This window comes from Stenotrophomonas sp. YJH_SMC_133 (genome assembly GCF_059370655.1).
On record NZ_JCAFTW010000004.1, the window covers coordinates 56,554 to 111,582 of the forward strand.

Below are 55,029 nucleotides of genomic sequence, written 5' to 3' on the forward strand. Positions count from 1 at the left end.
CATCGGCCTGGAAGGCAGCTTCGAAACCGGTTCGCGTTACTGGGACTGGAACGTCAGCTACATGTACAACCGCAATGAAGGCGAGCGCATCGGTACCGGCAGCATGTACCAGCCGCACGTCGACCTGGCGGTCGGCCCATCCTTCATGGATGGCACCGTGGCACGCTGCGGCAGCCCGGGTGCAGTGATCGCCGGCTGCGTGCCGTGGAACCCGGCCGCGCCGATGGGCTATGCGGGCCCGGGCTCGCTGAGCAACCAGGACGTGCAGGACTACCTGTTCACCCGCTTCGTCGACAAGATGAAGAGCACCACCAAGGTCGCCAGCGCCAACATCTCCGGTTCGGTGTTCACCCTGCCGGCCGGCGACGTGATGGCCGCGATGGGCTTCGAGCACCGCAACGAAGAAGCCAGCTACACCCCGGACCTGATGGTGCAGAAGGGCCAGATTGCCGGCACCACCGGCCAGCCGACCCGTGGCGACTACTCGCTCAACGAGGTCTACCTGGAGCTGCAGGTACCGCTGCTGGCCGACATGCCGTTCGCGCGTGAACTGTCGCTGGACCTGGCCGGCCGCTACACCGACTACAACACCTTCGGTTCGACCACCAACAGCAAGTTCGGCCTGAAGTGGAAGCCGATCGACAGCCTGCTGGTACGCGCGACCTACGGCACCGGCTTCCGTGCGCCGACCGTGGACGACCTGTACGGCGGTGCGGTGAAGAGCCGTGATTCGTTCACCGATCCGTGCGATACCTCGTTTGGCATCGCTGCCAGCAGCGCGACCGTGGCCGCACGCTGCCAGGCGCTGAAGGTGCCGGCGGACTTCCGCCAGCAGACCGCGTCGGAAGGCAACGTCGCCAACCGTCCGGGCCAGCAGGGCATCGCCGATTTCGACTCCGGTTCCAATGCGAACCTGAAGCCGGAAACCGCCAAGACCTGGACCGTGGGCCTGGTGTACAGCCCCGAGTTCGTGCCGGGCCTGGACGTCAGCCTGGACTGGTGGAAGATCCGCATCGACAACGCGATCGTGGGTGAGTCGGCCACCGACATCCTCAACCAGTGCTACGTGCAGGGCGTGGATTCGGCGTGCGGCCGCTTCACCCGTTCCACCAGCGCCAAGACGCTGGGTCAGGTGACGTCGCTGGATCGCTCGCTGGTCAATGCGGGCTACCGCGAAACCGCCGGCTACGACTTCAGCCTGCGTTACCGCCTGCCGGAAACCGCGTTCGGCCGCTTTGCCGCCACCTGGAACACCACCTACACCGACTACCTGGAGCAGCGCAACGACAGCGCCGCCACCACGCCGGTGGAGCAGAAGACCGGCTGGCAGGGCAACTTCCGCGTGCGTTCGACCTTCAACCTGGATTGGCAGTACGGCGACCTGGGCATCGGCTGGACCGCCCGCTACTACTCGGGCATGAAGGAAGCCTGCTCGTATGACCTGGCCGGTGGCCCGGACTGCAACATGGCCGGCTTCGTCTCGCCGTACACCGATGCGCAGCCGAGCCGCAAGGTGGGCTCCAACACCTTCCACGACCTGCAGGTGCGTTACAGCCTGCCGTGGGACGGCACCGTGTCGCTGGGCGTGAACAACGTCTTCGACCACCAGGGTCCGATCATGTACAGCCAGCCGAACAGCAGCTTCACCTACTACGGTGGCTTCGACATCGGTCGTTTCATGTACATGAAGTACCAGCAGCGCTTCTAAGCCTGCAACCGCGTTCCCGCCACCGCCATCTCTCTCTCCTGGCGGTGGATGGAAGCAGAACGGCGCCCTTCGGGGCGCCGTTCTTTTTTGGGTGGAAGCGGGTCGGATCCCTTCGCCCTGCGAAGGGCTCTGACCCCACGCGACGGATAGAACAGGGTCAGAGCCCTCCGCGTTGCGGAGGGATCCGACCCCGCAGCCCCGCCGGCGCTAGCGCTTGGCGCGCATCGTACGGATGTTGTCGCCGACGAACAGGATCAGGCCGGCCCAGATCGCGGCGAAACCGATCGCCTTGGCGGTATCGAACGCTTCGTGGAAGAAGAACACCCCCAGCAGCAGCTGCAGGCTCGGCGCGATGTACTGCAGGATGCCGACCAGCGACAGCGGGATGCGCTTCACGCCGTAGGCGAAACCGATCAGCGGCACTGCGGTCACTGCGCCACCGAAGATCAGCAGCAGGTCATTGCGCCAGCCCCAGCCATGGAAGAACGCGCCGCCATGGCCGTTTTCCGCCCAGATCGCGAAGGCCAGCGCCGGCAGGAACAGGTACATGCTCTCCACGCCCAGGCCGGCCACCGGATCGACCGAGACCAGCTTGCGCAGCAGGCCATACAGGCCGAACGAACAGGCCAGGCCCAGCGCGATCCACGGCGGCGTACCCGCGTCGATGGTCAGCCAGGCCACGCCCACCGCCGCCATCGCCACCGCCACCCACTGCAGGCGCCGCAGCCGCTCCTTCAGCACCAGCACGCCCAGCAGCACGTTCACCAGCGGGTTGATGAAGTAGCCCAGGCTGGTCTCGATCACATGGCCGGCGTTGACCGCCCAGATGTACAGGCCCCAGTTGAACGCGATGGTCAGGCTCGACACCAGCAGGATCGGCAGCGCGCGCGGCTGCGCGGCGATCTTCTGCCACCAGCCCAGGCGCGAGCTGATCAAGAGCCAGCCCAGCACCATCACGGTGCTCCAGATGATGCGGTGGGCGATGATCTGGAACGAGGGTACCTCGTTGAGCAGGTGCCAATAGACTGGCACCAGGCCCCAGATCACGAAGGTGGATGCGGTGACCAGCAGGCCCCGGCGTTGTTCTTTCTCGTCCATGCTCACTTCTTTCTCGTCCTTGCCATTGTCAGCACCACCACACCCAGGAGAATCACCGCCATCGCCCGCAGGTCGCGCCAGCCGAAGCGCTCGCCGTTGAGCAGCGCGCCCAGCAGCACCGCGATCACCGGATTGACGTACGCATAGCTGCCGGCCAGCGCCGGCCGCACGTTCTGCAGCAGCCAGACGTAGGCGGTGAAGGCAACGATGGAACCGAACACGCACAGGTAGGCCATCGCCAGCAGGCCACCGGTATCGGGCAGCGTGGTCGGGCGCTCGCCGACCGCCAGGCCGATCAGCACCAGCAGCACGCCACCGCAGATCATCTGCCCGGCGGCGGTCATGAACGGGCCCGGCAGGTCCAGGCCGCGCGCCCACACCGAACCGAAGGCCCAGCCGATCGGCGCGATCAGCAGCAGCACCAGCCCGGTCGGTGAGGCCGTCAGGCTGCTGCCGGCATTGAGCCAGACTACGCCGAGGAAGCCGATGGCGATGCCCAGCCACTCACCGCGGCTGGCATGCTGCCCGCGCAGCGCCGAGAACAGCGCCATCCACAGCGGCACCGAGGCCACCGCTGTCGCGGCCAGGCCCGAGGACACCTCACGCTCGGCCAGCACCACCATGCCGTTGCCCAGCACCAGCATGGTCACGCCCATCACCACCAGGTTGCGCCACTGCCGCAGGGTCGGGTTCGGCATCTTCCAGAACAGGCGCAAGGCCAGGAACATCAGGCCACCGGCAATGATGAACCGGCTGCCGGAAACCATCGTCAGCGGCAGCGCGCCGCCGTGCAGGGCCTTGGCGATGCCCAGGTAGGTCGAGCCCCAGACCACGTAGACCAGTAGCAATGCCAGCGCGACAAGGCCACCCCGGGGGGCAGCCGCAGACGAAGAGGGGGGAACCGACATGACACACCAGGGAGCCGGGGGAAGGCGGATTCTAGGACGTTTTGAGTATGGTCCGGCACCCCAGACGGTGGCACGCTGTCATCCATCCATGCACCCTGCTCTGGTCTGCTACCCCGTGTTGACGGCCGATGCAGTACCAAGAGGGCTGCCCGGCCGCGCCGCCCCAAGGCCGGGCGCCGTTTTCCCTGCGCACGGACGCGCCGCATCGAGGATTCCCACCCAGATGAGCACCACGTCCCAACCTGCCGTACCCGCGAACGACCGCGCCGCGCTGCGCCGGTCGATCTCCAATACCCTCAAAGGCTCCGCCGGCAACCTGGTGGAGTGGTATGACGTCTACGTGTACTCGGTGTTCGCCGTGTACTTCGAATCGCAGTTCTTCTCGCCGGACGACAAGAACTCCACGATGTACGTGTGGGCGATCTTCGCCGCCACGTTCCTGATGCGCCCGATCGGTGCCTGGTTCTTCGGCCGCTTCGCCGACCGCCACGGCCGTCGGTTGGCGCTGACTGTCTCGGTCACGCTGATGGCGCTGTGCTCGTTCCTGATCGCCATCACCCCCACCGCCGCCAGCATCGGCATCTGGGCCGCAGTCATCCTGCTGTTCGCGCGCCTGCTGCAGGGCTTCGCCACCGGCGGCGAGTACGGCGCCAGCGCCACCTACATGTCCGAGGCCGCCATTCCCGGCCGTCGCGGCTTCCTGTCCTCCTTCCACTACGTCACCCTGGTCGGCGGCCATGTGCTGGCCCAGCTGACCCTGCTGCTGATGCTGACCTTCTGGGGCAAGCCGGAGATCTCCGAGTGGGGCTGGCGCATCGCCTTCGGCATCGGTGGCATCGCCGCGGTGGTGGTGTTCTGGCTGCGCCGCGGCATGGACGAATCGCTGTCGGAGTCGTCGATCGAAGCTGCGCGCGAGGGCAAGGCGCAGAAGTCCGGCTCGATGTACGAGCTGTTCGTGCACCAGTGGCGGCCGCTGCTGCTGTGCTTCCTGATCACCGCCGGTGGCACCGTGGCCTTCTACACCTACTCGGTGAACGGCCCGAAGATGATCCAGAGCGCATTCGCGGGCAACGACCCGATGACCGGCACGCTGATCAACCTGGGCGTGCTGGCGTTCCTGATGGTGCTGCAGCCGGTCGGCGGCTGGCTGTCGGACATCATCGGCCGCAAGACCCTGCTGGTGTTCTTCGGTGTGGGCGGTGTGCTGTACAGCTGGTACCTGATCACCCAGCTACCGCACCAGCACGACGCCACGCTGGCCTTCCTGACCCTGGCACTGGCCTTCGTCATCCTCACCGGCTACACCTCCATCAACGCCGTCGTGAAGGCCGAGCTGTTCCCGACCCACGTGCGTGCGCTGGGCGTAGGCCTGGGTTACGCGCTGGCCAACTCGCTGTTCGGCGGCACCGCCCCGCTGCTGTACCAGGGCGCGCTGAAGACCGGCCACGTCGACTGGTTCGCCATCTACGTGACCGCAACGATCGCGGTATCGTTGGTGGTCTATGTGTTCTTCCTCACCAACAAGGGCCCGAACTGGCTCGACGGCACCCGCAAGTAAGCGCGTTGCCCTGGTCGCGGCCACCGGTGCACTGCCGGTGGCCGCTGCGTCTCCCGCCACGTCACTGATGTGGATCGCGGCGACGCTGGCCGCAGCCACGGCACTGGCCTGGCTGCTGCGCCGCCCCAGCGCACAGGTCGCGTGGCCACGCACCGGGTTCGGGGTCGCCCTTCTGGTGTTCTGCGCCGCGCTGGCGCTGCAGCTGGCGGTGGACCTGGGCAGCGGCCACAGCTCGCTGCAACTGCGCCTGCATCGCGGCATCAATGCAGGGTCGCCGGTTGGCCTGCGCACGATGGTGGCGTGCTATCTGGCAGCGCTCGCTGCCGCCGGCTGGGGCGCGTGGACGCTGCTGCGCCGGCGCCGGTAGTGCCGGCCGCTGGCCGGCAATAGCAATCCGCAATCGGTAGAGTCGACTGTTAGTCGACTGCTCTCTCTGTCGGCACCGGAAAACCCGCGCTGCGCGCGATAGTCGACTGGCAGTCGACTCTACCCCCGGCGAAATGACATGACACCCCGCCGGTCCCGAGCCTCAGCGGCGGGCCGCTTCGCTCTTGTCGCGCGCGCCGCGGAACTCCGATTCCTTCTCCCACGTCGGCCAGCGGCGGCTGTTGGCCAGCTCGGCACCCAGGTCGTAGACCAGCAGAGTGTCAGCCGCGTGGCCGCTCGGATCCCAGCTCGGGGTCCAGGCATCGCAGGCCTGGTGGTAGCAGTCGGCGAAATACTTCTCGCGCAGCGCGCGGCCGGCTTCAACACCGCCGTCCAGCTTGTCCAGGCCCGGGCCGATGGTGATCGCCGGCACGCCCAGGCGGGCAAAGGCGAAGTGGTCGGCGCGATAGAAGAAGCCGGCCTCCAGGTTCGGGTCCGGGCTGTAGCTGCGGCCGCGGGCCTTGGCCACGCGCTCCAGGTCGCCTTCCAGCGACACCCGGCCCTTGCCCCACGAAGCGATGTCGCGGGTCGGGCCATCCGGGCTGAACATCTCGATGTTCAGCACTGCAGCGGTCTTGTCCAGCGGCGCCAGCGGATGCGCGGCGTAGTAGCTGGCGCCCAGCAGGCCCTTCTCTTCGGCGGTGAGGGCCACGAAGTACAGCGTGCGCTGCGGCTGCGGGCCGGCGGCGAACACGCGGCCCAGTTCCAGCACCGTGGCCACGCCGGTGGCGTTGTCGATCGCACCACGGCGGATGCGGTCGCCCTTGGCGTCGGCTTCGCCGATACCGAAGGCATCCCAGTGCGCGGAGAAGATCACGGCCTCGTCGGCGTGTTCACCACCGGGCAGCTTGGCCACCACGTTGCGGGTCACCACCTGCTCGCGCTTGAGTGCGAAATCCACGCTCAGCTTCGCGTTGTCCAGTGCCACCGGGCGGAAGTCCGCACGCATCGCCTTGCGCTTCTCGGCATCGAAGTCCAAGCCGGCGTCAGCGAAGATCGCCTCGGCAAGTTCGCGCTGCATCCAGCCACGCAGCGGCGTGTGCTGCGCCATCGCCTCGGCCTGGCCGCGTTCGATGTCGAACAGCGGCGAGGTGCCCGAGCTCTTCACAGTGGCCCAGCCATAGGCGGACGGCGCGGTCTCGTGCACGATCAGCACACCCTCGGCACCACGGCGCGCGGCTTCCTCGAACTTGTAGGTCCAGCGGCCGTAGTAGGTCACCGCCTTGCCATCGAACGCGCCCGGTGCATCGGCCTCGAAATCGGCGTCGTTGATCAGCACCACGGCGATCTTGCCGTGCAGGTCCACGTCCTTGTAGTCGTTCCAGTGGCGTTCCGGTGCGTCGATGCCATAGCCGACGAACACCAGTGGCGCGTCCTTGATCTGCACGCGCTTGCGCGGCTGCAGGCTCTGCAGGGTCACGTCCACGCCGTTGGCCAGCGCGCGCTTGCCCTGCTTCAGCGACAGGCTGGCCTTGGCCGGCCCGTCCAACTGCGCGCGCACCAGCGGCACCGGCTGCACCCAGCTGCCATCCACGCCACCCGGTTGCAGGCCGTAGCTGCGGAACTGCTCGATCAGGTACTGCACCGTGCGCTCTTCGCCCTCGGTGGCCGGCGCGCGACCCTCGAATTCATCCGATGCCAGCACACGCACGTGCCGCGACAGAGCCTGCGGATCGATGCCGCCACCCGGGAGGTCGTTGGCTGCATGGGCCAGGCCACCGACAAACAGGCAGGACGACAGCAGCAACACGCGCATCGGATTCACGGCAGTACCACGGCTAGCTTGGAAGTCACCAGAGTGTAACGTGGTCGTGACATCACGGCGCAGCCTGGGCCCACGTCATCCACGCATGGCGTGGGTCTACCTGCTGATGCGGTCCAGCCAGCACGCCAGGCCCTGCGCGTTGAGTTCGATGTCCATCGCCAGAACAGCGATCACCGCCGCATCGTCCAGCGCACAGCCATGCAGCTGTGCACGTTCCAGGTACAGCGCCTGCAGCGCGGCCAGCAGGCAGCGGTGGCGGTCCGGCCGGCCATCGCACTGGCGGCCGATGGTGGCCATCGCATCGATCTGTTCGAACAGGTCGTTGGCCAGTTTCTGCACCTGCTCCACGCGGCCGTAGTGGGTCAGGTACATCGCCTGCGGACCATAGCCCAGCATGCGCTGGATCGAGGCCTTCATCGCTTCCGGGTCGAACTGCACCGGCGACGAGGTCGGGAAGATGAAGGCCCCCTGCGCGCTGTCCAGCTCGCGGTAGGAAATGCCGAAGGTATCGCCGGTGAACCAGCTGCGGCCGCGTGCATCCCACACGCAGTAATGGTGCAGTGCGTGGCCCGGGGTGTGCAGCAGCACCAGCTCGCGGCCGGCCAGGTCGATACGGTGGCCGTCTTCGGCCACCACCACACGATGTTCGGGAATGGCCTCGATACGACCATAGCTGCGCGCGATTTCCTCGGCACCGTACACCGCCGTGGCACCGGCAATCAGCCGGGTCGGGTCGATCATGTGCGGCGCACCGCGCGGGTGCAGCACTGCCTTTGCGTTGGGCAGCTGCTGCATCAGCAGGCCGGCGCCGCCGGCGTGGTCCAGGTGCACGTGCGTGAGCAGCAGCCAGTCCACCGCGTCAACGGCCAGACCCGCGTTGGCCAGCGCCTGCAGCATCGCCGGCACCGACAGGCCGGTGCCACAGTCGACGAACGCGGCGCGGTCGTTTTCAACGATCAGATAGGCCGCGTCGAAGTCGGGACGCTGGAAGCCGGTATCGATGGTGTGGATGCTGGGGTCGGCGATCATCGGCACGCACCTGGCAGGATCGGGAACAGACGCCCATGGTAGGCGCGCGGGCGGTCCGGGTTCGATGCGGCTTTGGTCGGGTGGTGCCGGGTTGTGGCCGGGTAGAGTCGACTGTCAGTCGACTGTCGCGCGCAGCGCGGGCTTCCAGAAGAGCAGTCGACTCACAGTCGACTCTACCAAAGGCAAGCGCAGGCAAGGGCAAGCGCAGGCCAACCAACCGCAGGTCCATCGGGTGCGCAAGGGCCAGGTTCAGCGCAATGCGAACCGCGGCCGCAGCAGTAGGGCCAGCACCAGCACCGCCAGGAATGCGCCGTAGGCGTACAGCACCGCCAGTACCTGCGGCCAGATCGGGCCGGCGCCGGGCTGTGCCATGCCAAGTCGATACCCCCACAGCATCGAGGCGACGCTCAGGGCGAAGGCCAGCAGCAGGGTGGTGCCATCGAACAGGCGCCGCCGCGGGGTGCGCGGCTGGCGCGGGAACAGCCAGTACAGGCTGCCCAGCAGCAGGAACCAGGGCAGGAACAGCAGCAGCGACAACCAGGCCATCGCAGACTCCATGTCATCGCGCCTGAGGCGCGCGGACATCATGCCATGACCTTCGTTCGCGGGTAGGGCCGGCCGCTGGCCGGCATTTCCTATGCAGTGCCGTGGTAGTGCCGGCCGCTGGCCGGCGTTTTCCTATGCAGTTGCCGTGGTAGTGCCGGCCGCTGGCCGGCATTTCCTATGCAGTTGCCGGCCAGCGCCCGGCCCTACCCTTACGCTTCGCGCAGCATGGCCAGGGCCGCCAGCACGGCGTCCACTTCGGCTTCCAGCTTGAACAGTTCGCTCTGCAGCTGGTCACCCTGCTCCGCCTGCTTGATCACGGCAATCAACTGCCCCGCGTCGCGCGGCGAATCGAAGCCTTCGCTCTGGATCAGCAGCGTGCCGTCACCGGCGGTCAGCTTGAAGTAGAAGCGGCCGTCCTTCTCGCGGTACTGCTTGAACAGTGGCGGTGCCACGCGGGCCACGCCGGCGTCCTCGCTGGCGATATCGCCTGCGGTGGACAGGTCACGCAGGCCCACCGCATGGCGCAGCTCGTCCAGCAGCGGTGCCGCCAGCTGCTCGCGCAGCTGCTGGCCACGGCGCTTGAGCAGCGCCTCGATCTTCTCCGGCTCGGCCATCAGCGCGTTGTAGCGTTCGCGCAACGGCGACAGCTCGCTGTCGATGCGCTCGAACAGCTGCTGCTTGGCGTCACCCCAGCTGATGCCGGCGGCGAACGCCCTGGCGAATTCGGCGGTCTGTTCCGGGGTGGCGAAGGCCTGGTACATCTGGAACAGCGCAGAGCCCTCGGTGTCCTTCGGCTCGCCAGGTGCGCGCGAGTCGGTCAGGATCGAGAACACCAGCTTCTTCAGCTCCTCGCGCGGCACGAACAGCGGAATGGTGTTGTGGTAGCTCTTGCTCATCTTGCGGCCATCCAGGCCCGCCAGCGTCGCCACCTGCTCGTCGATCACCACGTCCGGCAGCGGGAAGTACTCCTTGCCATACACGTGGTTGAAGCGCTGGGCGAAGTCGCGCGCCATCTCGATGTGCTGGATCTGGTCACGGCCCACCGGTACCTGGTTGGCCTTGAAGATCAGAATGTCGGCGGCCATCAGCACCGGGTACATGAACAGGCCGGCGCTGACGCCTGCGTCCTCGTCCACGCCTTCCTCGCGGTTCTTGTCCACCGCCGCCTTGTAGGCGTGCGCGCGGTTGAGGATGCCCTTGCTGGCGATCGCGGTCAGGAACCACATCAGCTCGGTGGTCTCGCGGATGTCGCTCTGGCGGTAGAACCACACGTGTTCCGGGTCCAGGCCACAGGCCAGCCAGCTGGCCGCGATCTCCAGGGTCGCGCGCTGGGTGCGCTGCGGGTCCTGGGACTTGATCAGGCTGTGCAGGTCGGCCAGAAAGAAGAAGCTCTCGATCCCCGGGGCGCGGCTGGCCGCGATGGCCGGACGGATGGCGCCAACGTAGTTGCCCAGGTGGGGCGTGCCGGAGGGGGTGATGCCGGTAAGGACTCGGGTGGTCATGACTGCGTGGGGTAACCTTCGATGAACGGGGCCAGTTTACCTTGCACGCCACCAACCCCGTCAGGGCCTGCGGCGCGTTCATTCACGCAACCCCGCTGGAGACGCCCGATGAAACGCCTGCTGCCCCTGCTGTTGATCCTGCCCCTGGCCGGCTTCCGCCCCGCCCCGATGCCGCCGCCGGCCTACGAGGGCGGCCCCGTGCGCATGTCTCTGGTCGACCGCGACCGCGGCACCGAATTGCGCAGCTACCCCGCCGAGGGCCAGCGCTGGGTGGCCGGCGAGCGCGGCCACCGCTACGCCGTGCGCCTGTACAACGACAGCCCGCGCCGGGTGCTGGTGGTGCTGTCGGTAGACGGCGTCAACGCCATCTCCGGCGAGGATGCCGATCCGTCGCAGACCGGCTACGTGCTCAACCCCGGCCAGCGCGCCGACATCACCGGCTGGCGCAAGAGCCAGGATGAAGTGGCGCAGTTCGTGTTCAGCAGCCCCAGCGGCAGCTATGCCAGCCGCACCGGTCGCCCGGACAACATCGGCGTGGTCGGCGTGGCGGTGTTCGAGGAAGCGCGCCGCTGGCGTCCGGATCCGATCCTGCGCCGCAGCCTGCCGCTGCCGGCACCGGCCCCGACGGCCGAAGCGGCGGCCGATGCCAGCGCCAGCAACAGCCGCATCGAGGGCTATGCCAGCAAGTCACAGGCCCCTGCGCTGGGCACCGGCCACGGCGCACGCGAGCAGTCGTCGGTACGCGATACCGACTTCGAACGCGCCAGCCGCAGCCCGGCGCAGGTTCTGCAGCTGCGCTACGACAGCGCCCGCAATCTGCGCGCGCGCGGCATCCTGGTCGATACACCGCCGTCGCGCCTGCCGCGCGAACCGCAGGCGTTCCCCAACCGCTATGTGCCGGACCCGCCGGCGCGTTGATCGGCCGCCCAGACAGCACAACGCCCGCAACCTCTCGGTGCGGGCGTTGTGCTGTGGGGGAAAACCGTAGCGCTTACTTGTAGTCCGGGTAGTCCTTGCTCACGGCATCCTGGAACTCACGGACTTCCTTCTCAGCACGATCCTTGGCCCAGCCATAACGTTCCTGCAGGCGGCCGGCCAGATACTCGGCATTGCCTTCAGCCACATCGAAGTCGTCGTTGGTCAGATCGCCCCACTTGGCCTGGGCCTTGCCCTTCAGCTGCGACCACTTGCCGGAAATGATGTCTTTGTTCATTGCTGGGAGTCCTTGGTTGCAACGGCGTTCTTACCGTGGCTACAGCTTCGCGCAGCGGCTGTTGAGCGCCGGTCAACCGACCATGAAAGCACTGCTCACCTGCTTGAATGGTTCACTACGCTTCGACACGTACGCTGCAGAAAAACGCGCAAGAAAAAAGGCCGGGGAGGTCCCCCCGGCCTTTTTGCTTTCCGTTCCACTTCAGGCTCAACGGCCCTTGGCGGCATCCTCAACCTTTTCGCCAGCCTTCTGCACGTCCTTGCCGGCACCGGCAACGGTGTTGCAACCGGCCAGCAGGGCCACCGAGAACATCGACAACAGCATCAGGGCAACTACGCGCTTCATGGGCTTCTCCTTGGGTTCGCCGCTATACCGCTTCATTCGCGGATGGGGTTCGGTCGCTCGGCGGAAGGAGCCAATGCCACTGCCGCCGCGTGATGTGCAATCTGGCGGCAGGGGCGTGGAGCGCGTGTGAACGGATCATCGATCCGTTCAGGCGGAGAGCTCAGTCGCGCATCAGGGTGGACTTGCCGAACAGGCTTTCGACCAGGTCCACGGCCAGTTCGGCGGTGGCATTCTGCTTGTCCAGCAAGGGGTTGAGCTCGACGATGTCCAGCGAACCCATGCGCCCGGTGTCGGCAATCATCTCCATCACCAGCTGCGCCTCGCGGTAGTTCACCCCGCCCGGCACGGTGGTGCCAACGCCCGGTGCGATGCTCGGGTCGAGGAAATCCACATCGAAGCTGACATGCAGGTGGGTGTTCTCGTCGATGCCCGCCAGTGCTGCCTCGACCGCGCGCTTCATGCCGTTCTCGTCGATGTAGCGCATGTCGTAGACATCCACCTTGTGGGTCTTGATCAGGCGCTTCTCTTCCGGGTCCACCGAACGGATGCCGATCTGGTGCACCTGGATGGGGGTGATCGCCGGTGCGCTGCCGCCGAGGTGGGTCAGCGCCTTCGGGCCGAGGCCGCACAGGCAGGCCACCGGCATGCCGTGGATGTTGCCCGATGGAGTGACATCGCTGGTGTTGAAGTCCGAATGCGCATCCAGCCACAGCACGCGCAGGGTCTTGCCCTGCTCGCGGCACCAGCGTGCCACGGCAGTGATCGAACCGATGCCCAGGCAGTGGTCGCCGCCGAGCATGATCGGCATGCGACCGGCCTGCAGCTCGGCATAGCTGGCTTCCATCAGTGCGTGGTTCCACGCCACCACTTCATCCAGGTGGCGGTAGCCTTCCACCGGCGCGGTCCACGGGTTGCGCGGGCCATCCAGGTTTCCCAGGTCGCGCACGTCCACGCCGCGCGCTTCCAGCGCCTCGGGCAGGCCGGCCACGCGCAGGGCTTCCGGACCAAGCCGTGCACCACGATGGCCCGCGCCCACGTCGGTGGGCACGCCGATGAGGGATACGGAAATGGGATGGGCCATGGGTGCCTCCTGCGAACGAAAAAGAAGCACAGTCTAGCCAGAGGGATGTGACACCACTCGCGGCGGTGCAGCAGGGCGGGGTTCGTGTCCAGGCTCCTTTCACACTAGAGGATGGCTGCCGCCCAGGTCTCGATGTGGAACACACGCTTCTTCCGCAGGTCGATCCGCCACCGCCCACCCACACGCTTGAGTACGAACAGATGTTCGTAACGAAGGGAACGCGCCTTCTGAGGGTCGTCGCGTACCAGCACCTCGGCCCTCGAGACCGTCGGCATCGCAACTGACACCAAGAGATCCTCCGGTACGTACCGCGGGGGGTTCCCGACCGAAACGCCGGTCGAATAGACCCGTTTGCGGTCGGTACACCAGGCCGCCAGGATGTCCGCTTTCTCCTGTTGGAAGCCCGAGCTGAGCAGAAGTCCGCCACCGGCACGGGAATCCTTGTAGCCACGCGTTTCCCACTCGTGATATGCCAACAAGTATCCACGCACCACCGACGCGGGCTCACCTCCGGCGTCGGGCTGGGGCCACTCCAGCGGCGGTGCTTCCATCAACGCAGGCGGCGGCGTCGCACCGGCGGCGTGCAACAGCGCCACCACCTCCGCGTAACCGCGTTCATCGGCCATCGCCAACGCGTTGCACCCTTCGAAATCCAGCGGTGCCACGGACGCGCCGCTGTCCAGCAAGCGTTCGACCATCGCCAGGTGCCCACGGGCGCATGCCAGCATCAGCGGCGTACGCCGTTGTTCCGGCGAAGCAGGGTCGAGCATGGCGCCGCGTGCGATCAGCAGGTCGCCGATGTCAGTATCGCCATGCGCGGCGGCCCAACCCAGCGCGGTGTAGCCCAGTGCCCTGCAGGCATGCTCGATGTTGGCACCGCGATCCAGCAATCGCGCTGCGGCATCGCATTTTCCGGCAATGACGGCCGAGAGCAGCGGAGTGCGCCCCGTGCCCTTGTGCTGCCACTCGATATCGGCGCCTGCATCCAGCAAGGCATCGATCCGGTCGAGATCCGCCTTTTCAGCAGCCTTGGCCAGAAGATGGGACATGGTGATGCCACCCGACGTCAATAAGGGGGGGCCACCATAGGGCGGCGGGCGCGACGAACTCAACCCCCGCGGCGGCGCAGCGGGGTCACGCTCTGCACTTCGCCGTTGTTGCGCATCATGCACAGGTAGCGGCCATCGGGGTAATCAATGATCAGCTCCTGGTAGTCGCTGCCCACCGGCACCTGGGTCACCACCGCGCCCTGCGCGCCCTTGCGCAGGTTGCAGGCGCCCAGCGCGCTGTCACCAGTTGGGGCTGAATACGACATTCGCGAGGTATTGCGGAACACCGCCCGGCACCCGCCATTGACCCACACCGAATGCCGCGACAGGCCCCAGTTCTTGCCTTCCTCGCAACGGGTACGGCTGAGCTGGCGCACGATTTCCACGTTGCCACGGGTGTTCAGATCGCACGAGACCTGCTGCTGGTCGGTGGATTCGCAGGTGACTTCGCGCGGTAGTGCGGCATCTCCGGCGGCAGCGTCGCGAGGGCGTGCACTGTTTGCGGTGAGCGCGGACGTGCCGCTGGCGCTGACCTGGCAGATGCCATTGGCGCCGCCACGGCCGGTGTAGCTGACCTGCGGCGCGCCGTCATCGTTGCGGCTGATCGACAGGGTGATGCCGCTGTTGGCATCGCGTGCTTCGAAATAGCGGTCGTTGAAACGTTTCAGTGTGGCCTCGCGGCCCTGCACGTAGACGGGTCCGCCATCGTCGGCGTGAACATCGATGCCGCCCGGGCAGCTGGCGTTGAAGAACGGCACGGCGGCCATGGCCGGGGCTGCGAATGCGGCGGACAACAATGCGACGGTGAGCGGCAGGGCGTGGCGACGCATGTGCGGATCCCGAAGAGGCCCAGGTGGGCGTGTAGCGGCAGTATGCGGTGGGCGCTGCGGGCGGTCCGTGAGGAATATCAAGATCGGGGCGCGCGTTGGCACTTTTGGGTCTGGTATCGTTGCCTTGGTGCCTTGCCGAGGCTGTTAAGCCGGCTTTACGTCGCACGCTACTGTAAGCCGTGCGGCAACAGTGGCGCAGCCCGGATGACCGATGATGACGGCGCTGCGCGATATGTCGCTTCTGGCATTGCGATGCTCGAAACGGGCCAAACGCGATAATTCATTTTTCCTTTCAGATCACCCGATGCCATCGAAACAAACGACTGGCAGGCGGTGATTTCACGTGCGCATGATGAATCGCCACCTGCAAAGGTGGCCGGGACTTCCAAGCCCGTTTAATCGAAGCTGTATACGCTTGCCAGCCGGCGCCGTCTTCCCAAGAGCGGCGCCGGCTGGCAATCCGTTCGCCGATCGACGGCGGGCGGTGCGTGGGGGCCCTGTGCCCACCGGCTCATCGATTTCCGGTCTTGGAAGCCACGCATCGCCCGCCACCCTCTTCGGGTGGCACCTCTGTTGCCGACGAGGACGCCCGCATGCCCAAGACCCATCACCCGTACCTGACCGCCACCCTGGGCGAGGCTGCGCTGCGCCTGCCACCCGAACTGGCGCAGCCGTTGGAAGCCGCTTTCGCCGCCGCCAACGAGGCGCCCGCGCCGATCAACCTGCCCGGCTGCCTGCAGCGCATCCAGGCCGGTGACGCCGCCGATGGACAGCCGTGGCCGGGGCCCTCCACCACACCCGGCCAGGCCGTGGCCGCCGCACGCCGGGATCGCGCCGCGGTGGGTTTGGTGTCGCTGTTGGAGCTGTATCACGCCGCCGAGCGCGTGCGCGTGGATGGGGAAGAGAAAGACGACATCGGCGACGGCACGCGCGAAGGGCTGATGCTGGCCTGCCGGGGGCTGGCGGAGTATGTGGCGTTGCAGATGGGTGGGACTCAATAATGCGGAACGTTGAGATCCCCAACGCATAGGTTCAACACGCCGCAACCCAGCTAACGATTCAGGCAGACCCGCTGCTGGAATGAGCACACCCTACCCAGACCTGAAACCTTTCCTTGTTGAGCTGCGGCTGGACGAAGTGGATTCGCGCGGTGGCACTGTTGCCGAGATGATCGCCTCCACCGCGCGTCCCAGGGCGCTTTCCATAAGCCCTGGAGTCATGTGGTACAGCTTCGTGCTGAATGACCGCGTCGTCACCCGCATCACGCCTGGGACGCGGGCGCACTGCACGATCTCATTCGTCAACCATGACGGTGCGAAAGAGGTATTCCCCTGTGGCACGGTGGCCGCCTTCGGAGACGGATCGTCGACAAGAGGGTTGATCCGCATCATTCGGTTTGATTGAGACTGATCGCACCGGACTTCTTGAGGCGGCGGAAGTGGAGCGCAGTGCCTTGATGCCTCACACGGCACTGGCATGCAGGCGCACACCCAAGGCACGGGTCACCTTCAGGATGGTGGCGAAATCGGGGCTGCGTTCGCCGGACAGTGCGCGGTAAAGACTCTCGCGCGACAGGCCCGCCGCGCGCGCAACCTTGCTCATACCCTGAGCGCGCGCGATGTCGCCGAGCGCCTTGGCGATGAACGCGGAATCGCCGTCGCTTTCCTCGATGCAGGCGTCGAGATAGGCTGCCATTTCTTCGGGTGTCCGAAGGTGTTCGGCCACATCAAATGATTTGAGTTCGACTTTTTTCTTAGTGGCCATGATGGAACAGCTCCAGTACTTCGGTATTGATTCGTTTCGACTACAGCCGGTTCGACGCTCACAGGGCACGTGCAATCTCCCTGGCCTTTTCGATATCGCGTTGCTGTGAGCTTTTGTCACCTCCGACCAAAAGAATCAGCAACTGCCTGCCGCGCTGGGTGTAGTACAGGCGGTAGCCCGGCCCTGCATCGATACGCAGTTCGGAAATACCGTCCCCCAGATAGCGGTGATCACCCGGATGGCCTTCAGCGAGCCGACCGATACGGGCCAGGATGCGAGCGCGTGCGGTTACGTCCTTGAGAGCGTCAATCCATGTCGCGAACTGACGGGTACGCTGGATCTTCATGGAGAACTGTAGCCTACTGGCTACAGTCTTTCAACTATCGGGAATGCACGCTTGGAGCTGTGCTCGGCCTCCCGTCTGGCACTCCCTCCCTCGCTGCCGACGCCCCCTCTTCTCAAATTGGAAAGTGGAATCGGGTGCGTTTTCAGTAGCTCATTGTTCACGCGGACCCGATCCGCACTCACAAAATGCTGTGCTAGATTCAAGAGTGTGACATTGGCGCGCGAGATGCTTTCATGAATGCATGGGTCGAGAAATGCGCTACTTCATCAGAACGTGGACTTCGGCGGCGCCTCTGGATCGCAGCGCGTCGTCGCCTCGCGATCGCTATTCCGGCGCTTGTACTGGCAGCATGTTCAACCGCCGCGCCGCCACGCCCATCAGATCATCTGAATCAAAGACAGGCCGTCGAATCAGGGAGTGAAATTGGTATGGAGCGATTCAAGAACAGCATCGAGCGATTGTCTACAGTTCGCTTTGATGATGTCGATGCATTGAGTGAACTTCTCCACACCCGTCTGGGAGAGCCGGCGCGTCAGGATCTCATGGACGAGCGGATCGCAGAACGCGGAATGCTGGGCGACCTTGAGGTGCGGAACATCAGGCTGAGAAGTGCCGCTGACAACCCCGCCCTCGCGAACCTGATTTTTGATATCGCGCCACCGAGCATTGCGCTCGAGGAAATGATCTGGGAGAACTCCACCAAACATCCACCTCGACCCGATGCGCCGGGCTCCCGGCCTTACTGGACCGCGCAGGTGAACGATGCACAGGTCGTGCTTGGGCTCGCCGCCGACAGCGTGACGCTGACCTACATATCGATCCGTCAGCACTGATCCCTGTAATTGCGAAGGAGCCGCCGCATGGAGCGTACTGAAGACGCTGGACTGCCACAGCCGCAGGAGGGAGGCCGCCCAGGAGCCGCGCGGCGTCCTGCATCGCCGTTGGATGATCCTTCCTTGGCCCCGCTTCTGGCAAAATCCCCAACACTTCAGGCGGGTCTCGCCCAGGCGAGACGCGAAGGTATCGTTGTTCAATGGGGCACAGCCGGTGAAGGCACCTACCTTGTTCCCGGCGTGAAGATCGTCATAGACGAGAATGCAATCGGGCAAGGCACCAGACTCGCACGTTCTCTTTCTCACGAAGTTGGGCACCATCTCTTCACCGAACCCTCAAACCGAGCTTCTAAGCAAGCCTATGTAGACAGCGAGTTGCGAGGAGAAGCCGCCGCGACTCTCAGCAATGTCCAGGTCCAGCGTGAAATCGTTGCGGGTGGTGGCCCAGATATTGGCGTTTCCGGCACGGGTAGCCGGCCACAACAATATGGAACCATTGCGGCAGAACTCCAGGCGGGACGAATCAACCGTAGCCAAGCACTGGGTCAGATCGCTGAGGTGTTTAAGACGGAGGCTCCGTCCGTTGGACCTCATGCGACATACGAGCTTTACTACGGCGACTTCTACGACCGGGAAATAGCACCCACGCAACGGCGGCGTAGGCCAGATCCAGAATTTGACGCCGAGCGTACGGCGGTTGCGGCCAGCCTCAGCTCGACCACCGACGACTCGCTCTCGCTGCAACGAGCTACTTTCTCAGTGGCCGAACTCGGCAACGCTGACCGCTCTCTCTACATGCAGATCAGAGCGGGTGTGGAACGCCTGGACGCCGAGAGCGGGAAGCAGTGGGATGAGTCGAGCCAGCGCATGTCCGCGAGTCTGTTGGTGCTCGCGAAGGAGCAAGGGCTTTCAAGAGTTGACCACGTTGTATTGAACAACCCGACAGAGTCCCTTGCACGTGGCGAGAAGGTATTCATCGTCGAGGGAGCGATGGACGATCCTGCCCAACGTCGTGGAACCATGAGTACGATGGACGCGCTTCGTGCGCCTGAAGCAGAGTCCCTTCATCGCGCTGAAGCGTTGGCCGCAGATCTTGAACAGCAGCCGGCGCAGCAGGTTCATGCGCAGGACGGGCTATCGTTCTCAAGGTAAGACTGTCGAGAAAACAGCTCTGCCGCCCTTCGAACCACCGGGCAGGTATCTGGAGCAGCGCAAAGAGGCGCTGAATCATGGGGATGGTGCCGCTTATCCGAATCGAACGGATGACCTACTGTTTACAAGACAGTTGCTCTACCAACTGAGCTAAAGCGGCATGGGTTGTTCACCGGCGGCAGCGCCGCGGTCAGGGGATTCTAGCGCAACCTTGCGCATTCCAGCGACCGGCTCTGTGTCGCCCCGCTGCGCTGTTGGGCCTGGGCGGGTTGCGTGCCTGCCGCCAGCTGCCCTTCCAGCCACCACTGGCCGGCGTCGCCGCTGGCGACAAGGCGCGGCTGGAAGCCGGCGGCCTGCACCGCCGCCATGCGCCGCTCGGCGCCTTCGCGGTTGCGGTACTGGCCCAGCGCCACGGCATTGGCCTCCTCGCCTTGGCTGATGATGTAGTAGTCGCTCAGGCCAGCGGCGACGATGCGTTTCACGGTGGCCTGGGCTTCTTCGCGGTTGGCGGCGGCCGGCAGCATCACCCGGTAACGGGCACTACCGCTGGCAGCGGGCTGTTCGCGCAGGCGCACCTGGCTGAGCAGCGTGCTGGCCTTGCCCTGCGCACTGGTAGCGGCGGCGCGGTCGGCGAACGGGCCCAGCGCAACGCAGCGCGGCGGCTCGGCGGCCGCGGGCGGGGTTGCGGGTTTCTCCGGTGCCGGAACGTGTGCAGACGGTGCTACCGGCTTGGCAGCGGCCGCAACCGGCGTAGCCTCAGCCGCCTGCGGCTTGGCAATCTCCGGCTTGGCCGGGGCGGCGGGCGCCGGCGTTACAGCCACGGCCGTCTTCTCCGCCGGTTCGCGCTCCATCAACGGCGCGGTCGGCGCGGCGGCCGTGGCTTCGGCGGCCGCAGCGGCATCCACCCCACCGGGCACCCAGCGCAGCTCGGCCACGCCGGCGGGTTGCGGCGGCGGCGCAGGCTTCTGCGGCGCATCGCGCAGCAGCCACCAGCAGGCGACGCCAAGATTGAGGATGGCCAGTACGACGATCAGGGCACGGGTCAGCATGCGCGGATACTAGCCTGCGGGCTGGTGCACCGCCCAGCGGGCGAGGCCATCCAGCACCAGCGAGGGGTGGTAGTCGGCGCCAGGCAGCAACGGCATCAGCGCCGGTGCGCCGCCACCATGCACCAGCAGCGACGGTGCCACGCCCAGCAGCGTGTGCGCCTGCTGTGCGCTGCGTTCGATCAGTGCCACGGCCGCACCATCGCAGCCGGAGGCGAGCGCGTCGGCGGTGTCGTTGGCGAATTCGCTGTAGTCACCGCCGGTAGCCGGCAACTGCACCGCGCGGGCATGCAGTGCTTCGCGCATGGTGGTGGGCGATGCGGAAATGCGGCCACCGTGGTGCTGGCCGTCGGCGTCGAGCAGATCAATCGTGAGTGCGGTACCCACGCCGACCACCAGCACCGGGCGCTGCGCCTTGGCCGCGGCCAGCAGGGCCAGGAAGCGGTCCACACCGAATTTTTCGGGCTTGGCATAGGCAATGCGCACACCGGCGCATTCGGCGCTGGTACGCACCACGTGCACGTGCTCGAAGCGACGCTGCAGCTGGTCCAGCATCGCGCTGGTCAGCGACGGTGCGGCCACGCTGGCCACGAACGCGGTGGTGCCGCTGGGCAGGCTGTGCGGCGGCTGTCCGGCCATGCCTTCGGCGCCATGCGCCCAGGCCTGCACGTCACCGGCACGGTCACCCTGCAACGGCGCGAACTTGAAGCGCGAGTTGCCGAGGTCGAACAACCAATCGCTCATGCCGCCCTCACGCTGACTTCGCCGGCGTGCAGCAGGCGCTCACGGCCATCGATGCGCACGCGCAAGGCGCCGTCATCAGCCAGGCCGAGTGCGGTGCCACGCTGCCACTGTCCTTCCAGTTCCACCCGTACTTCGCGACCGGCCAGCATGTCGAACGCGGCGTAGCGCGGCAGGAAGGGAGCGAGGCCTTCGCGATCGAATTCTTCCAGTGCCGGCAGCAGGCGCGCCAGCACGGCAGCAACCACCACGTTGCGGTCCACCGGCTTGCCGGCCAGCGTGTCCAGGTCCACCCACGGCTGGGTGATCTGCTCGGCGAACGACGGCGGCATGTGCGTGTTGATGCCGATGCCGATCACCGCGCGCGCCGGGCCGGCGTATTCGCCACCGCCTTCTGCGAGCAGGCCGACCAGCTTGCGCTTGCCATCGACGATCAGGTCATTCGGCCACTTCAGCTGCGCCTGGGTGTAGCCCAGGTCGTGCAGCGCTTCGGCCACGGCGATGCCGGCCACCAGGCTCAGCCCGGCCAGGCGACCGAGGCCACCGGAAAACAGCCGCAGCACCGACAGGTAGATATGCGCGGCCAGCGGCGACGCCCACGTACGGCCGCGACGGCCGCGGCCACCGGTCTGGCGTTCGGCCAGCAGCACGCTCACCCCGCGCTGGGGCGCGCTGCACCGCAGCAATTCGGCATTGGTCGAGTCCACCGTCCAGGCCACCTGGAGGTCGTGCAGCAGCGCCTGGGCGTCGCCGGGCAGGCCGGCGCGGATCGCGGCCGGGTCCAGCAGGTCGACCGGGCGGGTCAGGCCATAGCCCTCACCTGCACGCCCCTCGATGTCTACACCGGCGGCTCTAAGTCCTTGAATACGCTTCCAAATGGCCGCCCGGGTCTGGCCCAGCTCACGGGCCAGGGCGTCGCCGGAGAGGCGACCGGCAGCGAGTTTGGCCAGCAATTGGCGGTCGTCCACGGCAGCTTCCACGAAGTCAGGAAGGAATTATGCGGGAAAGCCGCCAGCGGCGCCCGCCACGCTGGGTTCCGCGGGGGCTTCCAACGGGGCGCCGGGTTCGGGCTAGAATCGGGAACTCACCTTCCCTTAACGTGGATGTCGTCAATGCGCCGTTATGCCCATTGCCTGATCCTGCTGACGATGCCCTTCGCGGCGTCTGCGACGGCAGCGCTGGACGACAGCCGCGGCGCCTGCGTGTCCTCCAACGGTGATGCCGCCTCGCAGCGTGCACCGACCGCGACCGCTTCGACCGCCACCACCAAGCCGGCACCGGTCCGCCCGGCAGCCAGCACCAGCACGGGCGGCGGTGGCAGCGATGACGACGTGCTGCAGCGCATCCGCGCACCGAAGTGGCACAGCTACCTGCCGGGAATGTTCCGCTGATCAAGTCGTTGCTGCAGTGGCTGCGGTCTGCGCCGCGGCCGATCGACGATGCACTTTGGGATGAGGCCTGCCGCCGTGCGGCCTGGCTGCACGGTCTGGACGATGATCGCCGCGCACGCCTGCGCCTCCTGGCCACGCGCTTCCTGCACGAGAAGACCATTACCCCGATCGGCGAGCTGCAGCTGCATGCCGGCGATGGCGTGCTGCTGGCGGCACTGTGCTGCCTGCCGCTGCTGGAGTTCGGCGAGGTGGGTCTGGAAGGCTGGTCGCAGCTGATCGTCTACCCCGATGCATTCCGCGTACATCGCAGCCACATGGATGCGGCCGGCGTACTGCATGAGTGGGATGACGAACTGATTGGCGAGTCGTGGGACAGCGGTCCGTTGATCCTGTCGTGGGCCGATGTGCAGGCCGACCTGGCGACGCCGCACGAGGGCTACTGCGTGGCGGTGCACGAGATGGTGCACAAGCTGGATGCGCTGGATGGCGCGATGGACGGCACGCCGCCACTGCCGCGCGAGTGGCAGCGCGAGTGGGCAGCCACCTTCCAGCGTTCCTACGACGCCTTCTGCGCGCAGGTGGATGCCGGCGAGGAGACGTTGATCGACCCGTACGCGGCCGAGGCGCCGGAAGAGTTCTTCGCGGTGGCCAGCGAGTATCACTTCTCGGCACCGGATCTGCTGCAGCAGGCGTTGCCGGAGGTCGCCGCGCAGCTGCGGCGGTTCTACGGCGAGCCGCCAAAGATCGAAACGCGGTAGTGCCGGCCGCTGGCCGGCAACCTGGCAATGCCACCGAAGATCATGAGGGTGCCGGCCAGCGGCCGGCACTACCGGATTACGCACGCGTTATTGCGTCAGGCGACGCCCGGCGGACGGGAACGCGCAGCTGCGGCGGTTCCACGGCGAACCGCCGACGATCGAAACACGGTAGTGCCGGCCGCTGGCCGGCGACCTGGTAATGCCACCGAAGAGCATGAGGGTGCCGGCCAGCGGCCGGCACTACCGGATTACGCACGCGTCATTACGTCAGGCGACGCCCGGCGGACGGGAACGCGCAGCTGCGGCGGTTCCATGGCGAGCCGCCGAAGATCGAAACACGGTAGTGCCGGCCGCTGGCCGGCAACCCGGTAATGCCACCGAAGATCATGAAGTTGCCGGCCAGCGGCCAGCACTACCGATTGCGAAGGTTTACGGCCCCGGCGGCAAACGCACTTCGAAACGGGCGCCGCCCAATTCGCTGGAACGGCCGACGGCCAGTTCGCCGCGGTAATCCTTGATCAGGTCCTGCACGATCGACAGGCCGATGCCGTGGCCCTGCACGCGCTCGTCGCCACGCACGCCACGCTGCAGCACCTTGCCGATGTCGTCCGGGGCGATACCCGGGCCATCGTCGTCCACCGCCAGCAGCAGGCCAGCGCGGCGCGCGTTCGGTGCCGGCAGCGGCTGCGCGGTCAGCAACACGCGGCGGTTGGCCCACTTGAAGGCGTTTTCCAGCAGGTTGCCAAGCAGTTCCTGCAGATCGCCCGGTTCGCCGTGGAAGCGTGCGGCCGGATCGATGTCGAACTCGCACAGCACGCCCTTGGAGGCGTAGACCTTCTCCAGGCCACGTACGATTTCCTCAGCGTTGGACTCGATCGGCAGCGGCGCGGAGAACAGCTTGTGGCCCGACGACGCAGCACGTGCCAGCTGGTACGAAACCAGGTTGTTCATGCGCTGCAGCTGCACGTCCAGCTCCTCGCGCAGCGCGCCATCGCCCGCGCCGCTGTCCATCTGCGTGCGCAGCACCGCAATGGGCGTCTTCAGGCTGTGTGCCAGGTCGGCCAGGGTGTTGCGCTGGCGCTCGAGGTTCTCGCGCTCGCTTTCAATGAAGGCGTTGATGCTGTCGGTCAGCGGTTCCAGCTCGCGCGGGTGGCGCTCGCTCATGCGCTCGGTCTCGCCGCGCTGCACTTTGGTCAGCTCGGTGATCACCCGACGCAGCGGACGCAGGCTCCACTGCAGGATGACGGTCTGCAGCAGCAGCAGGATCAGGCCGATGCCGCCCAGGTAGAACCAGACACGGCCGCGGAACACGCGCAGCTGCGCGCCCAGCGCGCGCGAGTCTTCCATCACATAGATGGTGTACGGGAATTCGGTGGCCGGGTCGGCGTCGGCATCCCACACCAGGCCCAGGCCATAGCGGTACACCGAGCCCTGGCTGCCGTCGATCTGGATCATCGGCAGCGGGCCTTCGAACACTTCCTGGCGCGGCGCCAGCAGGCCGCCGCCGACGGTGGGCAGCATCGGGCCTTCGGCGGACATCGAATTGCCCTTGCCGTGCGGCATCACCACCTGCAGGTACAGGCCACTGCCCGGCACGTCGAAGCGCGAATCCGGCGGCTGCTCGCGGATGTACAGCGAGCGGTCGCGGGTGAAGTCGATGCCGGCCGCGTAGGCGGTGGCGTAGTTCTTCAGGCGCTCACGCAGGTTCGCCTTCGCCGTATCGGCGAAGGCGGCGTCGAGCGCGTAACCGGCCAGGGCCAGGAACGCGACCAGACCCACGGACGCGGCAAGCATCTGGCGCGCCTGCAGGGAGCGCGGCCGCCAGCGTCGGAAGAACCACAGACGGCCGGACATCATGGTCTCGCCAGGCTGAGCCGGCTCAGCCCTCGTTGCGCGGAATCGCGAAACGGTAGCCGCGACCGCGCACGGTCTCGATCGGCTTCAGTTCGCCATCCGGGTCCAGCTTCTTGCGCAGGCGGCCGATGAAGACCTCCAGCACGTTCGAGTCGCGGTCGAAGTCCTGCTGGTAGATGTGCTCGGTGAGGTCGGCCTTGGAGACCAGTTCACCGGCGTGCATCATCAGGTACTCCAGCACCTTGTATTCGTAGCTGGTCAGGTCGACATTGCTGCCGGCCACGCTGACGGTCTGCGCAGCCAGGTCCAGAGCGACCGGGCCGCATTCCAGGGTCGGCTTGCTCCAGCCGGCGGCGCGGCGCAGCAGCGCGTTGACGCGGGCCAGCAGCTCTTCGACGTGGAACGGCTTGACCAGGTAGTCGTCGGCGCCCTGCTTCAGGCCTTCGACCTTGTCCTGCCAGCTCGAACGCGCGGTCAGGATCAGCACCGGGAACTTCTTGCCTTCGTCACGCAGGGCCTTGATCAGCTCCATGCCCGACATCTTGGGCAGGCCGAGGTCGATGATGCCGACATCGAACGGAACTTCGCGCCCCATGTAGAGGCCTTCCTCGCCGTCCTGCGCAGCATCGACGGCAAAGCCTTCGCGCTTGAGCCGGGCTGCCAGGGTCTCACGCAGCGGGGCTTCGTCTTCGACCAGAAGGATACGCATGAACTCTCCCTAGTGTCCTGGGTGTGGCCCGGAGGCCTGTGGGGTACGGGTTGATAGCGACAACTATCCCTGTTCAGGGGTTATCGCCGCGTAGTGATGACATATCCGACCGCGGCGTGCGCGGCTGTGAACGCGACGGTGCGGGGTCGTCCATGTAGCGGACCCGGCCCCGATCGTCCATGTACTTCACCCGGTTGATGTCACGCCCATCGAACGGCACGCGCTCGGCGCCAAGGATGTGGCCGCCGGTGGTGCGCTGCACGCGGCGCACGGCATCGGACAGCGAGCGCTCGTCGCCACGGCCACCGCGCTCGCCCCGCTCCATCATCTCCGCGCGCCCCTGATCGCCACGCGGCGGCTGTTGCGCCAGCGCCGAAGACAGCGGCGCAGCCGCCAGCACCACGCAGGTGGCCAGGGCAATGCGGCGATGGAAGGGAGCGGAAGACATCGATGCGATCCTAGCCGAGCACGGCGATTCGTTCAAAAGTCGTAAATCCGGGAGCCGGGTTCGGGACCCGGCGCTTTACAAATCCTTTGCAAATTCTTGGTTTGGGGCAGTGAATCCGGTCTGAACTTTTCCGGCCCTGCGCTCGCGTCGTTCATCTAGGTGAACATTCGGGACGAATCGCCGCCCCTTGTCAAGTCAGGACTGTGACCGACGTCACGCTGCGGTGCGATCAGCTTCGCGTTCGGTGACCGCCAAGGCCTGTTCGATCAGGCTCCAGCCGGCGCCCGGGCGGTGTGCGCCCTCGCTCAGCACCTGGCGAAATGCGCGACCACCGGGCTGGCCATGGAACAGGCCGAGCAGGTGGCGGGTGATGTGCTTCAGCGCCAGGCCTTCGCCCAGCCGCGCCTCGATGTAGGGGCGCATCGCGCGCAGCAGGTCACCGCGTGCCTGTAGCGGGGCGCCGGTGTGCAGCGCCTCCAGCTGATGCAGCAGATAGGGGTCGTGATAGGCCGCCCGGCCCAGCATCACGCCATCGACGTGCGCGGCCTGCGCCTGTACCGCCTCGATGCTGGCCAGGCCACCGTTGATCACCACCGGCAGTGCCGGGCGCTCCTGCTTCAGGCGGTAGGCCCAGTCGTACTTCAGCGGCGGAACCTCGCGGTTCTCCTTCGGCGACAGGCCCTTCAGCCACGCGTTGCGCGCATGCACCACCACCATCGCCGCACCAGCGGCGACCTGGCGGTCGACGAAGCTGGCAAACACGTCGTAGTCGTTGTCCTCGTCCACGCCCAGGCGGCACTTCACCGTTACCGGGATGTCGACCGCATCGACCATGGCCGCCACGCACTCGGCCACCAGTACCGGCTCGCGCATCAGGCAGGCGCCGAAACGCCCGGCCTGCACGCGGTCGGACGGGCAGCCGCAGTTGAGGTTGACCTCGTCGTATCCCCACTCGGCGGCAATGCGCGCAGCCTGCGCCAGCAGGGCCGGATCGCTGCCGCCCAGCTGCAGCGCCAGCGGCTGTTCGCTGCGGTCGAAGCCGAGCAGGCGCTCGCGGTCGCCGTGGATGACCGCGTTGGCGTGCACCATCTCCGTGTACAGGCGTGCACCCGGCGCCAGCACGCGATGGAACACGCGGCAATGGCGGTCGGTCCAGTCCATCATCGGGGCAACGGACAGGCGCAGGGAATCAGCGTAACGGGCGGTGGCGGACGTCATCGGGGTGTTGATCGTGGAGACTGGCATTGCCAGTGAGATCAATAGTTTACACCGCTCGGCTGAATGGCGGCGGCTGGCGCCCGGATAGTGCTGCGGCGCCCGGGCCCGAGGGCCGTCCGCAGGCCGGGCGGCGCCAACCCACAATGACGGGCAACCGGTCACAGTTGTCGCGATTCGTTGACGACGACGAAATATTGACGCCGTTATAGTCCGTCGCTCGCAATGGATTGGACGTGTGGAGCAGATGATGCAGCACAAGCGTTTGAGCAGGACCCTCGCCACCGCGCTGGCGGTCGCCGTACTGGCCATCGGCACGGCAACCGCAGCACCGGCTGCCACCGGGCTGAGCCCGACCTTCACCACCTGCCGTGACAAGGCACAGGGTGCGATCGAGCAGGCCGCCTGCCTGACCTCGGAAAGCGCACGCCAGGACCAGCGCCTGAACCAGGCCTACCGCCAGCTGCAGGCAAAGCTGAGTGGCGCAAAGAAGACCAAGCTGGTGAATGCCCAGCGCGCGTGGCTGCAGTCGCGCAGCCGCGATAGCGAACTGGATACCGCGCTGTACGACGATTCGCAGCCCGGCAACCTGCAGGGCGAGCTGAACGATGTGATGCGCCTGAGCGCGCGTGCCGACCAGCTGCAGAAGTATCTGCAGCTGCTGGACTGACCCTTGAGGGGCAAACCCTCTGACTGCACAAGGATGTAAGACATGCCAACCAACATCGATACCCATGATCTCGATGCCACCTCCGGCGCCGTGTATTTCGCCGTCGGCCGTGGTACCGAAGGGGGTCCCGCCTCCTACCATCTGGCCATCGCCGGCATCACCCAGGGCGTGACCGAACCGCACTGGGGCACGGTGAACAAAGTCGCGCAGAACAGCGGTTACAGCCTGGGCGCGATCCAGGTCGACTTCGGCCAGCGCGGCGAGTGGGCGCTGGGCGCCATCGACGGCCACGCACTGAAGGCGGGCGAGACGACCTATGTCGACGCCGTGATCGATCAGGCCAGCACCTATGCCAAGGCGCACAACCTGCCCTTCACCCAGGACCACGCCGACCTGCGCCGCGACCTGCTCAGCCACGGCAATGGCCTGAGCGGGCGCAGCTCGATCCAGTTCATCGATACCAACACGCGCGACAGCATCAACGCCTGGGCCGGTTCGGCCGAGGGCAAGCAGTGGATCCACGCGAACATCGACTACCCGCAGGTGCGCAACGCCACCCGGATCGGCATGGCGATGGTGGACGCACACGGCAGCGGCATCGCCGAGGAAAACCGCTTCGAAGCGATCAGCCTGATCGCCAAGACCGCCAACCAGTTGCCCAGCCAGCTGCCCAAGCTGCAGAAGGTGCTGGAAGAAGGCGGTGACTACGAGGCGCTGCGCGCGAAGGCCGGGCAGATCCGCGAGACCTACCAGTACTTCGACGCGCCCAAGGCCGGCGACATCGCCGTGCGCTACGAAAATGCCTACGCCAACAACAAGGACGCAATGGACCGCGCCCATGCCAAGGTCAGCAGCCGCGACTACTCGCCCGCCGGTGAGCACAACGATGCGGACATCAAGGTGGCGCTGGACCAGATCGGCGCACCGCGCCAGCAGGCCGGTTCGCAGACGTTGAAGGAAGGGTCCAGCGGCCGTGCCGTGCTGAAGCTGGAGAGCAATCTGGTCACGCTGGGCTATGCCAGTGCTGGCGGCCAGCAGACGCTGAATCCGGACCGGCGCTTCGATGCCACCACCCGCAAGGCGGTGGAAGACTTCCAGCGCGCACACAACCTGGACCCGGTGGACGGCAAGGCCGGGCCAGCCACGCTGGCCGCGATCGACCGCGACGCGCGCGAACTCCAGGGCAACCTGGCCGCGCTGGGGCTGACCGACGCCAAGGGCCAGGCCATCGGCAGCGATGGCTATCTGGGCGGTGGCAGCCGCCATGCGATCAACGCTTTCCAGCAGCAGCATGGCCTGCCCGCGACCGGCATTGCCGATGCGGAAACCCGCCAGGCGCTGGCCAATGAAGTGCAGCAGCGTGCGCAGGCACAGGGCAGCACCCCGGAACAGCAGGCCGCGGCCGAGCCTGCGCGCGAGACGGTGTACCCGATGTCCGACCCGCGCAGCCCGCAGAACTGGCTGTACACCGAGACCCTGGTGCAGGTGAAGTTCGCCGAGGAAGCGCGTGGCCTGCCCTCCGGCGAGCACAGCGAGAAGCTGGCCGCTGCGCTTACCGTGGAAGCTGCACGTGCCGGCCTGTACCGGGTTGATCGCGTTGAGCTGAACCAGGATGGCTCGATGGCGCGCGCGGTGCAGGCCAATGCACTGCACGACGAAAGCGCGTTGAACCGCAATACCGCGCCGGTATCGACGGCGGACGCGATGCGCCAGAGCGTGCAGGAAAACAGCGAGCGGGCATTGCAGGTGAGCGATCAGCAGCGCGAGCAGCAGAAGATCGACCAGCAGACCCAGCAGCACGGCCCGCGGGCCATGATGGCGTAAGAGAGCGGGCCCACGGGCCTGCGAGTGCCATTGCCTTGCTCACCCCTCGTCGGTTTGAGGCCGACGGGGGCGTTGGTTGAGGTGCGTCGAGGATTGTCGCAAATGTGAGGTCTTGCGCCCGGGCGCGTGCCCACGCTTCGAGGTAGTCGGCCTCGCGGTGTAGTCGATCCGGTTTGATCGCGTCGACGCTTTGACGACAGATAAGTCCGTCCGGAGCTTTCCCTAAGTGGTCAGTACCCGCCATCCATAGGCGGTCTGCTTCTTGAAGCACTGCCGCCTCAGGCGGTCAGGTCTCACAGGTGGGCGTCGCGCAGATCAATCTGTACCTTCGGCGTCACGTGCTGGTAATCGAACACCGCACCCAGATGGCCGGCCGAGGCAAGGAACACCTGCCCACGCACGCGGTAGACCTGCGTGTCACCGGCATCGTAGCGCTGCATATCCAGCATGCGGCCGAGGAATCGATGACCATGTTGGCCACGCCCTGGGCGACGCATTCGCGGTCACGCTCGCTGGGCGTCTCGGCGATGTCCTCGACGTTCTGCGACGATGCCGGACAGCGGAAGGCAGCGAAGCATGCCGCCGCTCTACAATCGGGCCATGGCCACCCACCGCCCGCAGTTCTTCGACCCCGCCACCGAACAGGGCGTGCTGCGCCTGTCGATCGCCGCCTCGCTGCTGCTGGCCGCCGCCGCAGTGGTATTCGGCCTGCTGGCCAATTCCTCGCTGATCATCTTCGACGGCATCTACGGCCTGATCGATGTGGTCATGACCTGGCTGTCGCTGCTGGTGGCACGCCTGATCGCGCTGTCCACCCAGACCGATGCGTTGCAGTCGAGGCTCAACCAGCGCTTCACCATGGGTTTCTGGCACCTTGAGCCGATCGTGCTGGGGGTCAGCGGCACGCTGATGATCGGTGCGGCACTGTATGCCCTGGTCAATGCGGTGGATGCACTGATGTCCGGGGGCCGCCACATTGCGCTGGGCCCGGCCATCGCCTTCGCCGGGCTGTCCATCGTCGGCGAAGGCGCACTGGCCTGGTTCATCCTGCGCGCCAACCGCCGCATCGGCTCGGAGTTCATCGCACTGGATGCGAAGAACTGGGTGATCGCGGCCAGCATGTCGGCCTGCTACCTGCTGGCCTTCCTCGGCGGCGTGCTGGTGCAGGGCACGTCCTGGGCCTGGGTCGGGCCGTACATCGACCCGGCCATCCTTGCCTTCGTCTGCGTGCTGGTGATGATCGCCCCGCTCGGCACCGTGCGCCGGGCGCTGGCCGGCATCCTGCTGGTCACCCCGCCGGAGCTGCAGGCGCACGTGGATGCCGTGGCACGCGCGATCGTGGCCAAGCATGGCTTCGTCGAGCACCGCAGCTATGTGGCGCAGGTGGGGCGAGGCGAGCAGATCGAGCTGTTCTTCGTGGTGCCGGAAAACGATCCGCCGCGGCCGCTGGTGGAATGGGACCAGCTGCGCGACGAGATCGGCGACGCGCTGGGCGAGGCCTCGCCGGACCGCTGGTTGACCATCATGTTCACCACCGACCGCGAGTGGACGATCTAGGCCAGCAGGACGATCGATCAAGTTTTTCGTACGCCCTGCAACCCAACGTACCCGGAAAGCGGGCAAAGTAGGCTCCAACGCACCACCCACCCACCGACCAGGAGCATCCCGATGTCCATCGAAAAGGTTCTGTACACCGCCCAGGCCACCTCCACCGGCGGCCGTGAAGGCCGTTCCGTCTCCTCCGACAACGTGCTGGACATCCAGCTGTCGACCCCGCGCGAGCTGGGCGGCGCCGGTGGCCCGGGCACCAACCCGGAACAGCTGTTCGCCGCCGGCTACTCGGCCTGCTTCCTGGGCGCGCTGAAGTTCGTGGCCGGCCAGGCCAAGGTCGCGCTGCCGGCCGACACCACCGTGACCGGCAAAGTGGGCATCGGCCAGATCCCGACCGGCTTCGGCATCGAAGCCGAGCTGACCATCAACGTGCCGGGCGTGCCGCGCGAGCAGGTGGAAGAACTGGTGCAGAAGGCGCACATCGTGTGCCCGTACTCCAACGCCACCCGCGGCAACATCGACGTGACGCTGATCGTTGCCTGATGGGGTGCTGCCGGCCAGCGGCCGGCACTACCAACGTAAAGAGCAAAAAAATGGGCGGATGCCGGTCGAAACCGAACATCCGCCCATCCCACCTTCGTTGTCCCACAGGGGGGCATGAGGTTGCCGGCCAGCGGCCGGCACTACCAGGTCATTTTTCGCTGGTGATGAGCTGCACGACGCTGGAGAAATCCAGCTTGCCGCGGCCGGCCTGGTGGTTCATCGAGTACAGGTTGCGGGCCACTTCGCCCAGCGGAATCGAGGCACCGACACTCATCGCCGCTTCCACCGCCAGGCCCATGTCCTTCAGCATCAGATCGCTGCCGAAACCGCCGCTGTAGCCGCGCGAGGCCGGCGCGTTTTCCAGCACGCCCGGCCACGGGTTGCACACTTCGGTGGCCCAGCTGCGGCCGGTGCTGACCGCCATCATCTGCGACAGCACCTTCGGGTCCAGACCGTGCGCCACGCCCAGGGCGATGGCTTCACCGGTGACGGCCATGATCACGCCCAGCGCCATGTTGTTGCACAGCTTGGCCACCTGGCCGGCGCCGCTGGCACCGACGTGGAAGATGTTCTTGCCCATCGCCTGCAGCACCGGACGGGCGCGTTCCAGCGCGTCCTCTTCGCCACCGACGATGAAGGTCAGGGTGCCGGCCTGGGCACCGGCGGTACCGCCGGACACCGGTGCGTCGATCATCTGCAGGCCACGCGCGGCGGCCGCTTCCGAGACCTTGCGCGCGCTGGCCGGGGCGATCGTGCTGCAGTCGATGACCAGCGCACCGGCCGGAATCGCGGCGAGGATGCCGTCATCGCCCAGATACACGCCTTCGACGTGGCGGCTGGCCGGCAGCATCGAGATCACCACTTCGGCATCGGCCAGGGTGTCGCGTGCCGACGACGCAGCGCTGGCACCGGCGTCAACGGCGGCCTGCACCGCGGCCGGGACCAGATCGAACACGCGCACGCTGTGGCCGTTCTTGACCAGATTGGCGGCCATCGGGCCACCCATGTTGCCCAACCCGATGAATGCAATGCGGCTCATGCAAGGCTCCTTTCAACAAGGGGAGTGCCCAGGTCGGCCAGCGGATGCGCGGCATCGGCCCAGGGGGAAGCGAAGAAGGTATCGGCCCACGCGCCGGTGGCCTCAGCCAGGGTGGCCGGGTTCCACTGCGGATTGCGGTCCTTGTCGATCAGCAACGCGCGGATGCCTTCGGCGAAATCACCGTGGGCGGCGCAATGCAGCGCGACGATGTACTCCAGGCGATAGATCGCGGCCAGATCCTGGCCGGCACTGCGGCGCTGCAGTTCGTACGCCAACCGTGCCGAACCGGGTGCACCGGCGGCGAGAGTCTTCTGTGCGGCCTGCAACCAGGCGTCGTCGGTCTGCAGGCCGGCAATGCGCGCCACGATGGCCTGCAGGTCATCGCCTTCGCACAGCGCCTCGACCTGCGCCGCATTGGCCAGCAACGGGCCGGTGGCGGCGTCGCTGGCGTGCGACTGCAGCAGATGGGTCAGGCGTTCGTGGTTGTGTGCGGCATCGCCCGACCAGGCCACCTGCAGCAGCGCATCGAACACCGCGCTGCGGCATTCTTCTGCCACGTGCACGTCGGCCAGGCCGGCGTAGATAGCGTCGCCCGGGTTGAGCAGCGCGCCGGTCAGCGCCAGGAACAGGCCGCCCTTGCCCGGTACGCGCGGCAGCAGCCAGCTGCCACCCACATCGGGGAACAGGCCAACGGTGATTTCCGGGAAGGCCAGCTTGGAGCGCTCGCTGACCACGCGGTGGCTGGCGCCGGACATCAGGCCGATGCCGCCGCCCATCACGATGCCATGGCCCCAGCACAGGATCGGCTTGGCGTAGGTGTGGATGAGATGATCGACGCGGTATTCAACGTCGAAGAACTCGGCGGCGTAGTCGTTCTCGCGGATGTCGCTGCAGCCGGCCTCGCGGAAGGCGACCATGCTCTTGTACAGGCTGTGCAGGTCGCCGCCGGCGCAGAACGCCTTCTCACCGGCACCCTGCAGCACCACCATGGCGATGCCGTCGTCATCGGCCCAGGCATTCAGCTGCTTCAGCAGCAGGTGCGCCATCGGCAGCGAGAAACCATTGAGCGTACGCGGCGCATTGAGCGTGGCGATGCCGATGCGCGCGCCGTTGCCGGCCACGCGCTCCTCGAACAGCACCGGTGCGTCGTCGGCAACGGTGTCGGTGCTCATGCGTTCTTCCACTGCGCGGTGCGCTTTTCCAGGAAGGCGGTCACGCCCTCGACCTGGTCGGCGGTGTCGAACAGGTCGACGAAGGCTTCACGCTCGGCCACCAGCGCCGAGGCGTGGGTGCCGGTGCGGGTGGACTGCACCAGGGTCTTGCAGGCGGCGATGCTGGTCGGGCTCTGCTTGCCGGCCTTCTTCGCCCATTCCAGGGCCAGTGCCTTGGCTTCGCCCTTGCCGACCTTTTCTTCGGCCAGGCCAATGCGCAGTGCGGTCTCGGCATTGATGCGCTCGCCCAGCAGGATCATGCGCTTGGCCCAGCCCTCGCCGACCAGGCGCGGCAGGTTCTGGGTGCCACCGGCACACGGCAGCAGGCCGACGGTGGCCTCCGGCAGCGCGACCTGGGCGTGGTCTTCAATGACGCGCAGGTCGCAGGCCAGTGCGCATTCCAGGCCACCGCCCATGGCGTAGCCGTTGATCGCGGCGATCGACACGCCACGGAAACCGGACAGCGCTTCGAAGGCTTCACCGAAGCGGCGCGCGGCCTCGCGTGCAGCGGCCTTGTCGCCGGAGGCGAACTGGTTGAGGTCGGCACCGGCGGAGAAGAACTTCTCGCCGTCACCGGTGATCACCAGCGCGTAGATGTCGCGGTCTGCGTTGAGCGCGCCCACCAGGTCGCGCAGCGCCGACAGGCTGTGCACGGTCCAGGTGTGCGCCGGCGGGTTGTTCAGGGTGACCACGGCGGTGTGGCCATCGACCTCCACCTTCAGGCCCACGTGCTCCTGGGTACGCCAATCCTTCATCGCAGTTCCTCTTCGGTGTTGAGCAGGTGACGGGCAACGATCACCCGCATGATCTCGTTGGTGCCTTCCAGGATCTGGTGCACGCGGCAGTCACGCAGCAGGCGCTCGATCGGGTATTCGCGGATGTAGCCGTAGCCGCCGTGGATCTGCAGCGCTTCGTTGCAGACGTTGAAGCCGGCATCGGTGGCGAAGCGCTTGGCCATCGCGCACCACACGTTGGCGTCGCTGGCACCGGCATCGAGCTTGCGCGCGGCGGTGTGCACCATCTGCCGGGCGGCGACCAGCTGGGTGACCATGTCGGCCAGCTTGAACTGCAGCGCCTGGAACTCGGCCAGCGCCTTGCCGAACTGGCGGCGCTCGCCCATGTAGCGGCGCGCGGCATCCAGCGCACCCTGCGCGGCACCCAGCGAGCAGGCGGCGATGTTGATGCGGCCGCCGTCCAGACCCTTCATCGCCAGCTTGAAGCCGCCGCCTTCCTCTCCCAGAAGGTGGCTGACCGGCACGCGGACGTTTTCGAAGGTGATGCCACGGGTGGGCTGGCTGTTCCAGCCCATCTTCTCTTCCTTGCGGCCGAAGCTGATGCCCGGCAGGTCCGACGGCACCGCAATGGCGCTGACACCGCCGGCACCGGCACCACCGGTGCGCGCCATCACCACCAGCAGCTCGGTGGCACCGGCGCCGGAAATGAAGGCCTTGGAGCCATTCAGCACATAGAAGTCGCCATCGCGCACGGCGGTGGTCTTCAGCGACGCCGCATCGGAACCCGCACCCGGTTCGGTCAGGCAGTACGAGGCCAGCTTGAGGCCCGAGGACAAATCGGTGCCCCACGCATCGCGCAGGGCCGGCTGGCCCCACCTGGACACCATCCACGAGGCCATGTTGTGGATGCTGATGTAAGCCGCGGTCGACGGATCGACGTTGGCGAGCTCCTCGATGACGACGGCGGCGTCCAGTCGGCTCAGGCCGCTGCCGCCCACTTCCGGGTCCATGTACAGGCCGCAGAAGCCCAGTTCACCGGCCTTGGCGATCGCCTCGCGCGGAAAGATGCCCTCCGCATCCCATCGCGCGGCGTGCGGCGCCAGTTCGGCCTGTGCGAAGTCGCGCGCCGCCTCGCGGTACGCCTGCTGCGCTTCTTCCAGTTCCGTCGTCATCGAGTGGCTCATGGCTGCTCCTGCCGTTACTTCAGGCTGATCGTGGTGTTGACGCCGTGGCTCAGCGTCTCGTCATCGAACCAGCGCGCGGTGACCGTCTTGGTCTGGGTGTAGAACAGCACCACCTGCTTGCCGTACGGGCCCAGGTCACCCAGCTTGGAGGCGCGCGAACCGGTGAACGAGAACAGCGGCACCGGCACCGGGATCGGCACGTTGATGCCGACCTGGCCGACGTCGATGTCTTCCTGGAACTTGCGCGCGGCCGCGCCGGACTGGGTGAACAGTGCGGTGCCGTTGCCGTTCGGGTTGCTGTTGACCATCGCGATGGCGTCTTCCAGCGTTTCTGCTTCGAGGATGACCAGCACCGGCCCGAAGATTTCTTCCTGGTAGATGCGCATGTCGGTGGTGACACCGGCAAAGATGGTCGGGCCGACGAAGTTGCCCTTCTCGAAACCATCGACCTGCGGCTTGCGGCCATCCAGCACCAGCTTGGCGCCCTGCTCCACGCCCGAGGCGATCAGGCCTTCCACGCGCTCGCGGGCGCTGCAGGAAATGACCGGGCCGACGTCGGTACCGGACACGGTGCCGGCGCTGACCTTCAACGTCTTGGCCTTTTCGACCAGGTCCTGCACCCAGTTGCGCGCCTCACCGACCAGCACCAGGGTGGAAGCGGCCATGCAGCGCTGGCCCGCAGCACCAAAGGCGGCACCGACCATCGCGTTGAGGGTCTGTTCCTTGTTGGCGTCCGGCAGCACCACGGCGTGGTTCTTGGCGCCCATCATGCACTGCACGCGCTTGCCGGCCAGCGAGGCACGATTGTAGACGTGGGTGCCGACGCGGGTGGAACCGACGAACGACACGGCCTTGATGTCCGGGTGGTCGCAGATCGCGTTGACCACTTCCTCGCCGCCGTGGACGACGTTCAGAACGCCCTTCGGAATGCCGGCTTCCAGGGCAAGCTCGACCAGGCGCATGGTGACCATCGGGTCCTGCTCGGACGGCTTGAGGATGAAGGTGTTGCCCGTTGCAATCGCCATCGGGAACATCCACAGCGGGATCATCGCCGGGAAGTTGAACGGGGTGATGCCAGCGCACACGCCCAGCGGCTGCATGATCGTGTAGGTGTCCACGCCATTGGCCACGTTGTTGGCCAGCTCGCCCAGCTGCAGGTTGCCGATGGCGGCAGCGTGCTCGACCACTTCCAGGCCACGGAACACATCACCTTCGGCGTCCGGCAGGGTCTTGCCCTGTTCGGCGGTGAGGATGTGGGCCAGCTCGCTCATGTTCTCGCGGATCAGCTGCTGGTACTTCAGGAAGATGCGCGCGCGGGTACCGATCGGGGTCTTGCGCCAGGTCCTGAAGGCTTCCTTGGCGGCGGCGACGGCGGCGTCCACTTCGCCGGTGGTGGCGAACGGCACCTTGGCCAGCACGTCCTGGGTGGCCGGATTGATCACGTCCTGCCAGTGGGAGGTGGCCGATTCAACGAACTGGCCATCGATCAGCATGCGGATACGGGGCGCTGCAACAGTCATGACGACAATCCCACGGGGTGCGAAAGATGCTTGGCATTATTCACAGCACCCATCTCGATTTCCGGGCTGAATCCGCTTAATCTGGCCAACACGCCAGACGATTCATGTTAATTCTGTGAATTATTCAGCCACCCAGCGGCAGCTTGGCCTGCGCTTGCTACGGCTGCGCGAACAGCGCGGCTACAGCCAGGTGGACCTGGCCCGCGCCTTGGGCCTGTCGGCCAGTTACCTGAACCAGATCGAGCGCAACAAACGCCCACTGACCCCGGCCGTACAGAAGAAGCTGGGCGAGGTATTGGGCGATGTTTCCTCACTGTTCGACGAAGATGAGCCCGCTGCCCTGCAGGAAGCCCTGGGCGAGACCCTGCGCGACCTCGGCTTGGCCGAAGTCAGCGCGACCGAGCTGCGCGCCCTGGCCGGCAACCTGCCGCAGGTCAGCCGCGCGCTGCTGGACCTGCACCGCCGCCACCTGGCGCTGCGCGAGCATGCCGCCGCGCTGGAGTTCCAGCTGGGCGAGCCCGGTGCCGGCAGCACCCTGCCCGCCGGTGACCAGGTGCGCGAGTTCTTCAACCGCATGCACAACCACATCCCCGAACTGGACGAGCTGGCCGAGCAGCTGTTCGCCGAATGGGGGCTGTCGCCCGGGCATGTGGCACCGCGGCTGCGCCAGCTGCTGGCCGACCGCCATGGCGTGCTGGTGGAAGTGGCCGCACTGCAGGCCGGGCGCGAGAAACGGCAATACGATGCCGGTGCGCGGCGGCTGTGGCTGCCCGATTACCTTGAGCCCGGCCAGCAGGCGTTCCAGATGGCGGCCGAGCTGGCCCTTCACGGCTACCTGCCGCAGATCGATGCGGTAGTGGCGCGCGCTGGCTTTACCGATGAGGCACGCATCGCGCAGGCGCGGATTGGCTTGTCGAATTACTTCGCCGGTGCGTTGGTGATGCCGTACATGCGTTTCCTGCGTGCGGCCGAGGCCAGCAGTTACGACATCGAGCTGCTGGCGCACCAGTTCGGCGTGGGCTTTGAAGCGGTCTGTCATCGGCTGAGCACGTTGGCGCGGCGCAGCGCGCCCGGGCTGCCGTTCTTCTTCATCCGCGTGGACCGTGCCGGCAACGTGTCCAAACGCCATTCGGCCACCGATTTCCATTTCTCGCAGGTGGGAGGGTCGTGCCCGCTGTGGATCGTCTACGAGGCGTTCAACCAGCCCGGCCGCATCCTCACCCAGACCGCGCGCATGCCCGATGGGCGGCGCCACTTCTGGCTGGCGCGGCAGGTCAGCAGCGGGCCGGTGGGCCATGGCCAGCCACGCAAGACGTTCGCGGTGGCGTTGGGCTGCGACCTGCAGCATGCCGAACGCCTGGTGTATTCGCTGGGGCTGGATGTACAGAGCCCGGGGAACTCGGTGTCGATCGGGCCGGGTTGCCGGGTGTGCCCGCGCGAGGACTGCATGCAGCGCGCGTTCGCGCAGTTGCCGGGGCGATAGGGGGTTCTGCAGGGCTGCGCCCTGCACCTGCGGTAGTGCCGGCCGCTGGCCGGCAACCTCAAAAGCAACAGCGGGCTTTCCGTGGGATGGCGGGGCGGTGTCGGATTGCGGGGACGCCGTGAACCCGTCCCTGAAGTGACCCCCGGCATCCATGCCGCGGACACCCCGCAATCCGACACCACCCCGCCTTCGACAGTTTCCTCCTGCTGCTGGAACCTGATGCTGATGCTGATGGTGATGCTGATGCTGATGCTGATGGTGGGTGCCGACCGTTGGTCGGCACGCTCTGGCCCTGCGCGAAATGCATCCACGCACGGCGTGGATCTACTACCGGCTCAGTAGATCGGGGTCACCTTCATCTGCGGCAACGGACGCGGTGCGCCGTCAGTGAGGTCCGGGCCAAGGTCTTCCCAGGTACGTCCCTGCTCGACCATCAACCCCCACAGCTGCTGCGCGGCCAGCCGCTTGTCTTCCGAGCCCAGCTTGTACGACGGTGGCGTCGGCTGGCCACTGGCAACCATCGCGTACGCCGCGCGGTAGGCCAGTACCTGCTGCGCCGGATCATCGGTGCGTGCCACTTCCAGCGTGTAGCGCTGGTAGGCCGAGGCCAGGTTGCGCCAGCGGATCCAGTAGTGGTTCTCGAACGAGAACGAACAGAAGCGCGCACCGGCGAGGCTGCCCTTGTCGGCGATGCGGGTCAGCACCTCCTGCGGCATGTCCAGGTTCATGCCGCCTTCGTCGCCCTGCAGGCTGACGTGCACGATGCGGTCGCGGTAGCCCGGCGCGCGCGCCTGCAGCAGATCGCGCCAGTTCTGCATGGTCGCCACCACCGCGAACAGGAAGCGGCCCAGCTCGGCGGCCGCCAGCGGTGTGGCGATCGACTGGTAGGTGCGCTGCCAGCCGTGTCGGTTCTCGGTGGGCAGGAACACCGCGTGCTCCAGCGACTGGCGGCCACTGCTGCCGTGGTTCACCTCTTCGGCGTGCTGCGGGTAGACCAGATTGATGGCGAAGGTCGGCCAGCGCGGCAACGCGGCATCGAACAGATGGATCGGGAAATTGCTGCTGATGCCACCATCGGAGAACCAGCAGATGCGGAAGGCGGTGATCACCGGGCCGCAAGCCTGCCCGGCGCTGGTCAGCCCTTCCATGCTGTCGGCCACGTTGTGCTCGGGGTCGGCCGCCGGCGCGGTCGGCTCGCAGCGTCGTTCGCGGCGTGAGGGTTCATGCAGCGGCACCGCGCTGATCAGCAGCGGGAAGCTCAGGCTCATGCGCGTGGCCACCAGCACCGGCAGCTTCGGGCCCGGCGGCAGGTGGTAGTACTGCCGCCCTTCCACCTCCAGCGGCGGGCCGGCCTGCGTCACCAGCCACTGCACCACGCTGGCCGGGAACAGCTGCTCGAATTCCTCGCGCAGGAACCAGAACTGCGCGCCGCCCAGCGGCAGCGTGCGCGGCTCGTTGTGCGACACGCAGGTGGTGATCATCTGCAGGCTGATCGCATGCGGGCTGTCCGGCTCGCCGGCATAGCGCGGCGCGTCGTGCAGGTCGGCGAAGGTGAGCGGTGCATCCAGCGGCTTGCCGGACAACTGCTGCAGGCATTCGTGCAGCCACTCGGTCAGTGCCGGCGTGCGTGCATCGCGGCCGAGGCCGCTGCACAGGCCCAGCAGATTGCGTCGCGCCACGCGTGCCACACGAAGCGCGGCACCGGCCACACCCGCACCGTACGCACACAGCAGCGACGGCAGCAGCGTGGCCGCCACCCCGCTCCAACCACCGCCCCACCAGCCCAGGCCGAGCAGCAGCGCCAGCGACACCAGCACTTCCAGCGGCGCGATCTCGAACACGGCAACGGCCAGGCACAGCAGCTTGTGCGGCAGGCTGGCATTGCCGGTCAGCACCACCAGCAGGCGATAGGCCGCGCGTGCGCCGCGTGCGGGCTGGAACAGGCTGTAGATGAAGCCGCGCCGCGACAGCTGCGCCGACACCGCCGACAACCCGCCATAGCCTGCATCGCCGGGCAGGTGCTCGCCGGCCTGCTGGCGACGATCACCGCAGGCCGCCGCAGCCGCCACGGCGGCGGCGATGGCGCCGGCCGAAGTGCCGCCGATGCTCTTGAAGCGATACTCGCGCGCCAGCGCCAGTACCGCATTGGGGTACACGATGCCGCTGGTGATGCCGCCTTTCATGACCAGATCGCAGTACTTGTCCGCCACTGTCTTGCCCCCGAGCATGCCGTCCGCCGCGTGGGTGCCAGTATGGCGCAGGGGCTTCTCAGGGCCTGAGAACAACGGCGCAGTCCGCGCACGCGATGCGCCGTTCAGCAGAAAGCACGGCTGCAGGCTTGACCCGCCCCGCCATCGGCGTAGCATCTGCAGCAAGCCAAGGGACAGACCCGCGGCTGCCACAACGACATGAGGGATTCTCATGGAATTCGACTATCTCGTCTTCATCGGGCGATTCGAGCCCTTCCACAACGGCCACGCCGCCGTTGCCCGCCTGGCCCTGAGCCGGGCCCGCAAGCTGATCTTCCTGGTCGGCTCTGCCGATACCCCCCGCAGCCTGCGCAATCCCTGGACCGTGGCCGAACGCGCCGTGATGATCCAGGCCGCCCTCGATGGCCACACCGACCGTCTGCTGATCCGCCCGCTGCGTGACCACCTGTACAACGAAGCGCAGTGGATCGCCAACGTGCAGCGCCAGGTGGCTGAAGCCCTGCGCAACGACGGCGCCGCCGCCGATGCGAAGGTAGGCCTGATCGGCATGGACAAGGACGCGTCCAGCTACTACCTGCGCGAGTTCCCGCAGTGGCCGCTGGTGGACGTGCAGCACACCGCCACCCTGTCGGCCACCGAGCTGCGGCGCTACCTGTTCGAAGCCGGCGACGTCGACTTCCACGGTGCGCTGCTGATGCTGCGTGGCAATGTGCCGGCGCCGGTGTACGACATGCTTGAAGCGTTCCGCAAAAGCGCGCCTGCCTATGGCCAGCTGGTGGCCGAGTACCGCTTCATCGAACAGTACAAGGCCGCCTGGAAGGATGCGCCCTACGCGCCCACCTTCGTCACCACCGATGCGGTGGTGGTGCATTCGGGCCACGTGCTGCTGGTGCGTCGCCGCTCGGAACCCGGCAAGGGGCTGTGGGCGCTGCCCGGCGGCTTCGTCGGCCAGGAACAGAGCCTGCTCGACAGCTGCCTGCGCGAACTACGCGAGGAAACCCGGCTGAAGATTCCGCTGCCGGTGCTGAAGGGGTCGCTGAAGGGCCAGCAGGTCTTCGACCACCCCGACCGCAGCCAGCGCGGCCGCACCATCACCCACGGTTTCCACTTCGAATTCCCGGCCGGTGAACTGCCGCCGGTGCGCGGCGGCGATGACGCTGACAAGGCGCGCTGGATACCGGTGAGTGAAGCCCTGGACATGGGCCCGCAGCTGTTCGAAGACCACCTGCACATCCTGGAGTATTTCCTCGGCCGCGGCTGACAGGCCCGGCCTCCCCACTGGCGGACAGACCGCTGGTGTCACTCGACGCGAAGGAGCTTCCGTCATGCACTACCTCGATAATCTTCTCCTCAACACCGACAGCTACAAGGCCAGCCATTGGCTGCAGTACCCGCCGGGTACCGATGCCACGTTCTTCTACGTCGAATCACGTGGCGGCCTGCACGATCGCACGGTGTTCTTCGGCCTGCAGGCGATCCTCAAGGACGCGCTGGCACGACCGGTCACCCACGCCGACATCGACGACGCTGCTGCGGTATTCGCCGCGCACGGCGAACCGTTCAACGAGGCCGGCTGGCGCGATATCGTCGACCGGCTTGGCGGCCACCTGCCGGTGCGCATCCGCGCCGTTCCCGAGGGCAGCGTGGTGCCCACCCACCAGGCACTGATGACCATCGAGTCGACCGATCCGGCTGCGTTCTGGGTGCCGTCGTATCTGGAAACGCTGCTGCTGCGCGTGTGGTATCCGGTCACCGTGGCCACCATCAGCTGGCACGCACGGCAGACCATCGCCGCGTTCCTGCAGCAGACCAGCGACGACCCGCAGGAGCAGCTGCCGTTCAAGCTGCACGACTTCGGCGCGCGCGGTGTATCGAGCCTGGAATCGGCCGCGTTGGGCGGTGCCGCGCACCTGGTCAACTTCCTCGGCACCGATACCGTGTCGGCGCTGTGCCTGGCACGCGCGCACTACCACGCGCCGATGGCCGGCTATTCGATTCCGGCCGCCGAGCACAGCACCATCACCAGTTGGGGCCGCGAACGCGAGGTGGACGCCTATCGCAACATGCTGCGCCAGTTCGGCAAGCCCGGTTCGATCGTGGCGGTGGTGTCGGACAGCTATGACATCTACCGCGCGATCAGCGAACACTGGGGCACCACCCTGCGCGATGACGTGATCGCGTCGGGCGCCACCCTGGTCATCCGTCCCGACTCGGGTGACCCGGTGGAGGTGGTGGCCGAAAGCCTGCGCCGGCTGGATGAAGCCTTCGGCCACGCGATCAACGGCAAGGGCTATCGCGTGCTCAACCACGTGCGGGTGATCCAGGGCGATGGCATCAATCCGGACACCATCCGCGCGATCCTGCAGCGCATCACCGACGACGGCTACGCCGCCGACAACGTGGCCTTCGGCATGGGCGGTGCGCTGCTGCAGCGGCTGGACCGCGATACGCAGAAGTTCGCGCTGAAGTGCTCGGCCGCACGGGTCGAGGGCGAGTGGATCGACGTCTACAAGGATCCGGTCACCGACGCCGGCAAGGCCAGCAAGCGCGGCCGCATGCGCCTGCTGCGCCACCTGGACGATGGCAGCCTGCATACGGTGCCACTGCCGGCCAACGGCGACGACACCCTGCCGGACGGCTTCGAGGACGCAATGGTGACCGTGTGGGAGAACGGCCATCTTCTGTACGACCAGCGGCTGGACGACATCCGCACGCGGGCGGCCGTGGGGCATTGAAGGTGCATCCCGACCGGGGTCAGAGCCCGCTGCGTGGCAGCGGGATCCGACCCCTTCCTTCCGCTGGGGTCGGATCCCGTTGCAGCGCAGCGGGTTCTGACCCCTGCGCTCTTGACCGGCGCCACCAACAGGTCCACCTTGCACACGCCGAAGGTATCCCTCCCATCGCTGCGGCGCGGGGAGGGATTTAAACGGGAATCCGGTGAAGGCGCCTCGCGCGTCCATTCCGGAGCTGCCCCGCAGCGGTGAATGGAAACGAATCCTGCCAACAGCACTGGGCTCGCGCCTGGGAAGCGGCAGGTAGTAGGTGGGCTGCGGCCCGAGTCCATCAGCCCGAATACCGGCCCCGGCCGGGGGACACGACCGTCCCCTGACTCGACCTGGAATCTCCGCGGGGAGGTTGCCGGGGCCGTCGTCGTCCTGCGCGTGCAGGCGGTGTGGCCGCGCGCGTCCTGTTCACGGTATCCGGCCAGACCCGTTCACCCACGCGCTGATGCATGGGCCACCGCCGTTGCCGGCGGTCCATGCGGTACCTGACGATGACAGAGCTCCAACGCCCCACCCTGACCCTGCCCGCCGGCGGCAAGCGCCTGCTGCTGCATTCGTGCTGCGCGCCCTGTTCCGGCGAAGTGATGGAGGCGATCACCGCCTCCGGGATCGACTACGCGATCTTCTTCTACAACCCCAACATCCACCCGGTGAAGGAGTACGAGCTGCGCAAGCAGGAGAACATCCGCTTCGCCGAGCAGCACGGCATTCCCTTCATCGACTGCGACTACGACACCGACAACTGGTTCAGCCGTGCACGCGGCATGGAAAACGAGCCCGAACGCGGCATCCGCTGCACGATGTGCTTCGACATGCGCTTCGAGCGCACTGCGCTGTACGCGCACGAGCACGGTTACGACACCATCAGTTCTTCGCTGGGCATCTCGCGCTGGAAGAACATGGCGCAGATCAACGACTGCGGCATCCGCGCCGCCTCGCGCTATGAAGGCCTGCAGTACTGGGACTACAACTGGCGCAAGGGCGGCGGTGCCAGCCGCATGATCGAGATCAGCAAGCGCGAGCAGTTCTACCAGCAGGAATACTGCGGCTGCGTGTACTCGCTGCGCGATGCCAACCGCCATCGCCGCGAGAATGGCCGCGAGCGGATCAAGATCGGCCTGTTGTACTACGGGCAGGACGCTGGGACGCCGCAGGACGATTGACGTGCAGGCATGGGGCGGCCACGCTGGTCGCCCCTTCTGTTGTACCGGAACTGCCATGACCGCCCTGCCCGCCGATGTCGCCCTGCTGGTGATCGACCTGCAGCCGGACTTCATGCCCGGTGGCGCCCTGGCCTGCGACCAGGGCGATGCGCTGGTGGCACCCATTGCCGATCTGCTGGCGCAGCGCCGCTATCGCACCGTGGTGGCAACACAGGACTGGCACCCGGCCGACCATGCCTCATTCGCCAGCCAGCACCCCGGCCAACGCCCGTTCGAGACCATCCTGCTGCACGCGCAGCCGCAGACCCTGTGGCCGGACCACTGCGTGCAGGGCAGCGCCGGTGCCGCCCTGCACCCGGGCGTGGACTGGACCGTGGCCGACCTGATCCTGCGCAAGGGCACGCGCCAACAGGTGGATTCGTACAGCGCCTTCCGCGAGAACCATGGCCCCGATGGCGAGCGCCCGGCCACCGGCCTGGCCGGCTGGCTGCATGAACGCCGCATCCGCGAAGTGCACGTATGCGGCCTGGCCCGTGACTACTGCGTGCTGTGGAGCGCGCAGGACGCGGTGAAGTCCGGCTTCCGGGTGAAGTTCCTGTGGGAGCTGACCAAGCCGGTGACCGAAGCCAACGACGTGATGGTGCGCGAGGCGCTGGGCAAGGCGGGGATCGCGATCGTCTGAGGCGTGACCGCCGGGCATGGCCCGGCGCTACCGCGCACGTCGCTTATGCCGCTTGCGCGCTCCTGCCCACAACAACACAATCGATTCATCCAGCCCCCCAACTACGCCCCCCTACAGATCGCGGGACGGCCGAACCGGGGGCTTTTCATTGGATGAAACCAGGATTCGGTAGTGCCGGGCCATGCCCGGCGGACGCGGGATGGGCGATTACCGGAACACCACCGTGCGATGCCCATTGAGCAGGATGCGGTGCTCCACATGGCGGCGAACCGCGCGTGCCAGCACCAGCGATTCGGTATCGCTGCCCAGCCGCACCAGTTCACGCGGTGCCATCGCATGGTCCACGCGGGCCACGTCCTGTTCGATGATCGGGCCTTCGTCCAGGTCCTCGGTGACATAGTGCGCGGTGGCGCCGATGATCTTGACCCCACGCGCGTGTGCCTGGTGGTACGGCTGCGCGCCCTTGAAGCTGGGCAGGAAGCTGTGGTGGATGTTGATCGCACGGCCGGCCAGCGCGCGGCACAGCGTGGGTGACAGGATCTGCATGTAGCGCGCCAGCACCACCAGGTCGATGCGCTCGCGCTCGACCAGGTCGATGATCTGCTGCTCCTGCACCGCGCGTGTATCGGCGGTCACCGGCAGGTGGTGGAACGGCACCTGGTAGGACGCCGCCAGCGGCGCAAAGTCGGCGTGGTTGGACGCCACTGCTGCGATGTCCACCTTCAGCTGGCCGCTGTGGGCGCGGAACAGCAGGTCGTTGAGGCAATGCCCCTGTTTGCTGACCAGCACCAGCAGCCGGGCGCGGCGTCGGCCATCGTGCAGCTGCCAGTCCATGCCGAAGCCTTCGGCAAGCGTGGCCATGGCGGCGTGCACGGTCTCCAGCGGCAGGCCGGCATCGCGGTCGAAGTGCACGCGCAGGAAGAAGCGGCCACTCTCCTCATCGCCGAACTGCTGGGCGTCGAGGATGTTGCAGCCGTGGTCGAACAGCAGGCCGGACACGCGGTAGACGATGCCGGTGCGGTCGGGGCAGGACAGGGTAAGAATGGAATCGGGGCGCATCGCTACAGTGTAGGGCAGCGCCCTGCCCAGCGGCCGGATGATCACGGGTGCAACCGGCCTGCTTGGTTCAGTACCAAGCGATACTTGGACCTTCCCGTGGCAAGCTGGTCGGTCATGAACCTGTTGCAACTGATCCGCAGCTTCACCCGCACCGCAGAGACCGGCAGCATTGCCGCCGCGGCCCGCATCCTTGGCATCAGCGCCACCGCGGTCGGCCAGAACATCAACCGGCTGGAGGCCCATCTGGGCGTACGGTTGCTGAACCGGAGTACGCGGCAGCTGGCGCTCAGCGAGGCCGGCGCGCTGTACCTGGCGCAGGTGCGCCACATCGAAGCCGACCTGGCGCGCGCGCAGGCGATGGTCACCGCCGGTGACATCGAACCGGCCGGGCCGCTGCGCATCGCCAGCAGCAGCGCCTTCGGTCGCCACGTGCTTGCCCCCTTGTTGCCTTCACTGCAGCAGCGCTACCCACAACTGCAGCTGGAGCTGCGCCTGACCGACCGCGCCGTGCAGCATGGGCCGGAAGCGGTGGATGCCAGCATCCGCATCGGGGCGCAGCTGGAGGATGGGGTGGTCGCGCGGCAGCTGGCGCGTGTTCCGTTCGTGTTCTGTGCCTCGCCGGCCTACCTGAAGGCGCACGGCGTCCCGCAACAGCCTTCCGATCTGGGCGGTCATCGCGGGTTGCTGCACCGCTTCCCCACCGATGGCCGGCCATTGCGCTGGGGCCTGCTGAAGGACGGCCAGCGCGTGGACGCCGCGCTGCCACCGAGCATGGTCTGCGATGACATCGATGCGCTGGCGACGCTGGCGGCGGCCGGTGCCGGCATCACCCGGCTGGCCGCATTCGTGGCCGAGCCGTACCTGCGCGATGGCCGCCTGCAGGCGGTGTTCGGCGCCGACACCGCGTGGCGCCCGGAACCGATGGAGGTCTACTTCTGCGTCAGCGACCGCCGCGATTTCACCGCCAAGATCCGCGCGCTGTTCGAACACCTTCAGGCCGGCATCGCGCCGGCCTGGCGGGTGTGAGCCTCAGCGCGTCTTGAACACGCCGCGCGCATCGCGCGGCTCGCAGCGCAGGTACTGTGGCGCCGGTTCCACGCTGTCGCGCAATGCGGCAGCGGCATGCCACGGCCAGCGCGGGTCGTAGAGGATGCCGCGCGCCAGGGCCACGGCATCGGCGTGGCGATGGCGCAGGATCGATTCGGCCTGCTCGGGCTCGGTGATCATGCCCACGGCGATGACCGGCATGCGCACCTTGGCCTTGATCGCTGCCGCGAACGGCACCTGGTAGCCCGGACCGACGGTGATCTTCTGGCGTTCGTCCAGGCCACCGCTGGAGACATGCAGGAAATTGCAGCCGCGCGCGTCCAGCACCTGGGCCAGCGCTTCGCTCTGCACCAGATCCCAGCCGCCATCGACCCAGTCGCTGGCGGAGATGCGCACGCCCACGGCGACCTTGTCCGATACCGCCGCACGCACGGCGTCGAACACTTCCACCAGCAGGCGCAGGCGGTTCGGCAATGAGCCACCGTAGCCATCAGTGCGACGGTTGCTCAGCGGCGACAGGAACTGGTGCAGCAGGTAGCCGTGGGCGGCATGCAGCTCGATCAGCTCGAAGCCGAGGCGCTCGGCACGCACCGCACTGGCGGCGAAGGCGGCGATGACCTCGGCGATGCCGGCCTCGTCCAGTTCCTGCGGCGCCGGGTCGGCGGCATGGAACGGCAGCGGCGACGGCGCCACGGTGGCCCAGCCACGTGCATCATCGGCCGGCAACTGGCCACCGCCGTCCCAAGGGCGGTTCACCGAGGCCTTGCGACCGGCATGGCCGAGCTGGATGCCCAGCGGCATCGGCGACCAGCGGCGGACGCTGGCCAGTACCTGTGCCAACGCGGCCTCGGTGCCGTCATCCCAAAGGCCCAGGTCGGCCCAGCTGATGCGGCCACGCGGCTCGACCGCGGTGGCTTCCAGGATCAGCAGGCCGGCGCCGGATTGCGCGAGGTTGCCCAGGTGCATGGCATGCCAGTCGCTGGCGCGGCCGTCTTCGGCGGAGTACTGGCACATCGGCGCGACGACGATGCGGTTGGACAGGGTCAGGGGGCCGAACGAGATCGGCGAAAACAGCTGGCTCAAGACAGTGATGGACGACGTAGGGGATGCGTATTGCACCGCCGCACGGCTCCGGGATCAACCATCTGGATGGATCGCTGTTTCGCGGCGGCGGGTGGCCTGTAGAGTCGACTGACAGTCGACTCTACCCAGCCGATGGTTCGATAACCGACGCCAGCGCCTCAGCACAATCGCGTTCATCCTTGAACTGCAGCAGGTCGTCTGCACGGGTGCGGCCACGGTTCAACGCCGCCACCGGCAGTCCTGCTTTGGCCGCCGCCTGCACGAAGCGGAAGCCGGAATAGACCATCAGCGACGAGCCCACCACCAGCACGGCGTCGGCCTGCTGCAGGTGCTCGTGCACCGCCTCCACCCGCTCGCGCGGCACGTTTTCGCCGAAAAGCACCACGTCCGGCTTCAACACCCCGCCGCAGTGCGGGCACCCGGGTACCACGAAGCTGGAGAAATCGGTCTCCAGGTCGGCGTCGCCATCAGGCGCGACGCCGGCCTCCAGCGCATCCCAGCCGGGGTTGGCGTCCAGCAGGCGCTGCTGGAAGTCCTCGCGGCCACTGCGGCGCTCGCAGCCCATGCAGCGCACCAGGTCCAGGCGGCCATGCAGGTCGATCACGTTACGGCTGCCGGCGCGCTGGTGCAGGCCGTCCACGTTCTGGGTCAGCAGCACCTGCAGCTTGCCACGGCTTTCCAGTGCGGCCAGGGCCTGGTGGGTACCATTGGGCCGGGCCAGGCCGAAGCGCGGCCAGCCCAGCAGGCTGCGCGCCCAGTAGCGCTGGCGGGTAGCGGCCTCGCCCATGAAGGCCTGGTAGGTCACCGGTGGCGTGCGTTTCCACTGGCCGTCGCTGTCGCGGTAATCGGGAATGCCCGAGGCGGTGCTGCAGCCGGCGCCGGTCAGCACGAACAGGCGCTGGGCGCGGTCGATGAAGTCGGTCAGTGGCAGGCTCATGGCTGCCAGATGGGGGCGCTGCGGCGCCCCCGCAAGCGCCGGTCGGTTGTCCGGGTCAGGCCGCCGGCAGCGGCGGCACCGCGATCGGGTGGCCTTCCTCGTCCAGCGCGATCATCACGAAGTGGCCGCGGGTGCACAGCTTGCGCTCGCCGCTGTGCAGGTCTTCGGCGACCAGTTCCACCTCCACCTTCATCGAGCTGCGGCCGACTTCAACGATGCGGCCGATGGTTTCCACCATCTGGCCGATGCGGATCGGCAGCTTGAAGTCGACCTGGTCGCTGCGCGCGGTCACCACGGTACGGCGCGAGTAGCGGGCGGCGGCCAGGAACGCGGCCTTGTCCATCCACGCCAGTGCCTGGCCACCGAACAGGGTGCCGAGGTGGTTGGTGTGGTTGGGGAAGACGATTTCGGCCATGCGCACTTCGATGGGCGGCACGGTCTCGGGGATCGGGGTCATGGGGGAGCTTCGGTGTGGGGTGCTGCGGATTCTAAGCGACCGGCGTGACGGCCATCGGAATGCACGTGCAACGGTCACCCGGCAGCGGTGCCTGCGCAGGCCGCGCCTGCAGCAGGCGTTACACTGCTTCACGCCCACTGCCAGGACCCCCCATGCCCGCCACTTCCGATCTGCTGGCCTTTGCGCTGGTTTCGCTGGCCATGGTGCTCACGCCCGGGCCGAACATGATCTACGTCATCTCGCGCTCGATCTGCCAGGGGCCGATGGCGGGACTGATCTCGCTGGGCGGGGTGGCACTGGGCTTCGTGTTCTACATGCTGTGCGCGGCACTGGGCATCACCGCCCTGCTGATGACCGTACCGTTCGCCTACGACGCGCTGCGCATCGGTGGCGCGCTGTACCTGCTGTACCTGGCCTGGCAGGCGCTCAAGCCCGGTGGCCGTTCGCCGTTCGCGGTGCGCGAACTGCCGCAGGACAGCCCGCGCAAGCTGTTCACGATGGGATTCCTGACCAATCTGCTGAACCCGAAAGTGGCGGTGATGTACCTGTCGCTGCTGCCGCAGTTCCTGCACCCGGACAGCGAAGGCAGCGTGCTGATGCAGTCGATCGTGCTGGGCTCGACCCAGATCCTGGTCAGCGTCAGCGTGAACGGCATGATCGCGCTGACCGCCGGCAGCATCGCCGGCTTCCTGGCCGCACGCCCGACCTGGCAGATGGTGCAGCGCTGGCTGATGGGCGCGGTGCTGGCCGGACTGGCGGTGCGCATGGCGGTGGAAGGGCGGCGCTGATCGCGGCGTGCCCTCCAGGCGATACGCCCGGCCCCGTAATCAGAACAGTTCAGCGTGGTAGAAGCTCGGTTGTGCCGACCAGGCCTTGATATCGCCACATTGCGGCACGCTGGTGTAGTACAGGCGGATGGGAATGGCAGAGACCTTCGCACTCATCAGCATCGCGTAGGTCGCCTTGCAGACCTCCGGCGGCATGCTGAAGTCGCCTTTGCTGACGATGTTGCAGACCGCGTGGATGGGCGAGACGGTGGTCGCCACGAACACCTTGCCGCTGGCGTCGATGGAAACGTTGGTCACCTTGGAATCGCAGTTCGTGCCATGGGCGAGGGACGGACAGGCGACCAGGACGGCGAACAGTCCTCCCGTCCACCCACGAAACACGGTCCTGCGGGTTGCTGTTCCAGGCACTGCAGTCTCCATTGCGACCTCCGGGGTCCATTCAGTTGCGCCACCATGGCAGGACCACGCGCACGGGAACCCGGCGCTGGGATTGTCCACGCGTCATTCCTGCAGTGGCATCCCCTCTTCCTCCCCAGGCCCGGCATGGATGCGAAGCACCGCCACCACTGGCGTCCAGCGAGAATAGCTCATCCTTCTGATGCGCAACGAAAAACCCCGGCATTGGCCGGGGTTCTTCGTTGCGACAGGCCGGGCCGGTTCGATCAGAAGTTCATGTCGAAGGCGACTTCGCCCTGCACGCCGACCTGGTAGGCCGAGACGCGGCGTTCGAAGAAGTTGGTCAGTTCCTGCACGTCCTGCAGTTCCATGAACGGCAGCGGGTTGCGCACGTTGTACTTCTTTTCCATGCCCAGCTTGGCGAAGTGCTGGTCGGCACAGTGCTGCAGGTACTGGCGCATGTCGCGGGTGGAGATGCCGGCCACGCCGCCGGACAGCACGTCCTCGGCGAACTGCACTTCGCATTCGATGGCTTCGGCCAGCATGTCGTAGACCTGCTGCTTCATCTCTTCGTCGAACAGGTCCGGTTCTTCCTCACGCACCACGCGCACCGACTCGAACGCGAACTCCATGTGCGCGCTCTCGTCGCGGAACACCCAGTTGGTGCCCGAGGCCAGGCCCGGCAGCAGGCCGCGCGAACGGAAGTAGTACACGTAGGCAAAGGCCGCGAAGAAGAACAGGCCTTCGATGCAGGCGGCGAAGCAGATCTGGTTGAGCAGGAACTGGCGGCGCTGTTCGCGGGTCTCGATGCGGGTCAGGCTCTGGATCGAGTCGATCCACTTGAAGCAGAAATCGGCCTTCTTCTTGATCGAGTCGATGTTCTCCACCGCCGAGAACGCCTTGGCGCGCTCTTCCGGATCCGGCAGGTAGTTGTCGAGCAGGGTCAGGTAGAACTGCACGTGCAGCGCTTCTTCATACAGCTGGCGCGACAGGTACATGCGCGCTTCCGGCGCATTGAGATGCTGGTACAGGTTCAGCACCAGGTTGTTGGAGACGATCGAGTCGCCGGTGGCGAAGAACGCGACCAGGCGGTGGATCAGGTGGCGCTCGCCCGGCGACATCTTGCTGTGCAGGTCGGTGATGTCGATCTGGAAGTTGATCTCTTCCACCGTCCAGGTGTTCTTGATCGCGTTCCGGTACATGTCATAGAACTGCGGGTAGCGCATCGGGCGCAGGGTCAGTTCAAAACCGGGATCGAGCAGCATCTGCTTGGGCTTGTCGGCCATGGGTGTTTCCTTGAATTCCTGGGTGAGCCGCCGGGCGTGGCCCGGCCTACCGTGGGTGTTTTTCCGCAGCCGAGCATGGCTCGGCTCTACAGGTGCGAGGTGTTCGAGTGCCGACCAACGGTCGGCACCCACCGCGCGGTGTGTTACTGGCAGGCCTCGCAGGCTTCCGGGTTTTCCAGCGAGCAGGCGATGGCTTCGTCCGGGCTGAATACCTTGGCCGGGGCCGCAGCGCTCACCGTGGTCTTGGCGATCTTGGTGGCCGGGCGCGAACGCAGGTAGTAGGTGGTCTTGATGCCCTGCTTCCAGGCGTACATGTACATGGAGGACATCGCGCCGATGTTCGGGCTTTCCATGAACAGGTTGAGCGAGGCCGACTGGTCGATGAAGGCGCCACGCTCGGCGGCCATGTCGATCAGCGAACGCATCGGCAGTTCCCACGCGGTGCGGTAGACCTCGCGCAGCGTTTCCGGAATCTGCGCCACGCCGGCGATGGAACCTTCGGCCAGCTTGATGGCATCGCGCATTTCCGGCGTCCACAGGCCCAGCTTCTTCAGCTCGTTCACCAGGTAACGGTTGACCTGCAGGAAGTCACCGGACAGGGTTTCGCGCTTGAACAGGTTGGACACCTGCGGCTCGACGCACTCGTAGCAGCCGGCGATCGAGGCGATGGTCGCGGTCGGCGCAATCGCGATCATCAGCGAATTGCGCAGGCCGTGTTCCTTGATGCGGCTGCGCAGGGCGTCCCAGCGTGCGGTGTCTTCCGGCACCACGTTCCAGGCGTCGAACTGCAGTTCACCGCTGGCGGCACGGGTGTCGTTGAACGACGGGTGCTTGCCGCGTTCCTGGGCCAGCTCGCAGGAGGTTTCCAGCGCATGGAAGTAGATCGCTTCGGCAATCTTCTTCGACAGGGCGCGGGCTTCGGCGCTGTCGAACGGCAGGCGCTTGCGGAAGAACACGTCCTGCAGGCCCATGCAGCCCAGGCCGACCGGACGCCAGCGCAGGTTGGCGCGGCGGGCGGTTTCGATCGGGTAGAAGTTCAGGTCGATGACGCGGTCGAGCTGGCGCACGGCCAGGCGCACGGTCTCGGCCAGCTTCTCGAAATCGAACTCGTTGTGCTCGTCGAAGTGGTTGCCCAGGTTGATCGAACCCAGGTTGCACACCGCGGTTTCATCGTTGGAGGTGACTTCCAGGATTTCCGTGCACAGGTTGGACAGGTGGATCACGTTGCCCGGACGCAGGGTCTGGTTGCTGGCGCGGTTGCACTTGTCCTTGAAGGTCATCCAGCCGTTGCCGGTCTCGGCCAGCGTACGCATCATGCGGGCGTACAGCTTGCGGGCAGAGATGGTGCGGTTGGCCTTGCCCTGGGCTTCGGCCTGCAGGTAGGCGGCCTCGAAGGCTTCGCCGAACAGGTCGGTGAACTCCGGCACGACGCGCGGATCGAACAGCGACCATTCCTGGTCGGCTTCGACGCGCTTCATGAACAGGTCCGGCACCCAGTTGGCCAGGTTCAGGTTGTGCGCGCGGCGGGCTTCGTCACCGGTGTTGTCACGCAGCTCGAGGAAGTCCTCGATGTCGGCGTGCCAGGTTTCCAGGTACACGCAGGCCGCGCCCTTGCGCTTGCCGCCCTGGTTCACTGCGGCCACGGACGAATCCATGGTCTTCAGCCACGGCACGATGCCGTTGGAGTGGCCGTTGGTCGACTTGATGAGCGAACCACGCGAACGCACGCGGGTGTAGCTGACGCCGATGCCGCCGGAGAACTTCGACAGCTGGGCGATGTCGCCGTACTTGGAGTAGATCGACTCCAGCGAGTCCTGCGGCGAGTCCAGCAGGAAGCACGAGGACAGCTGCTCGTGGGTGGTGCCGGAATTGAACAGGGTCGGGCTGGACGGCAGGTAGTCCAGGTTGCCCATGCGCTTGTACAGCGCCAGGGTCTCGGACACGTCCTCGCTCAGCGCGCTGGCGATGCGCAGGAAGAACTGCTGCGGGGTCTCGATCACCTTGCGGGTGTGCGGGTGGCGCAGCAGGTAACGGTCGTACAGGGTACGCAGGCCGAAGTAATCG

Annotated in this window: 55 protein-coding genes, 1 tRNA gene and 1 riboswitch (2 of these 57 cut by a window edge); of the genes, 21 read left to right on the forward strand and 35 right to left on the reverse strand. The window is 66.7% G+C overall.

Annotated features, from left to right (window positions below):
- A protein-coding gene (locus AC5P78_RS06810) for a TonB-dependent receptor plug domain-containing protein (RefSeq protein WP_005407725.1) crosses the window boundary here: on the forward strand, window positions 1-1,708 show its 3' portion. It extends 1,151 nt beyond the left edge of the window; the window shows 1,708 of its 2,859 coding nt (coding positions 1,152-2,859); the start codon falls outside the window, past its left edge; it ends in the stop codon at window positions 1,706-1,708.
- A 207-nt stretch (window positions 1,709-1,915) separates the two neighbouring features.
- On the opposite strand, the gene rarD is transcribed toward AC5P78_RS06810, so the two are convergent.
- Both rarD and yedA read right to left on the reverse strand, forming a co-directional pair.
- Window positions 1,916-2,812 carry an EamA family transporter RarD gene (rarD, locus tag AC5P78_RS06815; RefSeq protein WP_032965507.1) on the reverse strand — a complete coding sequence of 299 codons (897 nt, stop codon included), beginning with the start codon at window positions 2,810-2,812 and terminating at the stop codon, window positions 1,916-1,918.
- A complete protein-coding gene (yedA, locus tag AC5P78_RS06820) occupies window positions 2,809-3,714 on the reverse strand; it encodes a drug/metabolite exporter YedA (RefSeq protein WP_495217175.1) in 906 nt (301 codons plus the stop codon). The genes rarD and yedA overlap by 4 nt, the downstream gene beginning before the upstream one ends.
- 223 nt (window positions 3,715-3,937) lie before the next feature.
- Between yedA and AC5P78_RS06825 the strand changes: the two genes are divergently transcribed.
- Both AC5P78_RS06825 and AC5P78_RS06830 read left to right on the forward strand, forming a co-directional pair.
- Window positions 3,938-5,272: an MFS transporter gene (locus AC5P78_RS06825; protein ID WP_043035190.1), complete on the forward strand. Its 1,335-nt coding sequence runs from the start codon at window positions 3,938-3,940 to the stop codon at window positions 5,270-5,272.
- Window positions 5,273-5,339: 67 nt separating this feature from the next.
- Window positions 5,340-5,639 (forward strand): hypothetical protein, encoded by a 300-nt coding sequence (locus AC5P78_RS06830; protein ID WP_212561897.1) that lies wholly within the window; start codon window positions 5,340-5,342, stop codon window positions 5,637-5,639.
- 162 nt (window positions 5,640-5,801) lie between these two features.
- Here AC5P78_RS06830 and AC5P78_RS06835 read toward each other — a convergent pair whose 3' ends face one another.
- The 4 genes from AC5P78_RS06835 to AC5P78_RS06850 form a co-directional block, all read right to left on the reverse strand.
- Window positions 5,802-7,454 (reverse strand): M28 family metallopeptidase, encoded by a 1,653-nt coding sequence (locus AC5P78_RS06835; RefSeq protein WP_495217185.1) that lies wholly within the window; start codon window positions 7,452-7,454, stop codon window positions 5,802-5,804.
- A 105-nt stretch (window positions 7,455-7,559) separates the two neighbouring features.
- Window positions 7,560-8,492, reverse strand: a complete 933-nt coding sequence (locus AC5P78_RS06840) for an MBL fold metallo-hydrolase (protein WP_012478879.1) — start codon at window positions 8,490-8,492, stop codon at window positions 7,560-7,562.
- A gap of 249 nt (window positions 8,493-8,741) precedes the next feature.
- On the reverse strand, window positions 8,742-9,038 hold the full coding sequence (locus AC5P78_RS06845) for a hypothetical protein (RefSeq protein WP_044569410.1): 297 nt from the start codon (window positions 9,036-9,038) through the stop codon (window positions 8,742-8,744).
- A gap of 209 nt (window positions 9,039-9,247) precedes the next feature.
- Entirely contained in the window at window positions 9,248-10,540 is a 1,293-nt protein-coding gene (locus AC5P78_RS06850) for a tryptophan--tRNA ligase (protein ID WP_012478877.1), read from the reverse strand.
- 108 nt (window positions 10,541-10,648) lie between these two features.
- Between AC5P78_RS06850 and AC5P78_RS06855 the strand changes: the two genes are divergently transcribed.
- Complete coding sequence (locus AC5P78_RS06855; protein WP_012478876.1) at window positions 10,649-11,458, forward strand: hypothetical protein; 810 nt, start codon at window positions 10,649-10,651, stop codon at window positions 11,456-11,458.
- A 73-nt stretch (window positions 11,459-11,531) separates the two neighbouring features.
- Here the strand turns inward: AC5P78_RS06855 and AC5P78_RS06860 are convergent, their stop codons facing one another.
- The 5 genes from AC5P78_RS06860 to AC5P78_RS06880 form a co-directional block, all read right to left on the reverse strand.
- Window positions 11,532-11,753 (reverse strand): CsbD family protein, encoded by a 222-nt coding sequence (locus AC5P78_RS06860; RefSeq protein ID WP_004153772.1) that lies wholly within the window; start codon window positions 11,751-11,753, stop codon window positions 11,532-11,534.
- A gap of 207 nt (window positions 11,754-11,960) precedes the next feature.
- A complete protein-coding gene (locus tag AC5P78_RS06865; protein WP_005407710.1) occupies window positions 11,961-12,098 on the reverse strand; it encodes an entericidin A/B family lipoprotein in 138 nt (45 codons plus the stop codon).
- A 160-nt stretch (window positions 12,099-12,258) separates the two neighbouring features.
- Entirely contained in the window at window positions 12,259-13,179 is a 921-nt protein-coding gene (gene rocF, locus AC5P78_RS06870; RefSeq protein WP_005407709.1) for an arginase, read from the reverse strand.
- Window positions 13,180-13,283: 104 nt separating this feature from the next.
- Window positions 13,284-14,228 carry an ankyrin repeat domain-containing protein gene (locus tag AC5P78_RS06875; RefSeq protein ID WP_012478875.1) on the reverse strand — a complete coding sequence of 315 codons (945 nt, stop codon included), beginning with the start codon at window positions 14,226-14,228 and terminating at the stop codon, window positions 13,284-13,286.
- A gap of 59 nt (window positions 14,229-14,287) precedes the next feature.
- Entirely contained in the window at window positions 14,288-15,058 is a 771-nt protein-coding gene (locus AC5P78_RS06880) for a DUF3011 domain-containing protein (protein ID WP_012478874.1), read from the reverse strand.
- A 593-nt stretch (window positions 15,059-15,651) separates the two neighbouring features.
- On the opposite strand from AC5P78_RS06880, the gene AC5P78_RS06885 reads away from it, so the two are divergent.
- Together AC5P78_RS06885 and AC5P78_RS06890 are read left to right on the forward strand one after the other, a co-directional pair.
- Window positions 15,652-16,059 (forward strand): hypothetical protein, encoded by a 408-nt coding sequence (locus tag AC5P78_RS06885; RefSeq protein ID WP_044569408.1) that lies wholly within the window; start codon window positions 15,652-15,654, stop codon window positions 16,057-16,059.
- A gap of 79 nt (window positions 16,060-16,138) precedes the next feature.
- Window positions 16,139-16,462: a hypothetical protein gene (locus tag AC5P78_RS06890; protein ID WP_012478872.1), complete on the forward strand. Its 324-nt coding sequence runs from the start codon at window positions 16,139-16,141 to the stop codon at window positions 16,460-16,462.
- 57 nt (window positions 16,463-16,519) lie between these two features.
- Here the strand turns inward: AC5P78_RS06890 and AC5P78_RS06895 are convergent, their stop codons facing one another.
- Together AC5P78_RS06895 and AC5P78_RS06900 are read right to left on the reverse strand one after the other, a co-directional pair.
- Entirely contained in the window at window positions 16,520-16,822 is a 303-nt protein-coding gene (locus tag AC5P78_RS06895) for an addiction module antidote protein (protein ID WP_012478871.1), read from the reverse strand.
- Between the two features lie 58 nt (window positions 16,823-16,880).
- Entirely contained in the window at window positions 16,881-17,168 is a 288-nt protein-coding gene (locus tag AC5P78_RS06900; RefSeq protein WP_012478870.1) for a type II toxin-antitoxin system RelE/ParE family toxin, read from the reverse strand.
- Window positions 17,169-17,401: 233 nt separating this feature from the next.
- Between AC5P78_RS06900 and AC5P78_RS06905 the strand changes: the two genes are divergently transcribed.
- Both AC5P78_RS06905 and AC5P78_RS06910 read left to right on the forward strand, forming a co-directional pair.
- Window positions 17,402-18,001 (forward strand): hypothetical protein, encoded by a 600-nt coding sequence (locus AC5P78_RS06905; RefSeq protein WP_012478869.1) that lies wholly within the window; start codon window positions 17,402-17,404, stop codon window positions 17,999-18,001.
- Between the two features lie 27 nt (window positions 18,002-18,028).
- The gene (locus AC5P78_RS06910; RefSeq protein WP_012478868.1) at window positions 18,029-19,153 is read left to right on the forward strand and encodes an XVIPCD domain-containing protein; all 1,125 of its coding nucleotides are present in this window, start codon (window positions 18,029-18,031) and stop codon (window positions 19,151-19,153) included.
- A gap of 84 nt (window positions 19,154-19,237) precedes the next feature.
- On the opposite strand, the gene AC5P78_RS06915 is transcribed toward AC5P78_RS06910, so the two are convergent.
- From AC5P78_RS06915 to birA, 4 genes are all read right to left on the reverse strand, one after another.
- Window positions 19,238-19,313: transfer RNA gene (locus AC5P78_RS06915), tRNA-Thr, on the reverse strand.
- A 40-nt stretch (window positions 19,314-19,353) separates the two neighbouring features.
- Window positions 19,354-20,202, reverse strand: a complete 849-nt coding sequence (locus AC5P78_RS06920; RefSeq protein WP_012478822.1) for an SPOR domain-containing protein — start codon at window positions 20,200-20,202, stop codon at window positions 19,354-19,356.
- 9 nt (window positions 20,203-20,211) lie between these two features.
- The gene (locus tag AC5P78_RS06925; protein ID WP_005407698.1) at window positions 20,212-20,943 is read right to left on the reverse strand and encodes a type III pantothenate kinase; all 732 of its coding nucleotides are present in this window, start codon (window positions 20,941-20,943) and stop codon (window positions 20,212-20,214) included.
- Window positions 20,940-21,908 carry a bifunctional biotin--[acetyl-CoA-carboxylase] ligase/biotin operon repressor BirA gene (gene birA, locus AC5P78_RS06930; RefSeq protein ID WP_012478821.1) on the reverse strand — a complete coding sequence of 323 codons (969 nt, stop codon included), beginning with the start codon at window positions 21,906-21,908 and terminating at the stop codon, window positions 20,940-20,942. Before birA ends, AC5P78_RS06925 begins: the two co-directional genes overlap by 4 nt.
- Before the next feature lie 144 nt (window positions 21,909-22,052).
- On the opposite strand from birA, the gene AC5P78_RS06935 reads away from it, so the two are divergent.
- Window positions 22,053-22,331: a hypothetical protein gene (locus tag AC5P78_RS06935; protein WP_044569378.1), complete on the forward strand. Its 279-nt coding sequence runs from the start codon at window positions 22,053-22,055 to the stop codon at window positions 22,329-22,331.
- A complete protein-coding gene (locus tag AC5P78_RS06940; RefSeq protein WP_099470490.1) occupies window positions 22,298-23,089 on the forward strand; it encodes a M90 family metallopeptidase in 792 nt (263 codons plus the stop codon). The genes AC5P78_RS06935 and AC5P78_RS06940 overlap by 34 nt, the downstream gene beginning before the upstream one ends.
- 429 nt (window positions 23,090-23,518) lie before the next feature.
- On the opposite strand, the gene AC5P78_RS06945 is transcribed toward AC5P78_RS06940, so the two are convergent.
- The 4 genes from AC5P78_RS06945 to dusA all read right to left on the reverse strand — a co-directional run bounded on the left by AC5P78_RS06945 (window position 23,519) and on the right by dusA (window position 27,345).
- The gene (locus tag AC5P78_RS06945) at window positions 23,519-24,943 is read right to left on the reverse strand and encodes an ATP-binding protein (RefSeq protein ID WP_032953760.1); all 1,425 of its coding nucleotides are present in this window, start codon (window positions 24,941-24,943) and stop codon (window positions 23,519-23,521) included.
- Between the two features lie 25 nt (window positions 24,944-24,968).
- A complete protein-coding gene (locus AC5P78_RS06950; protein ID WP_004136763.1) occupies window positions 24,969-25,652 on the reverse strand; it encodes a response regulator transcription factor in 684 nt (227 codons plus the stop codon).
- Between the two features lie 73 nt (window positions 25,653-25,725).
- Window positions 25,726-26,100: a hypothetical protein gene (locus AC5P78_RS06955; protein ID WP_005407693.1), complete on the reverse strand. Its 375-nt coding sequence runs from the start codon at window positions 26,098-26,100 to the stop codon at window positions 25,726-25,728.
- 213 nt (window positions 26,101-26,313) lie between these two features.
- Window positions 26,314-27,345 (reverse strand): tRNA dihydrouridine(20/20a) synthase DusA, encoded by a 1,032-nt coding sequence (dusA, locus tag AC5P78_RS06960; RefSeq protein WP_099497407.1) that lies wholly within the window; start codon window positions 27,343-27,345, stop codon window positions 26,314-26,316.
- A gap of 220 nt (window positions 27,346-27,565) precedes the next feature.
- On the opposite strand from dusA, the gene AC5P78_RS06965 reads away from it, so the two are divergent.
- Window positions 27,566-27,985 (forward strand): lysozyme inhibitor LprI family protein, encoded by a 420-nt coding sequence (locus tag AC5P78_RS06965; RefSeq protein WP_005407691.1) that lies wholly within the window; start codon window positions 27,566-27,568, stop codon window positions 27,983-27,985.
- Between the two features lie 42 nt (window positions 27,986-28,027).
- Window positions 28,028-29,809 (forward strand): peptidoglycan-binding domain-containing protein, encoded by a 1,782-nt coding sequence (locus tag AC5P78_RS06970; RefSeq protein WP_060380139.1) that lies wholly within the window; start codon window positions 28,028-28,030, stop codon window positions 29,807-29,809.
- 293 nt (window positions 29,810-30,102) lie between these two features.
- Here the strand turns inward: AC5P78_RS06970 and AC5P78_RS06975 are convergent, their stop codons facing one another.
- Window positions 30,103-30,258 (reverse strand): sulfate transporter, encoded by a 156-nt coding sequence (locus AC5P78_RS06975; RefSeq protein ID WP_231110311.1) that lies wholly within the window; start codon window positions 30,256-30,258, stop codon window positions 30,103-30,105.
- Between the two features lie 127 nt (window positions 30,259-30,385).
- Here AC5P78_RS06975 and AC5P78_RS06980 point away from each other — a divergent pair, with 127 nt between their 5' ends.
- Together AC5P78_RS06980 and AC5P78_RS06985 are read left to right on the forward strand one after the other, a co-directional pair.
- Window positions 30,386-31,366, forward strand: coding sequence for a cation diffusion facilitator family transporter (locus AC5P78_RS06980; RefSeq protein WP_005407688.1), 981 nt, complete (start codon window positions 30,386-30,388; stop codon window positions 31,364-31,366).
- A 111-nt stretch (window positions 31,367-31,477) separates the two neighbouring features.
- Window positions 31,478-31,903: an organic hydroperoxide resistance protein gene (locus AC5P78_RS06985; protein WP_004153735.1), complete on the forward strand. Its 426-nt coding sequence runs from the start codon at window positions 31,478-31,480 to the stop codon at window positions 31,901-31,903.
- A 148-nt stretch (window positions 31,904-32,051) separates the two neighbouring features.
- Here the strand turns inward: AC5P78_RS06985 and mmsB are convergent, their stop codons facing one another.
- From mmsB to AC5P78_RS07010, 5 genes are read right to left on the reverse strand one after another with little or no spacing between them, the layout of a single operon-like run.
- Window positions 32,052-32,942 (reverse strand): 3-hydroxyisobutyrate dehydrogenase, encoded by an 891-nt coding sequence (gene mmsB, locus AC5P78_RS06990; RefSeq protein ID WP_005407687.1) that lies wholly within the window; start codon window positions 32,940-32,942, stop codon window positions 32,052-32,054.
- On the reverse strand, window positions 32,939-34,114 hold the full coding sequence (locus tag AC5P78_RS06995; protein ID WP_065183732.1) for an enoyl-CoA hydratase/isomerase family protein: 1,176 nt from the start codon (window positions 34,112-34,114) through the stop codon (window positions 32,939-32,941). Before AC5P78_RS06995 ends, mmsB begins: the two co-directional genes overlap by 4 nt.
- Complete coding sequence (locus AC5P78_RS07000; RefSeq protein ID WP_065183731.1) at window positions 34,111-34,908, reverse strand: enoyl-CoA hydratase; 798 nt, start codon at window positions 34,906-34,908, stop codon at window positions 34,111-34,113. Before AC5P78_RS07000 ends, AC5P78_RS06995 begins: the two co-directional genes overlap by 4 nt.
- A complete protein-coding gene (locus AC5P78_RS07005) occupies window positions 34,905-36,071 on the reverse strand; it encodes an acyl-CoA dehydrogenase family protein (protein WP_060380143.1) in 1,167 nt (388 codons plus the stop codon). The genes AC5P78_RS07000 and AC5P78_RS07005 overlap by 4 nt, the downstream gene beginning before the upstream one ends.
- Before the next feature lie 14 nt (window positions 36,072-36,085).
- Entirely contained in the window at window positions 36,086-37,591 is a 1,506-nt protein-coding gene (locus AC5P78_RS07010) for a CoA-acylating methylmalonate-semialdehyde dehydrogenase (protein ID WP_111198446.1), read from the reverse strand.
- A 115-nt stretch (window positions 37,592-37,706) separates the two neighbouring features.
- Here AC5P78_RS07010 and AC5P78_RS07015 point away from each other — a divergent pair, with 115 nt between their 5' ends.
- Window positions 37,707-39,074: a helix-turn-helix domain-containing protein gene (locus AC5P78_RS07015; RefSeq protein ID WP_012478808.1), complete on the forward strand. Its 1,368-nt coding sequence runs from the start codon at window positions 37,707-37,709 to the stop codon at window positions 39,072-39,074.
- Window positions 39,075-39,409: 335 nt separating this feature from the next.
- Here the strand turns inward: AC5P78_RS07015 and AC5P78_RS07020 are convergent, their stop codons facing one another.
- Window positions 39,410-41,302, reverse strand: coding sequence for a patatin-like phospholipase family protein (locus tag AC5P78_RS07020; protein ID WP_111686762.1), 1,893 nt, complete (start codon window positions 41,300-41,302; stop codon window positions 39,410-39,412).
- A 193-nt stretch (window positions 41,303-41,495) separates the two neighbouring features.
- Here AC5P78_RS07020 and AC5P78_RS07025 point away from each other — a divergent pair, with 193 nt between their 5' ends.
- From AC5P78_RS07025 to pncA, 4 genes are all read left to right on the forward strand, one after another.
- On the forward strand, window positions 41,496-42,545 hold the full coding sequence (locus AC5P78_RS07025) for a bifunctional nicotinamide-nucleotide adenylyltransferase/Nudix hydroxylase (RefSeq protein WP_049403797.1): 1,050 nt from the start codon (window positions 41,496-41,498) through the stop codon (window positions 42,543-42,545).
- Window positions 42,546-42,609: 64 nt separating this feature from the next.
- Window positions 42,610-44,019 carry a nicotinate phosphoribosyltransferase gene (locus AC5P78_RS07030; RefSeq protein WP_060380900.1) on the forward strand — a complete coding sequence of 470 codons (1,410 nt, stop codon included), beginning with the start codon at window positions 42,610-42,612 and terminating at the stop codon, window positions 44,017-44,019.
- A 133-nt stretch (window positions 44,020-44,152) separates the two neighbouring features.
- Window positions 44,153-44,382, forward strand: a riboswitch (cobalamin riboswitch).
- Window positions 44,383-44,543: 161 nt separating this feature from the next.
- Window positions 44,544-45,230: an epoxyqueuosine reductase QueH gene (locus tag AC5P78_RS07035; protein WP_012478805.1), complete on the forward strand. Its 687-nt coding sequence runs from the start codon at window positions 44,544-44,546 to the stop codon at window positions 45,228-45,230.
- 55 nt (window positions 45,231-45,285) lie between these two features.
- On the forward strand, window positions 45,286-45,912 hold the full coding sequence (gene pncA / locus AC5P78_RS07040) for a bifunctional nicotinamidase/pyrazinamidase (protein WP_005411938.1): 627 nt from the start codon (window positions 45,286-45,288) through the stop codon (window positions 45,910-45,912).
- A 207-nt stretch (window positions 45,913-46,119) separates the two neighbouring features.
- Here the strand turns inward: pncA and purU are convergent, their stop codons facing one another.
- Window positions 46,120-46,971 (reverse strand): formyltetrahydrofolate deformylase, encoded by an 852-nt coding sequence (purU, locus tag AC5P78_RS07045; RefSeq protein WP_005411937.1) that lies wholly within the window; start codon window positions 46,969-46,971, stop codon window positions 46,120-46,122.
- A gap of 114 nt (window positions 46,972-47,085) precedes the next feature.
- Here purU and AC5P78_RS07050 point away from each other — a divergent pair, with 114 nt between their 5' ends.
- Window positions 47,086-47,997, forward strand: a complete 912-nt coding sequence (locus tag AC5P78_RS07050) for a LysR family transcriptional regulator (protein ID WP_012478804.1) — start codon at window positions 47,086-47,088, stop codon at window positions 47,995-47,997.
- A 3-nt stretch (window positions 47,998-48,000) separates the two neighbouring features.
- Here AC5P78_RS07050 and AC5P78_RS07055 read toward each other — a convergent pair whose 3' ends face one another.
- From AC5P78_RS07055 to AC5P78_RS07065, 3 genes are all read right to left on the reverse strand, one after another.
- Complete coding sequence (locus AC5P78_RS07055) at window positions 48,001-49,101, reverse strand: NADH:flavin oxidoreductase/NADH oxidase (RefSeq protein ID WP_005411935.1); 1,101 nt, start codon at window positions 49,099-49,101, stop codon at window positions 48,001-48,003.
- Window positions 49,102-49,222: 121 nt separating this feature from the next.
- Complete coding sequence (locus AC5P78_RS07060) at window positions 49,223-50,038, reverse strand: NAD-dependent protein deacetylase (protein ID WP_414498289.1); 816 nt, start codon at window positions 50,036-50,038, stop codon at window positions 49,223-49,225.
- A gap of 55 nt (window positions 50,039-50,093) precedes the next feature.
- Window positions 50,094-50,495, reverse strand: a complete 402-nt coding sequence (locus AC5P78_RS07065) for an acyl-CoA thioesterase (RefSeq protein ID WP_005407672.1) — start codon at window positions 50,493-50,495, stop codon at window positions 50,094-50,096.
- A gap of 152 nt (window positions 50,496-50,647) precedes the next feature.
- On the opposite strand from AC5P78_RS07065, the gene AC5P78_RS07070 reads away from it, so the two are divergent.
- Window positions 50,648-51,283, forward strand: a complete 636-nt coding sequence (locus tag AC5P78_RS07070) for a LysE family translocator (protein ID WP_012478802.1) — start codon at window positions 50,648-50,650, stop codon at window positions 51,281-51,283.
- A 39-nt stretch (window positions 51,284-51,322) separates the two neighbouring features.
- On the opposite strand, the gene AC5P78_RS07075 is transcribed toward AC5P78_RS07070, so the two are convergent.
- The 3 genes from AC5P78_RS07075 to AC5P78_RS07085 form a co-directional block, all read right to left on the reverse strand.
- Complete coding sequence (locus AC5P78_RS07075) at window positions 51,323-51,580, reverse strand: hypothetical protein (protein WP_005411932.1); 258 nt, start codon at window positions 51,578-51,580, stop codon at window positions 51,323-51,325.
- 365 nt (window positions 51,581-51,945) lie between these two features.
- Window positions 51,946-52,965 (reverse strand): ribonucleotide-diphosphate reductase subunit beta, encoded by a 1,020-nt coding sequence (locus tag AC5P78_RS07080; RefSeq protein ID WP_005407669.1) that lies wholly within the window; start codon window positions 52,963-52,965, stop codon window positions 51,946-51,948.
- A 143-nt stretch (window positions 52,966-53,108) separates the two neighbouring features.
- Window positions 53,109-55,029, reverse strand: partial view of a ribonucleoside-diphosphate reductase subunit alpha gene (locus AC5P78_RS07085; RefSeq protein ID WP_024956224.1) — the 3' portion only. Its footprint extends 482 nt past the window's final position; 1,921 of the gene's 2,403 nt are visible here — the last part of the coding sequence; its start codon lies beyond the right edge, outside the window; its stop codon occupies window positions 53,109-53,111.

Coding starts and splice junctions, on each gene's coding strand:
- yedA (WP_495217175.1), bottom strand. CDS start 3,714: ATGTCGGTTCCCCCCTCTTCGTCTGCGGCTGCCCCCCGGGGTGGCCTT.
- AC5P78_RS06825 (WP_043035190.1), top strand. CDS start 3,938: ATGAGCACCACGTCCCAACCTGCCGTACCCGCGAACGACCGCGCCGCG.
- AC5P78_RS06830 (WP_212561897.1), top strand. CDS start 5,340: ATGTGGATCGCGGCGACGCTGGCCGCAGCCACGGCACTGGCCTGGCTG.
- AC5P78_RS06835 (WP_495217185.1), bottom strand. CDS start 7,454: ATGCGCGTGTTGCTGCTGTCGTCCTGCCTGTTTGTCGGTGGCCTGGCC.
- AC5P78_RS06840 (WP_012478879.1), bottom strand. CDS start 8,492: ATGATCGCCGACCCCAGCATCCACACCATCGATACCGGCTTCCAGCGT.
- AC5P78_RS06845 (WP_044569410.1), bottom strand. CDS start 9,038: ATGGCCTGGTTGTCGCTGCTGCTGTTCCTGCCCTGGTTCCTGCTGCTG.
- AC5P78_RS06850 (WP_012478877.1), bottom strand. CDS start 10,540: ATGACCACCCGAGTCCTTACCGGCATCACCCCCTCCGGCACGCCCCAC.
- AC5P78_RS06855 (WP_012478876.1), top strand. CDS start 10,649: ATGAAACGCCTGCTGCCCCTGCTGTTGATCCTGCCCCTGGCCGGCTTC.
- AC5P78_RS06860 (WP_004153772.1), bottom strand. CDS start 11,753: ATGAACAAAGACATCATTTCCGGCAAGTGGTCGCAGCTGAAGGGCAAG.
- AC5P78_RS06865 (WP_005407710.1), bottom strand. CDS start 12,098: ATGAAGCGCGTAGTTGCCCTGATGCTGTTGTCGATGTTCTCGGTGGCC.
- rocF (WP_005407709.1), bottom strand. CDS start 13,179: ATGGCCCATCCCATTTCCGTATCCCTCATCGGCGTGCCCACCGACGTG.
- AC5P78_RS06875 (WP_012478875.1), bottom strand. CDS start 14,228: ATGTCCCATCTTCTGGCCAAGGCTGCTGAAAAGGCGGATCTCGACCGG.
- AC5P78_RS06880 (WP_012478874.1), bottom strand. CDS start 15,058: ATGCGTCGCCACGCCCTGCCGCTCACCGTCGCATTGTTGTCCGCCGCA.
- AC5P78_RS06885 (WP_044569408.1), top strand. CDS start 15,652: ATGCCCAAGACCCATCACCCGTACCTGACCGCCACCCTGGGCGAGGCT.
- AC5P78_RS06890 (WP_012478872.1), top strand. CDS start 16,139: ATGAGCACACCCTACCCAGACCTGAAACCTTTCCTTGTTGAGCTGCGG.
- AC5P78_RS06895 (WP_012478871.1), bottom strand. CDS start 16,822: ATGGCCACTAAGAAAAAAGTCGAACTCAAATCATTTGATGTGGCCGAA.
- AC5P78_RS06900 (WP_012478870.1), bottom strand. CDS start 17,168: ATGAAGATCCAGCGTACCCGTCAGTTCGCGACATGGATTGACGCTCTC.
- AC5P78_RS06905 (WP_012478869.1), top strand. CDS start 17,402: ATGAATGCATGGGTCGAGAAATGCGCTACTTCATCAGAACGTGGACTT.
- AC5P78_RS06910 (WP_012478868.1), top strand. CDS start 18,029: ATGGAGCGTACTGAAGACGCTGGACTGCCACAGCCGCAGGAGGGAGGC.
- AC5P78_RS06920 (WP_012478822.1), bottom strand. CDS start 20,202: ATGCTGACCCGTGCCCTGATCGTCGTACTGGCCATCCTCAATCTTGGC.
- AC5P78_RS06925 (WP_005407698.1), bottom strand. CDS start 20,943: ATGAGCGATTGGTTGTTCGACCTCGGCAACTCGCGCTTCAAGTTCGCG.
- AC5P78_RS06935 (WP_044569378.1), top strand. CDS start 22,053: ATGCGCCGTTATGCCCATTGCCTGATCCTGCTGACGATGCCCTTCGCG.
- AC5P78_RS06945 (WP_032953760.1), bottom strand. CDS start 24,943: ATGTCCGGCCGTCTGTGGTTCTTCCGACGCTGGCGGCCGCGCTCCCTG.
- AC5P78_RS06950 (WP_004136763.1), bottom strand. CDS start 25,652: ATGCGTATCCTTCTGGTCGAAGACGAAGCCCCGCTGCGTGAGACCCTG.
- AC5P78_RS06955 (WP_005407693.1), bottom strand. CDS start 26,100: ATGTCTTCCGCTCCCTTCCATCGCCGCATTGCCCTGGCCACCTGCGTG.
- dusA (WP_099497407.1), bottom strand. CDS start 27,345: ATGCCAGTCTCCACGATCAACACCCCGATGACGTCCGCCACCGCCCGT.
- AC5P78_RS06965 (WP_005407691.1), top strand. CDS start 27,566: ATGCAGCACAAGCGTTTGAGCAGGACCCTCGCCACCGCGCTGGCGGTC.
- AC5P78_RS06970 (WP_060380139.1), top strand. CDS start 28,028: ATGCCAACCAACATCGATACCCATGATCTCGATGCCACCTCCGGCGCC.
- AC5P78_RS06975 (WP_231110311.1), bottom strand. CDS start 30,258: ATGCTGGATATGCAGCGCTACGATGCCGGTGACACGCAGGTCTACCGC.
- AC5P78_RS06980 (WP_005407688.1), top strand. CDS start 30,386: ATGCCGCCGCTCTACAATCGGGCCATGGCCACCCACCGCCCGCAGTTC.
- AC5P78_RS06985 (WP_004153735.1), top strand. CDS start 31,478: ATGTCCATCGAAAAGGTTCTGTACACCGCCCAGGCCACCTCCACCGGC.
- mmsB (WP_005407687.1), bottom strand. CDS start 32,942: ATGAGCCGCATTGCATTCATCGGGTTGGGCAACATGGGTGGCCCGATG.
- AC5P78_RS06995 (WP_065183732.1), bottom strand. CDS start 34,114: ATGAGCACCGACACCGTTGCCGACGACGCACCGGTGCTGTTCGAGGAG.
- AC5P78_RS07000 (WP_065183731.1), bottom strand. CDS start 34,908: ATGAAGGATTGGCGTACCCAGGAGCACGTGGGCCTGAAGGTGGAGGTC.
- AC5P78_RS07005 (WP_060380143.1), bottom strand. CDS start 36,071: ATGAGCCACTCGATGACGACGGAACTGGAAGAAGCGCAGCAGGCGTAC.
- AC5P78_RS07010 (WP_111198446.1), bottom strand. CDS start 37,591: ATGACTGTTGCAGCGCCCCGTATCCGCATGCTGATCGATGGCCAGTTC.
- AC5P78_RS07020 (WP_111686762.1), bottom strand. CDS start 41,302: ATGCTCGGGGGCAAGACAGTGGCGGACAAGTACTGCGATCTGGTCATG.
- AC5P78_RS07025 (WP_049403797.1), top strand. CDS start 41,496: ATGGAATTCGACTATCTCGTCTTCATCGGGCGATTCGAGCCCTTCCAC.
- AC5P78_RS07030 (WP_060380900.1), top strand. CDS start 42,610: ATGCACTACCTCGATAATCTTCTCCTCAACACCGACAGCTACAAGGCC.
- AC5P78_RS07035 (WP_012478805.1), top strand. CDS start 44,544: ATGCGGTACCTGACGATGACAGAGCTCCAACGCCCCACCCTGACCCTG.
- pncA (WP_005411938.1), top strand. CDS start 45,286: ATGACCGCCCTGCCCGCCGATGTCGCCCTGCTGGTGATCGACCTGCAG.
- purU (WP_005411937.1), bottom strand. CDS start 46,971: ATGCGCCCCGATTCCATTCTTACCCTGTCCTGCCCCGACCGCACCGGC.
- AC5P78_RS07050 (WP_012478804.1), top strand. CDS start 47,086: ATGAACCTGTTGCAACTGATCCGCAGCTTCACCCGCACCGCAGAGACC.
- AC5P78_RS07060 (WP_414498289.1), bottom strand. CDS start 50,038: ATGAGCCTGCCACTGACCGACTTCATCGACCGCGCCCAGCGCCTGTTC.
- AC5P78_RS07065 (WP_005407672.1), bottom strand. CDS start 50,495: ATGACCCCGATCCCCGAGACCGTGCCGCCCATCGAAGTGCGCATGGCC.
- AC5P78_RS07070 (WP_012478802.1), top strand. CDS start 50,648: ATGCCCGCCACTTCCGATCTGCTGGCCTTTGCGCTGGTTTCGCTGGCC.
- AC5P78_RS07080 (WP_005407669.1), bottom strand. CDS start 52,965: ATGGCCGACAAGCCCAAGCAGATGCTGCTCGATCCCGGTTTTGAACTG.